Origin of the sequence: Azospirillum lipoferum (assembly GCF_024170005.1) — a bacterium.
GTDB lineage: Bacteria > Pseudomonadota > Alphaproteobacteria > Azospirillales > Azospirillaceae > Azospirillum > Azospirillum lipoferum.
In genome coordinates this window covers 1-57007 of sequence record NZ_JALJXJ010000011.1, presented here as the reverse complement: position 1 = coordinate 57007, position 57007 = coordinate 1, and the positions used below count along the sequence as shown (strand labels likewise).

The following is a 57007-nucleotide window of genomic DNA, read 5'->3' as shown; positions in this document are numbered from 1 at the left end:
TGCGTACGGTCAACGCCGCCGCCCCCATCCATTCCCTGCTCGCCCTGGTGGCCGACAGCGAATGGCCGGTGCCGGTCGTCGACGACGACCACAACTTCCTCGGCGCCATCTCGCGCGCCCTCATGCTCCACACCTTGGTTCGGGGGGATTGACCGATGGACTTTGAAATCAGAATCGGCAAATGGGTCGAGGATCTGGTCACCTTCATGCTCGACCATTTCCAATCGACCTTCGACGCGATCTCGACGGTGGTGAACGGCTTCGGCGGTGCCATTGACTTCGTGCTGGTCGGGGCGCCCGCCTGGCTGCTGATCGGCTTGATCGTCGCGGTCTCCCTCTGGCGCGTCGGGATCGGTTTCGCCGTCTTCACGCTCGCCTCCCTGCTGCTGATCGCCGGCATGGGGCTGTGGGCGGAGACCGCCTCCACCCTGGGTCTGGTGCTGACCTCTACCCTGCTCTGTCTGCTGGTCGGTGTGCCGCTGGGTGTCTGGATGGCGCGCAACCGCGTGGTCGAAAGCATCGTCCGCACCACGTTGGACTTCATGCAGACCATGCCGGCCTTCGTCTATCTGATCCCGGCCGTGATGTTCTTCGGGCTGGGCCGGGTGCCGGGCATCCTCGCCACCGTAATCTTCGCCATGCCGCCGGCCGTGCGCCTGACGTCGCTCGGCATCCAGCAGGTTCCGGCCGAAATCGTCGAGGCCGGCAAGGCCTTCGGCTGTCATGACCGCCAGCTTCTGTTCAAGGTGCAACTGCCGAACGCCCTGCCCTCGATCATGGCCGGGGTCAACCAGACCATGATGATGGCGCTGTCGATGATCGTCATCGCCTCGATGATCGGTGCCGGCGGCCTGGGCAACGTGGTGCTGCAGGGCATCCAGCGCCTGGATATCGCCCTCGGCTTCGAAAGCGGGCTCAGCGTCGTGCTGCTGGCGATCGTCCTCGACCGCATCACCCAGAGCTTCGGCCGGACCGCCACCGCTCCCCGTCCGGCACGCTTCGCGTTCCTGCGCCGGTTCCTGCCGGTGCCGGCCCGGTGAGCGCCGGGGCTCTTCCGGAAGGGGGCTTCGCCGCCGCTCTTCCGGCGCGGCCCCTGCCACCTGACGGGCGGCGGCTGCAAGTCGACACGCAGGCAGGCGACATCTGGGTGGAACGTCTGGCCGGGGCGGCCCTGGCCGACCGGTTGGAGGAGCTGGCGGTCCTGCGGCTGGCAGTGCTGGGCGAGTTCCCCTACCTCTATCCTGGATCGGCCGCCTACGAGGAACGCTATCTGTCCGGTCTGGGGAGCTTACCGGGCGGCCTCATCCTCGCTGCCTTCGACCGCAGCCGCATGGTCGCGGCCGTCACCGGCGCGCCGCTCGACCAGGAACTGGACACTTTGCGCGATCCGTTCGCCCATGCAGGCCGCGACCTCCGCTCGATCTTCTATTTCGGCGAGGTGGTGGTACTTCCCTCCCACCGCGGACGGGGCATCGGGACAGCCCTGCTTGAGACGGGCGAATCCCACATCCGCGAAACCGACCGCTTCACGTCCGCCGCCTTCGGCGAAATCGTGCGATCCGCCGACCATCCCCGCCGCCCCAAAACCTACCGGACGCCCGATGCCGCGTGGCGGCGGCTGGGCTATCGGCTGGAGCCGGAGATCGGCGGCACCCTGTCCTGGTGCGACGCCGGCGACCGGGAAGAAACCGCCAAGCCCCTTCGTTTCTGGGTCAAATCGCTCGCCACCGACATCGGAGCATGACGCATGCCGCAGGACGGTCTGGTCTTCGATATTGTGGCCGGGGAGAGCACAGGCGACGATTGTCTGCTGCTGATCCGCGAAATTTCCTACCGCGATCCGGTCGCCGCCTTCGCTCCCTGGTCGAACCAGCCGTTCGCCACCCTCCTGCATAGCGCCGCGGAGGCCGGCGGCCGGGGCCGCTGGAGCATCATCGCGATCGACCCCTTCCGCATCATCGAGGCGCGCGGCGGCTCCGTGACGGTGGACGGCCATGCGGTCGCCGGCGATCCGTTCACCGTGCTGGAACGACAGTTGAAAGCCCACCGCCTGTCCCTTCCGTCCGATCTGCCCGTCCCCTTTGCCGGCGGCGCCGTCGGCTTCCTCGGCTATGAGTTGGGACAGGTGCTGGAACGGCTGCCGGCGCGCCACGGCGACGATACCGGCCTGCCGGACATGGCCTTCGGCCTCTACGACACCGTCATCGTCTTTGATGAGCTGGAACGGCGCGGCTGGATTCTTTCGAGCGGCTTTCCCGAACAAAGCCCGGTCGGGCGCCGCATCCGGGCCGCCCGGCGCCTTCACTCATTCGCCGATCTCCTGGAAGCCGCGCCCGCCGTCCTGCCGCCACCCTCCCCCGCCACCGCCGTCTGGTGGCCGGAGATCGAGCGCGACGATTACTGTCGCCGAGTGGAACAGGTGCTGGAGTACATCCGCGCGGGCGACATCTTCCAGGCCAACTTCACCGGGCGCTTCCTGGCCGACCGGCCAGCCGGGCTGTCGGTGCTCGACCTCTACCGCCGCCTGCTGGCGCTCAGCCCCGCCCCCTTCGCGGCCTGCCTGTCGCTGCCCGGCGGCGGCGGTCTCGCCAGCGCGTCGCCCGAGCGCTTCATCCGGCTGCATACCGACGGCCGCATGGAAACCCGCCCGATCAAGGGAACCCGCCCGCGCGGCGCCACCGCAGAAGAGGACGATGCCTTGGCGCGTGAGCTTGAGCACAGCATCAAGGACCGGGCCGAGAATCTGATGATCACCGACCTTCTGCGCAACGACATCGGCCGCGTGGCGCGCATCGGCAGCGTCAAGGTGCCGGTCCTCTGCGGGGTGGAGCGCTTCGCCTCCGTCCACCATCTGGTGTCGGTGATCGAAGGGCGGCTGAAGCCGGGCCTGGGGCCGGTCGATCTGCTGCGCGCCACCTTCCCCGGCGGCTCCATCACCGGCGCGCCGAAGATCCGCGCCATGGAGATCGTCGACGAGCTGGAAGTCTCCAGGCGCGGCGCCTATTGCGGCTCGGTCGCCTGGATCGGCTTCGACGGGGCGATGGACAGCAGCATCGTCATCCGCACCTTGACCGTCACGCCCGACCGCATCATCGCCCAGGCCGGCGGCGGCATCGTCGCCGATTCCGATCCCGGCCGCGAGCATGACGAGATGATGGTGAAGATCCGCCCGCTGCTGCGCGCCCTGGATGGCGGTTGATCAAAGCCGATCGCGAAAAACAAAGGCCCCGGCCGTGGAAACGGTCGGGGCCTTCGTGCTTTCAGGGATGATCGGCAACAGCCGCCGATGTCACTGGATGTCATTCGGCTGGACGACGACCCAGTTCCGGTCGGCGAGGACCGGCAGGTTCTGGGCCGCCTGGCCGGCGGCTGCCGTTTCCCACATCTGCTTGATCTGCTTCATATACTTGTCCTTGCGGTTGACCCAGACCCGCATGCCGCCATTCGCCGCGTCGGTGGAATGGAGCAGCATGTAGCCGTCGCTGGTCGGGGTGTCTCCCGCCACCAGCACAGGCTTCTTCCACTGGTCGATGTAGGTGAGGATCGCCGCGTGCTTGCCGGCGAACCAGGTCAGCGGCGCCCACAGATAGGTGCCGAGTTCCAGGTCCATCGTCTTGGCCCAGTCGTATTTTCCTTCGGCGATTAGCTTGCGCGCCGTGGTCACCTCGCCGGTGGCGCGGTTCTTCAGCAGCATGGTGACGCCGATGACGTTCTGCGGCTTGATGTTGTAGCCATATTTCGGATCGGACAAGACCATCCGGACCAGTTCCTCGCTGGCGGCGGTCACTACATAGACCTCGATCCCGTTGGCGATCAGGTGGTTCACCAACTCCTGCTGGCCGGTGTAGAATTTCGGCGGACTGACCTCGACCGTCTTGACCGCGTCGCCGTCGTAATAGGTGGCGGGGATCGGCTTGCCGTCGGCCAGCATCTCGTCGACGAAGCCCTTCAACTGGGTCAGGGTGAAGCCGGAGAAGATCTGCGCCACCCACGGATAGCACACCTGATCGTCGATCTCGCACAGCCGGTAATAATAGCTGTTGAGGCTTTCCTTGTGCCCGTTCACGTCCTTGAACGGAATGATCTTCAAGGACGGGTCCATGCTCTCGCGCGACAGCACCCCCTTGCGCTCAAGATAGGGCAACAGCGATTCTTCGAGGTCATAGCGATAGAGCGTGTTGTCGGCATCGAACACCGCATAGGCGCCCTTGCCGGCATTGGCCGACACCAGAGTCTTGAGGCTCGCCGCCGCCGCCGCCGGCCAATGTGCAAGTGGTTGAGGGGAACCCGATTGGGCCATGGCGACCACCGGGGCCATAGCAACCATGCCCGCGAGCAGCGCGGACCGGAAAAGCGTCTTCATCTGCGCCCTTTCTTTCCCTGTTCAAAGACACGATTCTTCGAGACCGGAGCCACTGTCTTGGAGTGGCGCCGACTGTTCTGGGGATTATCCCGAAATTCCCAAGATTTTTTAGTTGAGGGGCACAGTTTATGACAGATTGGTTACACATGTCCACTAAATCTAATTTCAGAGATCTGTCGCATATCAGCCTGATTCCGTCGCCTATACATAAGAATTTCTTGGAATTCCTGCGAGCGTTCAGTTCAGCGAGACCGAACGGATGGTGAGGGATAGGGGGCCGTCCCGGCGCGGCCAGTCCACCACGTCGCCAGCCCGTCCACCGATCAGGGCCTCGCCCAGTGGCGATTGCCAGCTGATCCTGCCGGCGGCGGGATCTGCCTCCTCCCCGCCAACCAGTGTGAAGGTCCATCGCCGCCCGTTCTCATCCTCGGCAACGACGACGGAGCCGAAGCCCGCTTCCTCCGCCGGACCGGCCGGGCGGACAACCACGGCGGCGGCCAGACGGGCGCGGAGCAGGTCTGCCCGCCGCTTGGCGCTGCTCATCGCCTGCCGGTCCTCCGGCGCATCGGAACCTCGCAGTCCGGCGGCCTCCGCATCGGCCGCGGCAAGCTCCTCCTGCCAGGCGGCGACGGTGGCGGCGGACACATGCAGGGGGCCGTTGATCTGCGGCAGCGGCCCCTCGGTTTCGGCATCGCTTTCCTTGACGAAGGCTCGACTCATCTCGGCGCCCTCACCCGAGCAGAGCCATGGCGGCGGCCGGGGCGCAACTGGCGACCCAACCCTGACCGGGGGCACCAACCACGTCGCAGAAGTCCTGATAGGGGCGGCCGAGCCGGGCAGCCATCTCCTTCACCACGGCACGGCCGACACCAGCCCCGACTACGGGTGCGTCGTCCGGCAAGGGCGGCGCTCCGGCGGACAGCACACGACAGGCGGCGTCGTGGATACGGCGCAGCTGGCGTTCGGTCAGATCGCCCGCCATCGCCCGCCAGATCGCCGGATCGTAATCGCCGGCATCATGCCCGACCATGCGCGCCAGACGGCGCAGGCTCGCCTCGACCGTCTTCGCCCCGTTGTCCGCGGCCGGGTGCTGGTCGGCGGCCTCGTCCAGCCGTCCCAGCACGCGATAGAGGTCGGCGCTGGTGGCGAAATATTCGGCCATCATCGGCAAGCGCTCGCCCGCGACCAGGGCGGTGCGCTCCATCGCCATCACCGCCGTGCGGGTCAGACCGGTATAGAGCAGTTCCTCCACCGCCATCCGTTCGTGATCGGTGCCCCCACGCGCCACCACCTCGCCGTCGCGCACCGGCACGATGTCCGTGGTCGTGCTTCCCATGTCGACCAGCAGCGCCGCCGGCAGACGTCGAGTGATCACGGCGGCGGTCGCCATCCAATTTGCCGACGCCACCTCCATCACCTGCCCGCGCGCCTCCTGCGGCAACAGCAGTCCGCGCCGACCGGCATAAACGCGCAACCGACCCTGCGGCAAGGCCGCCGCCATCCGGTCGATCAGCGTGTGCACGCCCTGGGTGCGGTCGTCGAACAGGTCGACCAGTTCGCCGGTCATCGTCACCACATGGTCGGCGTCGGCCGGCAGCCGCTCCAATACCATGGCGAGCGCCGTGTCCAGTTCCGCCAACCCTTGCCAGAGCCGGCACGGCACCTGGACCGCATCGCGCAACCGCCCCTGCTCCGCCCAGGCGGCCTTCAGGTGGGCGCCGCCGATGTCCCAGCCGATCACAGCCGATCCATGATTATCAGACATGAGCGGTCTCCCGGCCCGTGTCGGCCGATGTTGTGTTGAACAGAGCCAGGATATCGCCCGCCGGGTTCCAGCCCAGCACCCGCGACAGCCCGGAATAGCCGACCGAAAGGCGCGGATTCACCTCCACCACGACTGGGCCATCAGGCCGGTCGATGAGATCGACGGCGACATAGCCGCGAAGCCCCGGAATTGCGGCGGCGATAGCCCGGGCCAGGGGCTCCCAGGCGGCACGGCGGTGCTCCATCACCCCGACCTCCACGCCATGGAAGGAGAAGCTCCCGTCCCCACGCTCCACCTTCTGGCGGTTGCAGCCCAGCAGCCGCACCCCACCAGAGTGGTCGACCAGCATGGACAGGCTGCACGCCTCCCCCTCCACCAGCGGCTGGACGATCCAGCGGCCGGGATGCGGAGGCGCCCAGGCGGCGATGTCGTCAATGATGAAGGTGTCGAGGCAGCCGGCGCCGTCGTCCGGCTTCACCACATGGCGGGCGGCGGGCGGCGGCGGAGCGCCGAAGAGGACGGTGGGAATGGTGGCAATGCCGTGAGCGGCCAGCCGGGCCGCCGTCGCCGTCTTCGACGACGCGAGCGCGATGGCGTCGGGAGCGCAGGCGGCCACCGGGCAGCCGGTGCCACGGAACAGAGTTGCAACATGGCCCAGCAGCCCGTCGCTTTCCGGCGCGATCGGCCAGACCACGTCGCAAAGGTCAGCGGCTACGCGCCAGCAAGCCTCCGGGTCCTCGCCCGGCGACACCGGGAACAGGGCGACCCGGTCGGACGGGAAGGATGGCGGGGAAAGACGGTTGTCCCAGCACAGCGTGACGTGTATTCCATCCAGCGCGATCAGATCACCGACCAGAGCCGCTACCATCGCGTTGGCGTCATCCATCAGTTCCGTCGGAAGCGGCCCGTTGCACAGCGCGCCGCCGGTGACATACTCGCAGACCAGAATCCGACGAAGGCTGCTCTCCATGGACATCGTTCCCGTCATCGACCTGCTGGGCGGGCAGGTGGTTCATGCCAAGCGGGGGGAGCGCGACCGCTACCGCCCCATCGAAAGCGCGCTGACCGCTGGATCGGCACCACAGGATATCGTGGCAGCACTGCTGGCGCTGCAACCCTTCCGCGCCTGCTATGTCGCCGATCTCGACGCGATCCGCGGAAACGGCGACCATCGCGCAACCGTGGCCGATCTCCAGGTGCGCTGGCCGGAGGTCGCCTTCTGGGTCGATGCCGGGCTGGCGACGGCGGATGATTGCCGTCGTTGGCTTGACGCAGGACTCCACCATCTGGTGATCGGCAGCGAAAGCCAGACCGACGGCAAGACTCTGGAAGCAGCACTGGCGCTGACGGGAGAGGACCGGGTGGCGCTTTCGCTGGATGTCCGCCAAGGCGAACTGCTGGGACCGGCGGCGTTGCATGAGGATGCCGCCCGCTGGCCCCGGCGGGTGATCGCCATGACGCTGGACCGGGTCGGCTCTGGCGAGGGCCCGGACCTGGACCGCATCGCCACGCTGGCGGCCCGTCGCCCGAGGGTTCGGGTGTGGGGGGCCGGCGGCGTGCGCGATGCGGCGGATCTGGACGCGCTGGCCACGCACGGCGCCGATGCCGTGCTGGTGGCCAGCGCGCTCCACGACCGGCGCCTCGACGCCGGAACGCTTGCCCGCTTCGCCTCCGGTCAGCCGGTGGCTGGTCAGGAGGCGGCGAACGGGTGAACCGCGGCCGCCATGCCGTCCAGCATCTCCTGAGCGGTCGGGCTGCCGGCGATGGCGCGCTTCAGCGCCAGCTTGGTGGCCTCGTGGTTGTAGTCCTGGATCTTGCGGTCGTCCTCCGCCTGCCAGTGGATGAAGACGCCGACGGAGATGAACAGGTCGTCGGCTTCGTCCGCCGGGATGGTGCCGTCCTGGACGCATTCGGCGACCGCCAGGGCAACGGCGCGCTGGGCCGGGCCGAACATCTGCACGGCCTGCTTGGCGTTCTTGATCGTCACCTTGTTGAACATAACCGTGGACGGCTTGACCATCAGGTTCGGCGCCAGCACGGCCAGCAGGCCGTTCACGCCTTCCTTCTGGTTGGTCAGGGTCTGGCAGAAGGCGGTTTCGGCGGCACTGCCGCGCGGACCGATGATGAGATCGATGTGAGCGACTTCGTTGCCGTCGCCCACCAGAGCTTCGCCGACCATAACCTTGTCGATCTTAGGCATTGCGCATCCCTTGCGATGGTTGGTTTGATGATGGTTGGATTGACAGGGCTCCGCCGGATGTCGTCCGGCGGCCACGGTCCGGCAGGCAGTTCGCCGGCCAGCCGAAGCACGAACAGGCAGGCCACCGTCAGATCGGCGGACGTGCCCGGATTGAGGCCGCGGCGCTTCAGCGCACGGTCGAAAGCGAGAAGGCGGCGGGTCGCTCCTGAATCGCCGCCAAAGGCAGCACCAACGGCCAGACGCCGCTCCAGCCGAAAGGCCTGTTCCCGCACCTGTTCCGCCACCGCCGCGCCATGCTTGCGGGCGATGTGGGTGTCGGGGTGCAACGCCATGAATCCCAGATGGATGGCGCTCGCCGCCTCCGCCGGACTGGCGCCGCGACGCAGGGCCGAGCGCCCGCGGGCCACGCCGAAGGTGAAAATGTCGGCGAAGGCGGTGGCATACTGCCGCGCGATCAGGTCGCGGTCGGCCGCCGACGCCATTGCCGCCCGCAGGTCGATACGCGGCGCCTCGGCGACATCATGCTGCGGGGCCTCTCCCAACCCGGCGGGCAGCGCCAGGCGGATGGCCGCGAAGGCGTCGGCGGCGTCGGCGACGCTCAGTCCGTCGAGCACCCGTGCCAGCCTCATCCGCAGCGGCTCGCCCTTGTCGCGGCACAGGGCGGCGGCAGCGAGCGGCGCCAGCAGCAGGATGATGCCGAGATTGGTGTTGCAGCCGGCCACATCCCGTGTCGCCAAGACAGCGTGCCGGATTGCTCGCCCCACCGGTTGACCGGGCGTGGCGAGGATCGGGGCGATGGCGGCGGCGCTGTCCAGGAACTGCGCCACGCTCATCCCATGGCCTTCGGCATGGATATGGACGTTGCCGGGCTTCAGCGCCATCAGCTCAAGCCGGCAGGCGGTGAAAACCGCCTCCTCCACCAAGGCCCGGCACTCTTGCCCAAGGGTCGGCAGCAGAGCGCTCATCCCACCCTCCGAGCTTCAGCCGACACAGGTGAGAAGGTTGCCGCGCGGGCCAGAACCAGATCGGCCAGCGCCTGCGCCACGTCGACCGGCGTCACCGCCTGAAGCCCACGCCACGCCGGCATGCTGTTCACCTCCAGCACCAGGAAGCGGCCGTCGGGAGCGCGGATCACGTCCACTCCGGCATAGTCGGCGCCGACGGCGGCTGCGGCGGCCACTGCCAGATCCCCCAGCACGCCGCCCGGACTGGCCGGATGGCAGCGCGCGCCCTGCTTGACGTTGGTGATCCAATGGTCGCCCTGGCGGACCATGGCGGCCAGCGGACGCCCGTCCATCACGAAGACGCGCCAGTCAAACCAGCCGCCGTCCGCAGCGCCGACATACTCCTGCAAATGGTAGACGCCCGCGACCTCGTCCGGTCCGGGCAGAGCCATGCCGGGATCGAGCCGCCGCAGCCCCTTGCCCTGCGACCCGAACAGCGGCTTCAGCACCGCCGCCCGTCCTTCGGCATGGAGGGCGGCCAGGATGGCGGACGCTTGGACGGGATCGGCGACGGTCCAGGTGCGGGGGGTCGGCACCCCGGCGGCGGCCAACCGGAAGGCGGTGGCGCTCTTGTCGACGCAGCGCTCGATGGAGGCCGGGTTATTGACAACCGGTACGCCGCCATGGGTCAGCGCATGCAGAACGCCCAGCCGCAGCGTCACCTGTTCGAAACTGCCGGCGGAGATGGTGCGGACCAGACAGGCGTCGGGCAATCCACCTTCAAAGCCGGGAATCAGCGGCCCGTCCGGACCGAAACCGCAGGCACTGAGCGACACCGGGACAGCCTTCGCACCCCGGCGGGCAAAGGCGGCGGTCAGCCGCCGGGTGTGCCAGTCGGCGCCGTCCACGAAAATGGCGATAAGGGTCCGCCCCATGGCCCGGTTCCCTAGCCGCCAACGCCGAAGGAACGGTCGAGCAGCACCGGAGCCAGCGCTCCTGCGCTGAAGCTTCGGCCGCTCTCGAAGGCGGTGACGATCACGCGGGCCGGGCTGAACAGCATCGGGTCGATCTTGAAGAAGTCGTAGCCGCTCGCCGCAAACAGATCGGCGAAGGGACGGCCATAGTCGGCGGAGGCCGAACTGGGCAGGCGGGCGGCCAGATCGGCCGCGTCGTCATCCGGCCCGTCGACCAGCAGATGGACGGTGCCGCCGAGCAGGATGGCGTCGTTGGTTCGGCCCATCGCCTGGACGAAATCGCGGCCCGGTGGCGGCAGCGGCGCGCATCCGACGCCGTCGCGCACCCGCTCCAGCGGGAAATGCAGGGCATGCAGCTTGTGTAGCCCTACCTCCAGCACACGGGCGACGATCTGGACAATGCCGGCCGGGCTGCGGGTCGGCGTCAGGATCAGGGTCACGCGCTCCGCCGGCACGCCGCAATCGCGCGCCACCTTCTCCACCACCGATGCTGGCGGTCGCTTGTCCGTTTCCAGCACCAGCACGGCGCGGTCGGCCATGTCGTGATAGCCAAGCTCGGCGAACAGAGGCTCCTTCACCGCCAGGGCGCGGCCAGGACCGGACCCCAGGGCCGAGAATTTCTCGCCCGACAGGCTCCAACCGGCATATTGGCTGCCCAGGCAGGCCAGGACCGGATCGGCCGCACCCACCGTCACCTGCGCCGGCCAATGGGCGAAGGGAGAGTCCATGCCGATACGCACATTTCCGGCGCCGCCCATGCATATCTCGGCGATGCGGCGACCGGCCTCCAGGCTGCCGGGCCGGTCGATGCCGGCGTCGATCATGGTGCAGCCGGTGGGATGCTGCTCCACCCCGATCCGCAGCATGGCGGCGTCGGCCACCAGCGCGTGCACCAGGGGGGCGGCAAGCCGGTTAACACTGAAGGGGAGCGAGGACATCGGCGGTTTTCTCCAAAAGGCAGGCCCGCGGCGCGCAGTCCGCGACGATGCGTTCGATACGGCGGGACAGGCGGCGCCACGCCTCCTCCTCGTCCCCGCCCCAGGCGATGACGCTGCACAACGGCTGTCCCGCCTCTATGGTGCTGCCGGGGTGAGGCAGGTCGGCGTACCAGGGGGCCCAGGCGAAATTCTCCGGCACCGTCAGCACTGCGTCGGCATAGGCCACCGCCCCGGCGATGACGCCAGGCCTCGGCGTCCCCAGGCTCCAGCGGCGTCCGGTCACGGCGTCGAGATGGGCGCGCATCACTCCGCCTTGGCGGTGACGTTCGAGCAGGTCGAGCGTGGCGCCCGGACGCGGATTGACCTCCAGCACCGTCACGGATGGAGCATCCATTGCACCATCGACCAGCAGATCCAGGCTGTTCAGCCCGATCAGACCGAACTCCACGGCGATTCGGCGTGCCGCCTCCGCCAGCCGGTCGGCCAGTAAAGCCGGCACCATCACCGGCAGCACCGCCCCGCCATAGCGGAAGGGCGCATCCGACGTCGGATCGGCCCATTGCCGACTGATCGCTGCCAGCTCGCACCGGCCGGTTCGGTCGGCGACGAAGGCGACGGAGACCGGCCAACCAGCCGCCCGCCGCTGCAGGTAATGCCCGCCCGGCGGTGGAGCACCATTCCAGGCCGCAATGTGCCAGCCCCCGGCCGCCCCAACTCTCTTGACCAGCCACTCCTCCGGTACGGCGCACTGGGGAGCTTCGATCCGCGTTTCCGGATGCGAGATGCCCAACTCCTCCAGACCGAGCGCTTCCAGCCGCACGGCGAAATTGGCCGGATCCTTGACCGCCCGCACCACGTCCGGCCCGTTTCCGAGCAGGCGGTAGGGACCGGCCTCCATCAGGGCCGCCAACAGGCCGGGGGCCTGTTCGAACCCCGATCCGACAACCAGACCGCTGCCTGGTGGAGCCAGCGCCCGTGCGGCGGCGATCAGCGCTTCCCCATCGAAGCCAGCGACGGGATCGCCTGCAACGCGGCGGGCAGGCCCTGGCAGATCGGCATCGCTGAACTGGTCCAGCGTCGCCACGACGGCGCCGGTGCGCGCCACCGCCTGGGCGATGGCCCGGCCCGACAGGGCGGCGACCAGAATCACGCCGCTTTCCGGCATTGGGCGCGGGCCAGGGTGAAGGCGTCGTCGAAAGCCAGATAGACCGGCTTCACCGCCTCGCGCATCGCCTTGAACAGGCCATGCTGGGTCTTGAACTTCACGTTGCCGATAGCAAGCGCGCCGATGCCGACCGCGTCCGTCCCCTCTATGGGCGCGCCGTCGCTGAAGGCGTCCACCCCTTCCACGCCGGCCGGCGGCACGGCATTGACGTCGGCCACTACCCGCACGGACGGGGCGGCGGCGATCTGGGCACGGCTGAGCACCTGCACGCCGGCGCGGGCGACCGCCAGCACCACGTCGGTCTCCGCCAGGACGGCGGCCTTGTGCGGGTCGGTCGAACCGTCCACCGCCCCCAGCGTCACGCCGAACCGCTGAAGGTAGGAGGCGGCCCGTTCGGCGACGGACGCCGCACCGTCATGGCCGACCAGCCGCACAGACGCTCCGGCGCGCGCCGCCAGCACCGCCGCGATGCCGCCTACCGGCCCTTTGCCGCCGAACACCGCGACCCGCGCCCCGGTCAAGCCCATCCCGGTCTTTTCAAGCTGGGCCTCGACCTTGGCGATCATCGCCGCGGCGGTGGTGTAGGCACCCGACGGGTCGGCGAAGACCGAGATTTCGAACGGTGGCACCATGGCACCGCGCGCCGCCTCCAGCATGTCCAGCGCCTTCAGGATGTCGCGGCCGGCGATGAACAGCCCGGTCCGCCTGGCGTCGCCCGGCGCACGCGAAAAGATCATGTCCTGGACAAGACCCGGGACTTCACCAGTCTCGACATTCGTATAAGGCACGACGACGCCATATCCGGCATCACAGGCCATGTTGATATCGAATGGACTGACCGCCTTTACCGGAGTAATGGCGTGAATGATATAGGGCTTTTCCATGAAACGAAGTCCTTGGCTCGCTTCATCGCACTGTGTTTCACCTGACAGGCTCAAGCTGTCTTTTTTGCGACTGTTTCATATCCGGCAGCGACCGCGCCGCGCCCGGAGAAAGTCTCCACCACCGCACCATGGTTCCGCCCCCGGCAGACGACGAAGCGCAGATTGGCCTGCAGCCGCCAGCGTGCCCGCGCATCCTCTGCGGCGCGCTCCGCCGATCCAGCATCGCCGAAGATGGCAAAGCCGGTCGGACCCCAGGAACTCTGCCCAACCCCCGTGGCGCCTACGGATGGCAGCCAGCGCAGCACATCGGCCACGTCCGGGCTGCTGAAGCGCCCGCCCTGCGCGGGGGCGAAATGGTCGCCGACCACGCTCTGCAACTCCGTCACCGCGGCACCGAACCGCAGCGCATCGCCTTCCGCCAGTGCTGGCAGCCCGACCATCAGCGCCAGCCGGCACAGATAGGCCGCCTTGTCCGCCGGAAAGGGAGGCAGATCGCGGAAGGCGACCGTCTCGGCCGTGCCCGACAGGCCGCGGTTGGCGTCGTCAAACACCAATAGCATCCGCCAAGCGTCCGGCAGAGCCATCCGGCTGATGACCGGCGGCGGTTCGTCCAGCGCACCCTTGCCGCCATCCAGAATGACGCCACCCTGTTCGAAGGCGCCGACGCCGATGCCCGATCGCGCCCCGCGGTCCAGCAGGCTGGCGACCCGGCGCGGCGGCAGCGGCCGGCCGGTCAACGCCGACAGGGCGGCCCCGACGGCCAGCGCCAGCTGGGTGCCCGAGCCCAGCCCGGAATGGGAGGGAATCGTCGGGCCCAGGCGCAGGGAAAAGCGGTTCTCCAGGTCCAGCGCACCGCACAGCCGGTCAAGATATCCTCGCGCCCGGCAGTCAGTCCTGATCGCTGCATCACCGTCAGGCTCGCCCCGGACCAGCGTCAGTTCCGTTCCCAGCCCGTCGAGCGTCAGACCCAGGCTGCCGAAGCGCCGGCCCAGCCCGCCCTCCATGTCGAGGAACCCAAGATGCAGCCGGGCGGGCACCTCCACCCGCACCGCGTCGACCGTCATGCGCTGTTCGCCGCAAATCATGGCCTACCTGTCGCAAAAACCAAGGCGATAAGCCGCCTTTCGGACATAATAAAATTAACGATGATAAAATCAACGAAAACAACAATAGAAAACAGATTATTCCGTACTATCTTAAAATATCCAATCCCGCTTTACTCGTATCTTTTCAGAAACGAGAAGAAATTCTGCGCGTTATATTACTTGAACAAATCACCACATCCGGCATCATCTACGGGGTTTGGAACATGGATGACGAACTCGGTGGGAGCGTTCTCCCACCGCCGATGAGCGATGTCGTTTGTCCGTTTTGCGCCATGGCCTGCGACGACCTTACGGTCGCACGCGCTAGGACCGGGCAGCTCAGGGTGACCGCCAACGGCTGTGCACGGGCGCGCACCCTGTTCGCCCTTCCAGCATTGCCGGCCCACTGTTTTATAAAGGGCCGCGCCGTACCGCTCGACGAAGCGCTGGACGCGGCGGCCGCATTGCTGCGGAACGCCATATCTCCGGCCGTCGGGGGGCTGGCCGCCGACACCGAAGGAATTTCCGCGGCGCTGGCGCTGGCGGAAAGGCTGGGGGCGGTGGTCGACCACGCGACGTCCGACAGTCTGTTCCACGGTCTGCGCGCGCTCCAGGTCACCGGCGCCATGACCGCCACCTTTGGGGAGTTGCGCAACCGCGCCGACCTGTTCGTGCTGTTCGGAACGGAGTTCGACCGTCACGCCCCCCGCCTGTTCGACCGCATCGTGCGTCCGCCCACAGCCCTGTTCCGCGAAGCTGGCGCCGCACGCGGCTATCTCATCGGTCCCGGTGACGGCCCGATGCCGGAGGGGTTCGAGCGCCTGTCCGCCGACCTGATCCACGCCCCTGCCATCGCCGCCGCCCTGTCCCAACTGGTGGCCGGCGAAAGGCCGCGTGGCCAACGGGTGGGCGGCATCGCGATGGAGGATCTCGCCCGCGTTGCCACGGCGTTGCGCGAAGCCCGCTTCGGCGTCGTCGGCTGGGTTGCCGCCACGCTGGACCCAGTGGCCGGCGACGTGGCCATCGAAGCCTTCAACCGGCTGGTCGTGACCGCCAATGCCTCCACCCGCTGTGCCGGACTGCCGCTGGGCGGCAAGGGCAACGCGCTGGGCGCCAATTACGTGTGCGCCTGGCAATATGGCGTGCCGCTGCGCTCCCGCCTCGGGGCTGGTCCGCCGGAGCACGACCCGCTGCGCTACCGGCTGAAAAGTCTGCTGGCCGGGGGCGAGGTCGATGCGCTGGTCTGGCTTTCGGCCCTGAACGGCGCGGAGGTGCCGGACACCCGCACGCCGATGGTCGTGCTGGCCCGTCCCGGGCAACCCTTGCCCTACGACCCGGAGGTGCTGATCCCGGTCGTCATCCCCGGCCTCGACCATGCAGGCAGTATCCACCGCGGTGACGGCGTCGCCGCCCTGCCGCTACGCCGGCTGCGGTCCGCAGCCGCCACGTTGCCGACCGCAGCCACGGTGCTGAACGCCCTGCTCGACCGGCTTCCCGCCTCTCCTCTTCCCGTCCCGATCCGGGAGACAGCGCATGTCTGACGCCTACACCCTGCTGCGCGGCGGCCGTGTCTGCGATCCCACTTGGATCGCCGATGGGGCCACGGATGGCGGCCTGCGCGACCTTTACCTGAAGGACGGCCGCATCGCCGCGACACCTTCGGAGGGTGCCCGCATCGGGGAGGTGATCGACCTGGACGGCCGCATCGTCATGGCCGGCGCCATCGACATCCACAGCCACATCGGCGGTGGCAAGGTGAATCTCGCCCGCCTGCTTCTCCCGGAGGAGCATCGCGAGCACGGCAGCGGCCCGGACGGCCTGCGCCGCTCGGGCAGTGGCCTGTTCACCCCATCCAGCTTTATCACCGGCTATCGCTATGCCGAGATGGGCTACACGGCGGCATTCGAGCCGGCGATGCTGCCCTCCAACGCGCGCCACACCCATCTGGAACTGGCCGACGTCCCGATCATCGACAAGGGCTGCTACGCCGTCCTCGGCAACGACGATTTCCTGCTGGAGCGGCTGGCCGCCGGGGCGACGCAGTCGGAGGTCAACGACTATGTCGCCTGGATCCTGCACGCCACCCAGGCGGTCGGCGTCAAGGTGGTGAATCCCGGCGGCATCAGCGCCTTCAAGTTCAACCAGCGCCGCCTGGATCTGGACGAGGCCCATCCCCATTACGGGATCACGCCGCGCCGCATCCTGACCACGCTGGCGACCGCGCTGTCCGACCTGGGGGTGCCGCATCCACTGCACATCCACTGCAACAATCTGGGCATTCCCGGCAACGAAGCGGTGACGCGCGACACCATCGCAGCGCTCGACGGGCTGCCCGCCCACCTCACCCACCTGCAATTCCACAGCTATGGGACGGAGGGTGACCGCCACTTCTCCTCGGCCGCCGCGGAGATCGCGGAATCGGTGAACCACAGCCCGAACATCTCGGTCGATATCGGCCAGATCATCTTCGGCCAAACCATCACCGCGTCGGCCGACATCATGTCGCAGTTCCGCAACAGCGGCCTCGCCAGCCCGCGCAAATGGGTGTGCACCGACATCGAATGCGACGGCGGCTGCGGTCTGGTGCCGTTCCGCTACCGCGACAAGGCCTTCGTCAATGCCCTGCAATGGGCGATCGGGCTGGAACTGTTCCTGCTGATCGAGGACCCGTGGCGGGTCTATCTGACCACCGACCATCCGAACGGCGGTCCCTTCACCAGCTATCCCCACCTGATCCGGCTGCTGATGGACCGCAGCTTCCGCAACGAGCAGCTGGCGCGGATCAATCCCGATGTCGCCGCGCACAGCCGGCTTGGCTCCATCGACCGTGAATACACGCTGGAGGAGATCGCCATCATGACCCGTGCCGGCCCCGCCCGCGTGCTGGGGCTGCGCGATCGCGGCCATCTGCGTCCCGGCGCCGTCGCCGACGTGGTGGTGTATGACGATCTGCCCGACCGCGAGGCGATGTTCGCCGCCCCCGCATGGGTGTTCAAGAACGGCCGGCTGGTGGCGCGCAACGGAGAACTGACCGCAACCGGCTGGGGCGACACCATCGTCGTCAGGCCGGAGTTCGATCGCGCCATCGAGCGGCGGCTGAAGCCCTGGTTCGAGGATCACCAGACCGTGCGGCTCGGCAATTTCCGCATCGCGGACGGAGAAATTCTCGATCACGGCCGCGGCGGCCTGTCCATCGTTCCGACCCTGACGGCGTCCGACTCATGCTTCTGAACGGCATCCATATCGAGAACAGCTACGCCGAGGCCTTCGACATGAAGGCGACCCGGCTGATCGTGACCGCCGACACGCTGGCCTGGGCCCGCCATGCCGGTATGGCGGCGACCGGCTTCGCCACCTCGGTCATCGCCTGCGGCTGCGAAGCCGGGATCGAGCGGGAGCTGGCGCCGGAGGAGACGCCGGACGGGCGTCCCGGCGTCGCCCTGTTGTTCTTCGCCACCGGGCGCACGGTGCTGGGGAAACAGGTGGAGACCCGGCTCGGCCAATGCATCCTGACCTGTCCCGGCACCGCCTGCTTCTCCGGCGTGCCGCGCGGAGCCAAGGAGGATCTGATCCCGCTGGGCCGGAAGCTGCGCTATTTCGGCGACGGCCAGCAGATGTCTAAGCTGTTGGACGGCCGGCGTTACTGGCGCATCCCGGTGATGGACGGCGAGTTCCTGTGCGAGGAATCGAGCTGGAGCGTCCCGGCGGTCGGCGGCGGCAACCTTCTGATCCTCGCCGATGCCCGGATGGCGGCGCTGGAGGCGGCGGAAGCGGCGGCGGACGCCATGCGTGCCGTACCCAACGTGGTGCTGCCCTTCCCCGGCGGAGTCGTCCGCTCCGGCTCCAAGGTGGGGGCGAAGTACAAGGGGATGCCGGCCTCCACCAACGACGCCTATTGCCCGACCTTGCGCGGCCTGCCCCGCTCCCGCCTGCCGGCGGAGGTGGAATCGGTGCTGGAGATCGTCATCGACGGGTTGACCGCCGCCGATGTCGCCGCCGCCACCACGGCCGGGCTGAAATGCCTGATCGAGCGCGGCCGCGGCTCCGGCGTCTGGGGCGTCACCGCCGGCAATTATGGCGGCAAGCTGGGCCGCCACCATTTCCACCTTCACGAGCTGCTGCCATGAGCGTGCTGAGCTTCCGTCTGAAAGGCCCGCTGACCGGCCGCATCGACGCTTCTCCCCTGCTGCCGCACCGGCTAGTGGAGTTGAGCTTGTCGGAGATCGCCGCCTTGCCGCTGCGGCTCGGACGCGGTCATGTCGCGGCAGGCGACCTGTTCGATCTGACCGGCAGCCCCGGCGACACCGTCGAACTGGAGGGCGACGAGCGGCTGGACTTCGTCGGGGCGGGACTGACCGGCGGCACCATCCGGGTCGCCGGACCGGTCGGCCACCGCGCCGGCACCGCCATGAGTGGCGGAACCCTGCTGGTGGAGGGGTCGGCCGGGCTGGCGGCGGGGGCCGCCATGCGTGGCGGCGTGCTGTCCATCGGCGGCGATGCCGGCAACGAACTGGGCGGCGCCCTGCCCGGCGAGCGGGCGGGGATGACGGGGGGGCTGATCGTGGTCCGGGGCAGTTGCGGTGACCGCGTCGGCGAACGCATGCGCCGCGGGCTGATCGCGGTCGGCGGCGATGCCGGTGCCTACGCCGCTCTGCACATGAATGCCGGAAGCCTGCTGATCGGCGGCAGGCCAGGAACCTCCCTCGGCCATGGCATGCGCAACGGGACCATCCTGTTCCGTGGCGAGATCGAGCCGCTGCCGGGGTTCGCCGATTGCGGCCTCAACCAGCTGCCCTTCCTGTCGCTTCTGGACAATCATCTGTCCGAACTGGATGGGGTCCCGCTCACCTGCCGGGGCCTAACCGGCCAGGCGCGCCGCTGGCTGGGCGATCGCGGCTTCGGCGGACGCGGCGAGCTGCTGGCCTGCCTTTAATCCCAGCCCAATGCCCATCCAGGATCAGCCGTTTGGGGAATGCGGGACTACCTCGCCGGATGATATGATCGTTCGAATATCTGGATGATTTGCCGGAAAAACAATCCCGACTCGATCAACGTCGTGCTTCTTCAAGAATTATGTCCGCTTTGTTCAATGTGACCGGGCCACATCCTCGTAGGCTGCTTGTCATAAAAGATTGATGGTGCGGAAAGAGATCGCCCTCCCGCCCATCCGAACGTGGCCGCCGATGCAAACAAGGCCGCGGGAAAACAGCGTGTTCGCCGACCATTCGCGACCCACGACGATACGAACAGGAAAGCGGAAGAGGGGCACGGGACAATGCAGCGCACTGAACAGCAATCCGGCGTTTCCACGGTCGACACCATCGGTTTTCTCCTGGTTCCCGATTTCTCCATGATCGCCTTCACGGCGGCCGTGGAACCGCTCCGCCTTGCCAACCACATCAGCGGCAAGGAACTCTATCGCTGGGTTCTGCTCTCCCCGAACGGCGGGGTGCAGCGGGCCAGCAACGGCATCGGGATCTGCGTCGACCACGCCATCGCCGACGCCCCGCCGCTCTCCACCGTGATGGTGTGCAGCGGCATCGACGGCCACTGGTACGAGGATCGGGCGATGTTCTCTTGGATGCGGCGGTCTGCCGCCCAGGGGATCGCTTTCGGCGCCCTGTGCACGGCCAGCCACATCCTCGCCCGGGCCGGCCTGCTGAACGGCTACCGCTGCACCATCCACTGGGAGAACATGGCCGGTTTCGCTGAGACCTTCCCGGAGATCGAAGCGACGGGCGAGCTGTTCACGATCGACCGCAACCGCTTCACCTGCGCCGGCGGCACCGCCGCCACCGACATGATGCTGCACCTGATCGCCGCCCGTCATGGCGAGAAGCTGGCGGTTGAGATCGCCGAGCAGCTCCTGCACACCAAAATCCGCGCCGGCAGCATCCGCCAGCAGGAGGAACTGCATGCCAATCCGGTGCTGGACCACGAGGATCTCAACGCTGCCGTGGCGGTGATGCAGGCCAACATCGAAGAGCCGCTGGATCTGCTGACGCTCGCCGCGGAGCTGGGCCAGTCCCGTCGGAATCTGGAACGGCTGTTCCGCAAATACATGAACTGCTCGCCAGCCAAATACTATCTCGGCCTCCGAATGAAGCGGGCTCGACAGCTGCTGTGCCAGACCCGCATGTCGGTGATGGAGGTGTCGATCAGCTGCGGCTTCATTTCCGCCACCCATTTCAGCAAATGCTACCGCGATCATTTCGGCATCGCACCGCGCAGCGACCGCCAGAACCAGCGGCACAGCCCGCTTGCCACCGCGCACGAGTTCGCCAGCCTGACCTGATGCCGTCCCGGATGAGGGGGGTATGCAGCGGAAGACGGCGGAAATCGCCAAATTCGTGTCGCTTTCAAACAGCTGCTACCCCCCGGATGTGAATAAGGTACGAAGACGGCCCACCCGGCACCCGATCCACGTCCGGCCGATCCACGTCCGGCCCCGCCGGACAACAGCCAGGAGGACGGCACCGATGCTAGACGCGATTCTCTCCGCCCAATGCGCACGTGGCCTGACCGCCACCGACTCCAGGCTGTCCAGCATCCCCGCCGGCCTCTACGAGCTGTTCCTGGAGAATGTCGTCCTGCCCTGCCGGATCGGCGTCTTCGATTACGAGCGCGACGCGCCCCAGCGGGTGCGCATCGACCTGCTGTTGCAAGTGCGCCAGGACGGCGCCCAGTTCTCAGACGACATCGGCGATGTGCTGTCCTACGATGATCTGCTGTCCGGGCTGAAGCGGATCCTGATGGACGAGCACACCAACCTTGTCGAGATGCTGGCGGAAAAGATCGCCGGCATGTGCTTGGCCCACGAACAGGTACAGTCGGCCCGCGTGTCGGTGGCGAAGCTGGACATCTATGACGGCGTCGCGGTTCCGGGCATCCGGCTGGAGCGGACGCGCGACCAGATGCCGGCGTCACGACGCCCGATGGTCATGGCCGACCGGCGGATTTGACCCGATGACGGCCAACGCATCGCCTGAAGACGGATCGCCGACCACGGCAGCGCGGCCCTGGGTAATCAAGATCGGCGGCAGCCTGTCGGACTGGCACCGGCTGGGAACCTGGCTGGATCTGATCGCCCGGCCCGGCCATCTCCATCCTGTGGTCATCGTGCCGGGCGGCGGCCCCTTTGCCGATGCGGTGCGCGACGCCCAGGACAATTGGCGCTTCGACGACCGGCTTGCCCACCGCATGGCCCTGCTGGCGATGGAGCAGTTCGGTCTGATGCTGCACGGCATCTGCCCGACCCTGCAAACGGCGGCGACGCGCGAGCGGCTGCGCTCGCTGATCCGAGCGCGGATGCCGGCGGTGTGGCTGCCGTCCGCCATGGCGCTCGACCAGCCCGAGATCGCCGAAAGCTGGGACGTCACCTCCGACAGCCTCGCGGCATGGCTGGCGGTGGAGCTGGATGCGGCGGCGCTGGTGCTGGTCAAGTCGGGCCCCTGCCCCTGTGCGGCGACCGATGCAGCGTCGCTGGCCCGCGACGGTCTGGTCGATGCGGCTTTTCCGCTCTGGCGCGCGCGCTTCGCCGGCGAGAGCTGGTGCATCCATCGCGACGACCACCCCCTGTTGGAGGACGCGCTGGCGGGCCGCGGCAGCCCCGGCTGCCCCCTGCTGCGCAGCCCGGAGTTGGAGGCCCGGCCGGGCGTGCGGGCATGAACAGCATTGCTCCTCCCCCCGCACCGCCACGGCTGGCCTGGGCGCTGACCGGGTCCGGTCACTATATCAAGGAAACGCTCGACCTGATGGCGCGACTGGCGCCGCTCGACGTGTTTCTCAGCAAGGCGGCGGAGGAGGTCATGCGCATGTACCGACGCCGCGACGGCAACTTTCCCCCCGGCACCCGCCTGTTCCGCGACCGGGCGGCCAGCGCGCCGCAGATCGGGCGGTTCTATTTCGGCGAATACCACACGCTGGTGGTGGGGCCGGCCACCTCGAACACCGTCGCCAAATGTGTGCAGGGGATTTCCGACACACTGCCGACCAACGCCTTCGCCCAGGCCGGCAAATGCCGGGTCCCCTGCATCGTCTTCGCCTGCGATACCGCGCCGGAGATGATGACCGAGGCGCCGCACGGCATGGTCCCGGTCTATCCCCGACGCATCGATCTGGAGAATGTCGAACGGCTGCGCGGCTTCGAGGCGACGACCGTCGTCGAGACCGTTTCCGAACTCGAAGCGGCGCTGAAGGCGCGTCTCGAATGTCTGACCACCTCGTCTTCCTGACCGGAAAGCTGGCGGAACCGCGCCTGCGGGCGGTGCTCGACGGGATGGCGCCCACCCCCTTCCGCTTCGACGTGGTGCAGATCGGCGTCAGCGTCGCCGCCCTGATGACCGAGGAGTTGATCAAACGCCGCCTGCCGCCCCCGCCAGCGGGCGCCCGGGTGATCCTGCCCGGCCGGACCCGTTGCGATCTGGCGGCATTGTCAGGTCATTTCGGCGTCACCTTCGAACGGGGACCGGAAGAACTGCGCGACATCCCCGCCTATCTCGGCGGGCGGGCGCTGCGGGCCGACCTGTCCCGCCATGCGGTGACGATCTTCGCCGAGATCATCGATGCCCCCCACCGCTCCGTCGACAATCTGCTGGAGACCGCCGCAAGGCTGCGCCGCGACGGCGCCGACGTGATCGACCTCGGCTGCCACCCCGGCGAACGGTTCGAAGGGCTGGAGGCCGCCGTCTCCGCCCTGGTCGCTGCCGGCCACAGCGTCAGCGTCGACAGCGCCGACCCGGAGGAACTGCTGCGCGGCGCATCGGCCGGCGCCTCCTACCTGCTCAGCCTCAGCGAGGACACGCTGTGGGTGCTGGACCGGACGGCCGCCACCCCGATCCTGGTCCCGGCCAAGCCGCGCGACCTGGATTCCCTGTGCCGGGCCGTCGACCGGCTGCGGGCGGACGGACGTCGCTTCCTCGCTGATCCGGTGCTCGACCCCATCCATTACGGCTTCACGGAGTCGGTGGTGCGCTATCACGAGCTGCGCCGGCGCTGTCCCGACATCGAGATGCTGATGGGCATCGGCAACCTGACCGAACTGACCGACGCCGATACCACCGGCACGACGGCGCTGCTGATGGGCATGGTGTCGGAACTGTCGATCGGCGCCGTCCTCACCCTCCAGGTCAGCCCGCATGCCCGCACCGCGGTGCGCGAGGCCGACCGGGCGCGGCGGATCATGCATGCGGCGGCGGAAAGCGGCAGCCTCCCCAAGGGTATCGACGACGGGCTGATGGCCCTGCGCGACCGCCGCCCCTTCGCCGGCACCCCGGCCGAGATCGCGGAGACCGCCCGCAACATCCGTGACCCCTCCTTCCGGATCGAGGTGGCGGAGGACGGCGTCCATGTCTACAACCGCGACGGCCATCATGTGGCGACCGATCCCTACCAGCTCTATCCCCTGCTCGGGCTGGCCGAGGACGGCGGGCATGCCTTCTACATGGGGGTGGAGTTGCAGAAGGCGTTCCTCGCCTGGCAGCTCGGCAAGCGCTATGTCCAGGACGAAGACCTCTCCTGGGGCTGCACTGTGGAGACCGCGGCGGACGCGGACAGCGATGCCCACGGTTTCAAGACTGCGGGCACGACTTTGCAGGAACGCCGGCGGGCCTGCGGAAAGCCATCATGATCCTGGAAACCATCGTCACCACGCTGGGCGCCGACGGAACCCCGCACATCGCCCCGTTCGGCGTCACCCGGACCGGCGACGATCTGGTGATCGCCCCCTTCCGCCCCTCCGTCACTCTCAACGCGCTGGAGGCCACCGGCCGGGCTGTGATCAACCTCACCGATGATGCGCGGCTGTTCGCCGGTTGCCTGACCGGGCGGCGGGACTGGCCGCTGGTCCCGGCAACCGTGATCGTCGGCGTGCGTCTGGCCGACAGCCTCGCCCACTGGGAGGTGGAGGTGGTCCGGGTCGAAGCCGACCCGGTACGCCCGCGGTTTCATTGCCGGAGCGTTCATCAAGAAGCTCATCGGCCCTTCGCCGGCCACAACCGTGCCGCCGCGGCGGTGATCGAAGCGGCGATCCTGTGCAGCCGCCTGCACATGTTGCCCTGGGAGAAGGTCGAGCGGGAAATGGCTTATCTCGCCATCGCCGTCGAGAAAACCGCTGGAGAACGCGAGCGGGAGGCCTGGGGCTGGCTATCCGACCGCGTCGCGGTCTTCCGGGCCGACATGCTCTCCCAAGCACAGTCAACCGGTGCCGACGCGGGCGGCAAGGCCAAGCCACAGGTACGCTCATGATCCGTATGCTCGCCAGCGTGACCAATCCCGAGGAAGCCGAGATCGCGGTCACGGCCGGGGCCGACCTGATCGACCTGAAAAACCCGAGCGAGGGTGCGCTTGGCGCGCTGCCCGCCGGCACCATCCGCGCCTGTCGTGAGACGGTTGCCGGACGCAGACCGGTCAGCGCCACCATCGGCGACCTGCCCATGGAGCCGGACGGTGTGGCGGCCGCAGTCTCACGAACGGCAGCGACGGGCGTCGACATTGTGAAGATGGGGATCAGCGCCGGCGGCGATCCGCTCGCCTGCATCGCCGCGGCCGGAAGGGCGCGTGGCGCGGCGGCGCTGGTCGGCGTCATCCTGGCCGACCTGATAATCCTGACCAACGACCTGATTCGTGCCATGGCCGACGCCGGCTTCATCGGCGTGATGCTGGACACTGGGGTGAAAGACGGCCGCACCCTGCGCGATCATCTGTCGGACGATTCTCTGGCCGCCTTCATCGGGCAGGCACGCGATGCCGGGTTGTGGGCAGGGTTGGCGGGCTCCCTGCGGCTTGCCGACATCACTCCCCTGGCAGCGCTCGGCCCGTCGATCCTCGGCTTTCGCGGCGCCCTGTGCCAGGGCGGCGCGCGACGCGACGTGATCGACCCGGACAGGGTCGCCGAGGTCGTCCAAAGCGTGCGCGATGCGGGTTCGCTGGGGTGGGTTGCAGCGCGGGTGGGTTGACCCTGCGAGCAACCAATGGTCGATTGCTTGGCCTCGCCAATCAAATCGTTCAGGCTGCTCATGAGCATCGACAGCGCCGCCGGCCGTTCCGCCGGTTCCCCCAGCGGCGCACCTGCGGCCCTGCGGCCCGAAAAGCCCCGACGAGAGAATACTCAGGCGGAGAATGTCCGGGCGGAGGGCCCGGCGTTGCATCATCCGCTGCTGGTCGCCGTCACCCTGGTGCTGGTGGCGCTGAACCTGCGGCCGGCTCTGTCGAGCCTTGCGCCGGTGATGGGCGACGTGGTGCGCGACGCCGGGCTGACCGCCGGGCAGGCCGGGTTGCTGACCACCTCCCCCGTGCTGTGTCTAGGCCTGTTCGGGGTGATCGCCCCGCGGCTGGCCCAGCGCTTCGGCACGGAACGGATGATCTTCATCATGCTGCTTGTGCTGGGCAGCGGCATCGCTCTGCGCGGGATCGGCACCTTCGCGGCGCTCTTCGCCGGGGCAACGCTGGCGGGCGCCGGGATCGGCATCATCGGCGTGCTTCTGCCCGCCGTGGTGAAGCGCGATTTTCCCCGGAAGATCAGCCTGATGATGGGGGTCTACACCATGGCGCTCTGCGCCGGGGCCGCGACCGCCGCGGGAGCGACGGTTCCGCTGGAACGCATACTGGGACAATGGACCGGCGCGCTGGCCTTCTGGGCGGTGCCGGCAGTCTTGGCAGCCCTGGCCTGGCTGCCGCTGACCCGTGGACGCCAGAGCGAGGCCGGCCAGGGCGGCACCTCCGTGCGTGGCCTGTGGGGCAACGGACTGGCATGGCAGATCACCCTGTTCATGGGGCTGCAATCGTCCCTGGCCTACATCGTGCTCGGCTGGATGGCGCCGATGCTGCGCGACCGCGGGTTCGATCCGACGACGGCCGGACTGATCGTCTCCGGGTCGGTCATGGTGCAGGTGGCGGCGGCGCTGGTCGCTCCCATGCTGGCGACGCGCACGCCGAGCCAGAGCCTCGTCGCAGTGTCGATGCTCGGCTGCAGCCTCGTCGGCATGGTCGGCTGCCTCTACGCCCCGCTCTGGACCATCGCGCTGTGGGCGGTGATCCTGGGGATCGGACAGGGCGGGGCCTTCGCCGTAGCGCTGACGCTGATCGTGCTGCGCTCGCCCGACAGCCGCATCGCGTCCCACCTGTCGGGCATGTCCCAAAGCGTGGGCTACACGCTGGCCTCGGCCGGCCCCTTCGCGGTCGGGCTGCTGCATGGCTGGAGCGGAGACTGGCACGCCTCCACCCTGCTTTTCGTCATCGTCGGGGTGGTGGCGGGCGTCTTCGGCTTCCTCGCCGGCCGGCCGCGCCAGCTCCGCGTCTGATCGGGCGGCCTGCAGCGGAAAAGATCCGGCTCAGCCCGCGAACCAGCGGGCCGGGACCGTCACCAGCGACGGGAACAGAACCAGCAGCGTCAGCACCAGCAACTGGGCCAGCAGGAAGGGCCAGACGCCGCGCATCAGGCTGCTCATATTCAGTTTCGCCACACCGGCCACCACGTTCAGCACGGTGCCGACCGGCGGCGTGATGAGGCCGATGGCGTTGTTGATGATGAACAGTACGCCGAAATAGACGGGATCGATGCCTGCCTGCTTGATCACCGGCATCAGCACCGGCGTCAGGATCAGGATGGTAGGCGTCATGTCCATCGCCGTCCCGACGATCACCACCAACACCATGATGGCGGCCATCAGCAGGGTCGGGCTGCCCATGAAGGGTTCCAGCATTTCGCCGACCTGGGCCGGCAGGTTGGCGATGGTGATCATCCAGGCCGACACCATGGCGGCAGCCACCAGGAACATCACCACCGCCGTGGTGGTCGCCGCCGAGGCGAACAGCTCGAACAGCTGGGACGGCTTCAGTTCGCGATAGACCACCACCGCGACGAACAGCGCATAGACCGCCGCCACCACAGCCGCCTCGGTCGGGGTGAAGATGCCGAACTTCAAGCCGAAGATGATGATGCCCGGCAGCATCAGCGCCCAGAAGCCGTCCTTCACCGCCGCCGCGACCTCCCCCTTCGTCGCACGCGGCGGCGGGGCCAGATCCTCGTGACGGACCACCAGCCACCAGGCGGCGACCAGCCCAAGCCCCAGCATCAGGCCCGGGAAAATGCCGGCCAGGAACAGCTTGGTGATCGACACGTTGGCCGCGACGCCGAACAGGATGAAGCCGATGCTGGGCGGAATGATCGGCGCGATGATGCCGCCGGCGGCGATCAGCCCGCAGGAGCGCGCCTTGTCATGGCCGGCCCGCACCATCATCGGCACCAGCAGGGCCGACAGGGCGGCGGCGTCGGCCACTGCCGAGCCGGACAGGCTGGCGAGGATGCAGGAGGCGAGGATGGCGACATAACCGAGCCCGCCGCGGATATGGCCGACCAGCGCCATCGCCACGGCGACGATGCGCCGCGACAGGCCGCCGGCATTCATCACCTCGCCCGCCAGCATGAAGAAGGGCACGGCGACCAGCGGGAAGCTGTCGGCGCCGTTGATGACGTTCTGGGCGACGATCTGGGCGTCGAACAGGTCGAGATGGAACATCAGCGCGACGCCGCACAGCAGCAGCGCGAAGGCGATCGGCGTGCCGATGGCCATGGCCCCCAGCAGGGAGCCGAGGAAGACGGTGACGGTCATGGGAGAGGCTCCTTGACGCTCGGGCTGTCAGGATCAGGCGTGCCGGCCGGTGGGGGAATGCCCGGCGTCGGCCGACTCCTCGGACTCCGTCACCGTGATCAGCTCGCCATCATTCAGGCGGCCGCTCAGCGCGCGGACGAGGTTGAACGCCAGGATCACCAGGGCCAGGACGCCGAACACCACGCCGGAGCCATAGAAGAACCCCATCGACAGGCCGGTGGCCGGCGCCGTCACCGACAGGTTGATCAGGGTCTGGTCCCAGCTGCCGCCGAGCAGCAGGCCGGTCGCATAGATCATCAGCAGATGGCTGGCGCAGAAGCAGATCAGCCGACCCGTCCTGGGCAGCAGGGCGACCATGGTGTCCATGCCGAGATGGCCGTGCTTGTGCAGCGCCACCACCGCCCCCATGAAGGTCATCCAGACGAAGAGAAGCCGCGACAGCTCCTCCGACACTGTGATGCCGCTGTTGAAGCCGTAGCGCAGCACCACGTTGCCGAACACCAGCACCAGCATGCCGGCCAGACAGGCCACGATCGCGACCTTCAGAACGAAGACATACCCGTCGATGAAGCGGCCCATCCGTTTCCTCCCTCTGGTTTTTCGTTCAGGACCTCGCGTCAGGTCATTCGGCCGGCAGGGCCGCGATCTTTGCGCGGAAGGCGTCAGTGCCGGCGACCACTTTGTCGAGCACGGCGTCGAGCGCCCAGAAGCGTTCGCGCACGTCGTACTGGATCACCCGGCAGCGGATCGACCCGAAGGTGCCGAGGCGCTGGTGGTACATCTTGGCGAAGGCCGGATAGCCCAGGCTTTCCGAAACCGCGGCCACCACCAGGAAAGTCGCCAGCTCATCCGCCAGCTCGGGATGGCGGTCGCCCGACAGCCGCATCCAACGGTAGAGATCCGGGTGGATATTGGTGAAGACACCGGTGAAGCCCGGCGAACCCGCCCGCATGGCGTCGCGGGCGATGGCGGCGTTGGCGTTGATGATGGCGAGGCCGGAGCCCTCGGCGATCTTCAGCCGGCGGGTCACCGTCGGCAGATCGCAGCTGACGTCCTTCAGCAGGACGAAGCGGCCGCTGTCGATGCACAGCCGCAGCTCCTCGTCGCTCAGCAGCCGGCGGTAGGGCGCCGGGCATTCGTAGAGGCCCAGCGGGATGTCGCTCGGCAGCCGCTCCAGCAGGTACGACAAGTGGCGGCGGAACGCGTCGCTTCCCTCGTTCTTCGGGTCGAGGTGGTTGGTCACCAGCACCAGCGCGTCGCCACCGGTGGCGGCCATCGCCGTCAGTTCCTCGACCTGAGTGTCGAGATCGTCGCTGATGTGGCCCGACACCACCACCGGCACCCGGCCGTTAACGGTGGTGACGACGAATTTCGCCAGTTCCACCCGCTCGGCCAGCGACAGGAACTGCATCTCGCTCGACTGGCAGACGGCGAACAGGGCGTCGGCGCCGTTGGCCAGATACCACTCGATCAGGCGGGCCAGCCCCGGATAATCGATCTCGCCGGCATCGGTGAAGGGGGTCAGCATCACCGGAATGATGCCGTCAATGCGCTGCGCCATGGGAACTCTTCCAGTCGGGAGGGAATGCGGAACTTACTGGGGGCTATCGGGCACGAGGCCGGCGGGCTGGTCCGCCCGCCGGTCCGCCAGCATTCACTGGGCGGCGCGCGCCTTGGCGATCTCGGCCTGGGCCTGGGCCATCAGGGCGGGGTCGACCTTCTGCGAGAACTTCTCCACCACCGGGCGGATCTTGGCGCGGAACTTCTCGATCTCCGCCGGGGCCAGTTCGGTGACAGTCATGCCCTTCGCCTTCAGCTCCTCCACCGCCTTGCTCGCCTGCTCGCGCGAGACGCGGCGCTCATAGTCGCGGGCCTCCAGCGTGGCGTCCTGGATCAGCTTGCGCTCGTCCTCGTTCAGCTTGGCCCAGAACTTGGCGCCGACCAGGACGGCCTGCGGGTTGTACATGTGGTTGCTGAGCGTCAGGTACTTCTGCACCTCGTTCAGCTTGGCGGTCAGGATGCTGGGAGCCGGATTCTCCTGGCCATCGACCGTCTTGCTTTCCAGCGCGGTGTAGACCTCCGGGAAGGGCAGCGGCACGGCGTTGGCGCCCAGCGTATTGAACAGGTCGATGTAGATCGGCGACTGCACGACGCGGATCTTCAGGCCGGCGATGTCCTCCACGGTGGCGATCGGACGGCGGCTGTTGGTCAGCTGGCGGAAGCCCAGCTCCCAATAGCCGAGCCCGACCAGCCCCTTGGCCGACAGCTTGTCCAGCAGGGTCTTGCCCACCGGCCCGTCCATCACCGCGTCGGCCACCTTCGGCGATTCGAACTGGAACGGCAGGTCGACCATCACGAAATTGTCGTCCAGGCTCGACAGCAGCCCGGCATTCAGCACCGTCATCTCGACGATGCCGCCCTGCAAAGCCGAGATCATCTGCACGTCGCCGCCCAGCACGCCGTTGGTGAAGAGCTGGACCTTGATCTTCCCGCCGCTCTTCTCCTTCACGATCTCGGCGAACTTCGCCATGCCCAGCGCCAGCGGCGAGCCGTCGGCCCCGGCGCTGGCCAGCTTCATGGTGTGCGCGCCGATCTCCGCCGCATTGCCCACGCCACCGAACAGCAGCATGCCCGCCGTGACGGCGCTCGCCAGAACTGCCTGAAGACCGTTGCGCATACCATTCCTCCTGATACGGCCCGTTCAGAGGCGGGCCTTTGCGGATTGCCGTGGGAAAACGGGCCGGGACGTGACACCTCCACAGGACCGGCACCGTCGATGTAAGCGCTTACATAGATCGTGATACGGACTGATGCAACAGCAAACTTGACGCAGCATGAAGGATATGTAACCGCTTTCAACCGACAGGTTCACGCCCCCATGGAGATGTCGGCGATGTCAGAGCCGAAGCCTGGACGCCCGCCCCGCGCGGTGGACGTTGCCGCGGCTGCGGAGGTGTCGATCGCCACCGTTTCGCGCGCCTTCAACAATCCGGAAAAGGTCGCCCCGGCGATCCGCGAACGCGTGCTGGCAACCGCCAAGGCGATGGGCTGGATGCCGCATGCCGCCGGCAGCGCGCTGGCCCGCCGCCGCACATCCATCGTCGGGGCGGTGATCCCCACCCTCGACAACGAGGTGTTCGCCGCCCAGGTCGGAGCGATGCAGACGGCCTTCGCCGAACGCGGCATCACGCTTCTGCTGAGCTGCTTCAACTACGACCAGGATCAGGCGGTCCACGACGTCCAGGCGATGCTGGCCCGCGGGGTGGAGGCGCTGGCGATCGTCGGCGAGGCCCACCGGCCGGAACTGTTCGCCGGCATCCGGGCCCGGCACATTCCCTATGTCGTCACCTACAGCCACCGGCCGGACAGCCCGCATGCCTGCGTCGGCTTCGACAACCGGCAGGCCTTCCACACCATCGCCCGCCACCTGCTCGACCTCGGCCACGAATCGATCGGGGTCATCATCCAGCCGACGGCCGGCAACGACCGCGTCGCCGCGCGCCTGGACGGCGTGCGAGAGGCGCTGGCCGAACGCGGTTTCGGCATCCGCCCGCAACATCTGTGTGAAGGGGAGTGGAGCATCGATTTCGGCCGTCAGAGCGTGCGCGCCATGCTGACGACCGACCCGACGCCGACCGCTGTGATCTGCGGCAATGATTATCTCGCGATCGGTGCCCTGCTGGAGGCACGGGCGATGGGGCTGTCGGTGCCGCGGGATCTCAGCATCACCGGCTTCGACGACATCGCCATCAGCCGCCAGCTCGACCCACCGCTGACCACCATGCACATCGACAATCACGAGATGGGCCGCCGCGCCGCCGACTATCTGCTCGCCTGCCTGGAAGGGGGCCAGCCGGCCGCCACCCCGCCGCTGGTACCGACCCTGATCCGCCGCGGGACGACGGCGGCCCCACACCATTAACGCGGCGTTGCCGCCTCCTACGGGGATGCGAGGTAGCGTTCCTCCCACTGGCGGCAGTCCTCCAGTTCATCGAACAACCAGTCTCGAAAGAGCCGGACCTTCGGCAGGTCGAAGGACGACTTCAAGGTCACGAAGCCATGTCCCTGGGCCTTGAGCGGCCGGGACGGGAACGGGATCACCAGTTTGCCCGACTCAAGCTCCCGCCGGGCGAGCAGAAGGCTGTCCAGGCAAACCCCCATACCGTTCACCGCGGCGTTGATCGCCATGAAGGACCGGTCGAAACGCAGGCCGCGCTCCATGTCCAGCTGCACGCCGCGGTGCCGGCGCGCCCAGTCGCGCCAGCCGACGATGTTGATTTCCGAATGGATCAGGATGTGATGCCTCAGGTCCTGCGGCCTGCGGATCGGGTTCAGGCCGCTGGCCAGCTCCGGAGCACACATCGGCACGATGGTGTCCTCCGGGAACTGGGCCATCACGCAGCCGGACGGCGGCGGACCGGGATTGTAGCGGATGTCGATGTCCACCGCCCCCGTCGTCAGGTCGATGGGTGAGACCGAGGCTTGCAGCCGAATGTCGATGGCAGGGTGCAGTTCCTTCACGCGGTTCAGGCGCGGCATCAGCCATTGGGTGGCGAAGCTCGGCATCGAACGAACCGTCAGGATCGTGGTGCCGGCACCGGCGGTGGTGGCGTTGCGGGTGGCGGCGTCGATGCGGGCGAAGGCAGCGATGATCTCCGCAGCATAAGCCCGCCCCGCGTCGGTCAGCGTCACCGACCGGTGCACCCGATGGAACAGCGGAAAGCCCAGCTGCTCCTCCAGGATTTTCACCTGATGGCTGATTGCCGACGGCGTCAGGCCGAGATCCTGCGCCGCAGTGGCGAAGGATTGCAGCCTCGCGGCAGCCTCGAAGGCCTGAAGAGCCTTGATCGAAACCCGTCTTTGCATCGCAGCATTCAGATGAATTTACCTCATCTATTGGTGATCTTATTCGTTTGTCAGGCTCACCTCAAGATCATAATATCTCCTCAACGATCGGCTGAACAAACCATCAGCCGATCACGGCAAACACACTCAGTAGCCAACAAACCCCCAACAATTTCGATGCTTCGTCGCGGCACCCGAAAAGCCGCCACGGCGGAGCCTGCTTCAAAAAGAGGAAGCGACCATGCTGCTGTCCAACAAGGTCTGCGTGATCACCGGTGCAGCGTCGCGCCGTGGCATCGGCCGGGCGACCGCCAAGCTCTTCGCGCTGCATGGCGGGCGCGCGATTATCCTGGACCTGGACGGTGCCCAGGCTGCCGAAGCCGCCGCCGAACTGGGTGAAGCCCATCGCGGCCTCGCCTGCGACGTGACCGACCGGGAGGCGTGCTTCGCCGCCGCGGCCCGCGTGGTCGAGGAGTTCGGCCGCATCGACGTGCTGGTCAACAACGCCGGCATCACCCAGCCGCTGAAGTTCATGGACATCGGCCCGAAGAACTACGAGGCGGTGACCGACGTCAGCCTGCGCGGGACGCTCTACATGAGCCAGGCCGTCGTCCCCCATATGCGGGAGCGCAAGTCCGGGTCCATCGTCTGCATCTCGTCGGTGTCGGCGCAGCGCGGCGGCGGCATCTTCGGCGGTCCGCACTACAGCGCGGCCAAGGCCGGCGTTCTGGGTCTCGCCAAGGCGATGGCGCGCGAGCTGGGCCCGGACAATGTCCGCGTCAACTCGGTCACGCCCGGCCTGATCCAGACCGACATCACCGGCGACAAGCTGACCCCGGAACTGCGGGCGGAAATCCTGAAGGGTATCCCGCTGAACCGGCTGGGCGACGCTGACGACGTAGCCCGCTCCTGCCTGTTCCTGGCGTCCGAGCTGTCCTCCTACGTCACCGGCGCCACGCTCGACGTCAATGGCGGCATGCTGATCCACTGATCCCGAAATGCTGGAGACACCTCCCGTGGACACCGCAATCGACACCACCCCGCTGGGGCACAATGTGCCACTGGCCGAACGCGCCTACCGCATCCGCCGCAATGCCCTGCTGATGGGCGAAGTGCAGGGCCAGGGCTATATCGGGCAGGCGTTGGACATCGCCGACGTGCTGGCGGTCTCCTACTTCCACGCCATGACGTACCGGCCCGAGGACCCGCACTGGGAGGAGCGCGACCGCTTCCTGCTGTCCAACGGCCATTACGCCATCGCGCTCTACGCCGCCCTGATCGAGGCCGGCATCATCCCGGCCGAAGAGCTGGAAACCTACGGCAGCGACGACAGCCGCCTGCCGATGTCGGGCATGGCCGCCTACACGCCGGGCATGGAGATGTCGGGCGGTTCGCTCGGCCTCGGCCTCGGCATCGCGGTCGGCATCGGGCTGGGGCTGAAGCGCAAGAACTCGGCCAGCCGCGTCTACACCCTGTTCTCCGACGGCGAACTGGACGAAGGCTCCGTCTGGGAGGCCATCATGTCGGCCGCCCATTACAAGCTCGACAATTTGATCGCCATCGTCGACGTCAACAACCAGCAGGCCGACGGCCCGTCCACCCAGGTGATGGCGTTCGAGCCGCTGGTGGACAAGCTGGAGGCCTTCGGCTGGTTCGTCCAGCGCGTCGACGGCAACGACATGGATGCGGTGGTCGCCGCCTTCGACGCCGCCAAGTCCCACCCGGAGCCCAAGCCGCGGATGATCGTCTGCGACACCAGGATGGGCAAGGGCGTGCCCTTCCTCGAAGCCCGCGAAAAGAACCACTTCATCCGCGTCGACGCGCACGAATGGCAGCTGGCGCTGGACGCGCTCGACGCCGGGAGGACCGCATGAGCACCGCCACCCTTGGCACCGACACCGCCTCCAAGCCGCGCCTGAAGACCTCCGCGATGATCGCCTCGATCGCGGCGGAGGGGCAGCGGACCAAGCCGGCTCCCTTCGGCCATGCGCTGGTCGGGTTGGCGAAGCGGCGGCCGGAAATCGTCGGCATGACCGCCGACCTCGCCAAATATACCGACCTGCACATCTTCGCCCAGGCCTACCCGGACCGCTTCTATCAGATGGGGATGGCCGAACAGCTGCTGATGGGGGCGGCGTCGGGAATGGCGCATGAGGGCATGATGCCCTTCGTCACCACCTACGCCGTCTTCGCCTCGCGCCGGGCCTACGACTTCGTCCACCAGACGATCGCCGAGGAGAACCGCAACGTCAAGATCGCCTGCGCCCTGCCGGGCCTGACCTCCGGCTATGGGCCCAGCCATCAGGCGGCCGAGGATCTGGCGCTGTTCCGCGCCATGCCGAACATGGTGGTGATCGACCCCTGCGACGCCCACGAGATCGAGCAGGTGGTGCCCGCCATGGCCGCGCACAACGGCCCGGTCTATATGCGGCTGCTGCGCGGCAACGTCCCGCTGGTGCTGGACGAGTACGACTACAGGTTCGAACTCGGCAAGGCCAAGCTGCTGCGCGACGGCGCGGACGTGCTGGTCATCTCGTCCGGCATCATGACGATGCGGGCGCTGGAGGTGGCGCAGCGGCTGGAAGCCGACAAGGTCGGCGTCGCCGTGCTGCACGTCCCTACCATCAAGCCGCTCGACACCGAAGCCATCCTGCGCGAAGCGGCCCGCACCGGCCGCATGGTGGTGGTTGCGGAAAACCACACCGTCATCGGCGGGCTGGGCGAGGCGGTGGCGGGCACCCTGCTGCGCGCCGGCGTCGCCCCGGTCTTCCGCCAGATCGGCCTGCCCGACGAGTTCCTGAAGGCCGGCGCCCTGCCGACCCTGCACGACCTCTACGGCATCTCCACCGACGCGATGGCCGCCAGCATCAAGGGCTGGCTGTAAGTGCCATGGCGGGGGCGGGGAGGCCGCCTCCCCACCCCTGCCACTGGTCCCTGCCACCAAAAAAAGCCGAACCATAGAATTCCGGAGAGGAAACCATGCTCAAGATGCCGCCCTTCCGCGCGACCTCGTTCCGTCCCAGCCGCCGCGCCGTTCTGGCCGCCGCCGGCTCCTTGCCGCTGGTCACCATCCTGAAACACCCGGCGGACGCCGCCGAGTTCCAGTTCAAGTACGCCACCGGCCAGGACCCGACACATCCCGTCAACATCCGCGCCCAGGAGGCGATCGACCGCATCCGCGAGGCGACCTCCGGCCGGCTGGACATCAAGCTGTTCCCGGCCAACCAGCTGGGCAGCGACACCGATCTGCTGGGTCAGGTGCGCAACGGCGGCGTCGAGATCTTCAATCTCAGTTCGCTGATCCTCGCCACCTTCGTCCCGGTGTCCGGCATCACCAGCATGGGCTTCGCCTTCAACGACTACAACGCCGTCTGGCGGGCAATGGACGGTGATCTCGGCACCCACATCCGTGCGGAGATCGCCAAGACGCCGATCATGACGCTCGGCAAGATCTGGGACAACGGCTTCCGCCACGTCACCTCCTCCACCCGGGTGATCCGGACGCCGGACGACATCAAGGGCTTCAAGATGCGGGTGCCGCCGGCGCCGGCGCTGACCTCGCTGTTCAAGGCCATCGGCGCCGCTCCCGCCCCGATCAATTTCAACGAGCTGTATTCGGCGCTCCAGACCGTGGTGGTGGAAGGGCAGGAGAACCCGCTGGCGATCATCGCCACCGCCCGCCTGTACGAGGTGCAGAAGACCTGCAGCCTGACCGGCCATGTCTGGGACGGCTACTGGGTGCTGGGCAACAAGCGCGCCTTCGCCAAGCTGCCGGCCGATGTCCAGGGAATCGTCGGCCGCGAGTTGGACCGCTCCGCCGACGACCAGCGCGCCGACATCGCCGCCCTGACCGACAGCCTTCAGAAGGACCTGACTGCCAAGGGGCTGACCTTCCACACGGTCGACCGCGAGCCGTTCCGCAAGGCGCTGTCCTCGACCAGCTTCTACGCGGAGTGGAAGGACAAGTACGGCGCCACCGCCTGGGAACTGCTGGAGAAGGTGTCCGGCAAGCTCGGCTGAGACCGCCCGGGCTGAGACTGCCGTCCATTGAGACTGCCGTCGATTGCGACCCGGCCGATCCCCGCCCCCGCCCTGAACCCGGTTCGAATGGCACCGGCTTCAGGGGCGGCGGATCCAGGTCGGCCGTCCCGTCCACCGATCGTCCTTCCGAAGGGCTGGCCTCATGAACACTCCCATCAATGCGGCGGCGACCGTCGCTCAAGGTGCCGGACAACCGTCCGGCATCCATGCCCGCTGGCTCGGCCAGCTTGACCAGGGCATCGGACTCCTCGTCGAACTTCCGGCGGCGCTGCTGGTGCTCGCCGAGGTCGGCGTGCTGCTGGTCGGCGTCATCTGGCGCTATCTCCTCCACAGCCCAATCATCTGGTCGGACGAGCTGGCCTCCATCCTCTTCCTCTGGCTCGCCATGTTCGGCTCGGTCGTCGCGTTGCGCCGGGGCGAGCATATGCGGATGACGGCGCTGGTCGGCATGTTGGGGCCGCGCGCCCAGGCCTTCCTCGACGTGCTGGCCATGACGGCGGCGCTGGCCTTCCTGCTACTGATGGCCGAGCCCGCCTATGAATTCGCCTCGGAAGAGGTGTGGGTCACCACCCCGGCGCTCGACATCGCCAATTCCTGGCGCGCCGCGGCGCTGCCGGTCGGCATTGTCCTGATGATCTCGGTCGCCCTGCTGCGGCTGGCCCGCGTCGGCCGCGCCACCGACGTGCTGTGGGCGGCCCTGGCCGTGGCCGCGACAATCGGCGCCGCGGTGCTGGCCGGTCCGATCTTCGCCGGGCTCGGCAACCTCAATCTGCTGCTCTTCTTTGTGTTTGGTGTCGGGGTGATGGTGTTCCTCGGCCTGCCGATCGCCTTTTCCTTCGGGCTCGCCACCTTCGGCTACCTGTCGCTCGCCACCTCGACCCCGGCCATCGTCATGGTCGGCCGCATGGACGAGGGGATGAGCCATCTGATCCTGCTGTCGGTGCCGCTGTTCGTCTTCCTCGGCCAGTTGATCGAGATGACCGGCATGGCCCGCGCCATGGTCGGTTTCCTCGCCAGCCTGCTCGGCCATGTGCGCGGCGGCCTGTCCTATGTGCTGATCGGGGCGATGTATCTGGTGTCCGGCATTTCCGGCTCCAAGGCGGCCGACATGGCGGCGGTGGCGCCGGTGCTGTTCCCCGAGATGAAGGCGCGCGGCGCCAAGCCCGGCGATCTGGTCGCCCTGCTGTCCGCCACTGGCGCCCAGACGGAAACCATCCCGCCATCCCTGGTCCTGATCACCATCGGTTCGGTCACCGGCGTGTCCATCGCCGCCCTGTTCACCGGCGGGCTTCTGCCCGGCATCGTGCTGGGGCTGGCGCTCGCCGGTCTGGTCTGGTGGCGCTACCGCGACGAGGACCTGTCCCATGTCCGCCGCGCCAGCCGGAACGAGATCGGCAAGGCGTTCCTGATCGCCCTGCCCGCCATCGCCCTGCCCTTCATCATCCGCGCCGCGGTGATCGAAGGCGTGGCGACCGCGACCGAGGTGTCGACCATCGGCATCGTCTATGCCGTGATCGCCGGGCTGCTGGTCTACCGCCAGTTCAACTGGCGCCGCATCTATCCGATGCTGGTCGAGACCGCAGCCCTGTCCGGTGCCATCCTGCTGATCATCGGTGCGGCCACCGGCATGGCCTGGGCGCTGACCCAGTCGGGCTTCTCCAACACCCTGGCCACGGCGATGCGCGAGCTGCCCGGCGGCGTGCCGGTCTTCATCGCGGTGTCCATCGTCGCCTTCATCATCCTGGGCAGCGTCCTGGAGGGCATTCCCGCCATCGTGCTGTTCGGCCCGCTGCTGTTCCCCATCGCCCGGCAGATCGGCGTGCACGAGGTCCACTACGCGATGATCGTCATCCTGGCGATGGGCATCGGCCTGTTCGCTCCGCCCTTCGGCGTCGGCTATTACGCCGCCTGCGCCATCAGCCGCATCAGCCCCGACGAAGGCATGAAACCCATCCTGGGCTATCTGGCGGCACTGGCCGTCGGGCTGATCATCGTCGCGGCGGTGCCCTGGGTGTCGATCGGCTTCCTCGGCTGACCCGCATCTTTCCGCGCCCAATCTCCGCTCTTAAGGACATCGGAACAATGACGACCGTCGGATTCATCGGCCTCGGTTCCATGGGAATGCCCATGGCGCACAACCTGCTGGCCAAGGGTTTCACCGTTCAGGGATTCGATGTCCGCAGCGACAGTGTCGCCGCGCTGGCCGTACGTGGTGCCAGGCCGGCGGCCACCGCGGCGGCGGCGGCGGCCGGTGCCGATGCGCTGGTGCTGATGGTGGTGAATGCCGCCCAGGCCGAACAGGCTCTGCTCGCCGATGGCGCGCTGGAGGCCTTGCCGGACGGATCGGTGGTGATCCTGATGGCGACCTGCCCACCGGGCGCGGTAACGGCCCTGGCAGCGCGGGTGGAGGCGGCGGGCCGCCGCTTCGTCGACGCGCCGGTGTCCGGCGGCGTGGTGGGGGCGGTCGCCGGCAGCCTGTCGATCATGGCGGCGGCGCCGGTCGCCGTGGTGGAGCGGGTGCGCCCGGTGCTGGCGGCGATGGGGGGCAAGGTCTTCCATGTCGGCGGACAGCCGGGCCAGGGCGCCACGGTGAAGACCGTCAACCAGCTGCTCTGCGGCGTCCACATCGCCGTGGTGGCCGAAGCCTTCGCACTGGCCGCCAAGGTCGGAGTCGATCTGGATATCCTGCTGGAGATCATGAGCGGCTCCGCAGCATCTAGCTGGATGCTGAAGGATCGTGGTCCGCGCATGCTGCACGCCGATCCCGAGATCACCAGCACCGTCGACATCTTCGTCAAGGATCTCGGCATCGTGCTGGAGGCCGGCCGCGATGCCAGGGCGGCGCTGCCGCTGGCGGCGGTCGCCCACCAGATGTTCCTCGCCACCTCCGGCCGTGGCGAGGGGACGACGGACGATAGCCAGGTGATCCGCAGCTATCACGCGCTCAATGGAACGAATCAGGAGTCCCGGCCGGAGCCGCCGGACCGGTTGATCCAGGCATGAAGGAATGCGATCCTGCGCCCTCATCAGCGGGCGGGCAGGATGTCATCGAACACGTCACCGAATGGCGGCAGGCGTCTGACGATCGGGGTCGTCGACGATGATCCGGCGGTCCTCCAGATGGTCACCGACCTGCTGACCGGCGAAGGGTACCAGACGATCCGCTGTCCCGACGCGGCGGCGCTGATGGCGGTGCTCGGCGCCGGCCGGCTCGATCTGATCGTGCTGGACCTGCGGCTGCCGGACCGCGATGGCATCTCCATCGCCGCGCAGGTTCGGGGCACCATGGATGTGCCGATCATCATGCTGACCGGCCGCGGCGACGATATCGACCGCATCATGGGGCTGGAGGTCGGTGCCGACGATTACATTGTCAAGCCGTTCAACAACCGCGAATTCATCGCGCGGGTGAAGGCTGTCCTGCGCCGCACCGCGCGCGAGAGCGCTCCGGCCCCGGCGCCCTGCAAGCGCGGCTACCGCTTCGCCGGCTTCACGCTGGACGAGGATGGCCGGCGTCTGTTCGACCCGGCCGGCAAGCCGGTGCCGCTGACGGTGGCCGAGTTCGACCTGCTGGTGGCGCTGGTCCGCGCCCATGGCCGGGTGCTCAGCCGCAACCAGATCCTCGACCTGACCCATCACGACCGCGACGATGTCTTCGACCGGACCATCGACGTCCTGATCCTGCGCCTGCGCCGCAAGATCGAGCGCAACCCGCAGCAGCCCTGGCTGATCCGCACCGAGCGCGGGCTCGGCTATGTCTTCGACTGCGATATAGAGGCGTTCGGCCACTGACCGCCCACCCCCTCGGGCCAGGTTCCGTTAACAAAGTTACAGCCACTCCCTGGAAGCGTGAAATCCGCCGTTCACCCGGGCCGCTTATGCTGGCAAGGCGAACAAACGCGCCCGAACAAAAGCGCGGTTGTCAAAAAGCAACCCGAACTCCTGGGAGGAGTGTTCCGTGACATCCGCTGGCAACTGGCTCAAGTCCGTCGGCCTCGGCATCCTGACGGCCGGATCGGTGATCGCCCTGACGGCGGCCCCGGCCAAGGCGCAAGGCTCGCTCACCGTGCTCTGCGGCGTGCAGGAGGAATGGTGCAAGGCGATCGCCGTCGCCTTCGAGAAGAAGACCGGCACCGCCGTCGCCATGAGCCGCAAGAGCGCCGGCGAGGCGCTGGCCCAGATCCGCGCCGAGTCCGCCAACCCGAAGACCGACGTCTGGTGGGGCGGCCCCGGCGACCCGCATCTGCAGGCTGCCGAGGAAGGGCTGACACTCGCTTATGAAAGCCCGCAATTCGCGGACCTCCAGCCCTGGGCGCAGAGCCAATACAAGCAGTCGCAGGGCCGCAGTGTCGGCATCTATGCCGGCGCGCTGGGCTTCGTCTACAACACCGAGCTTCTGGCCAAGCGCAAGATCAACGCCCCGAAATGCTGGGCCGACCTGCTGCGGCCGGAGTTCAAGGACGAGATCCAGATCGCGAACCCCAACGCGTCAGGCACCGCCTACACCGCGCTGGCCACCCTGGTCCAGGTTCTGGGCGAGGATGGGGCGTTCGATTACCTGAAGAAGCTGAACGACAACGTCAACCAGTACACCAAGTCGGGCAGCGCCCCGGCCGCCGCCGTCGCGCGCAGCGAAACGCTGGTCGGCATCATCTTCATGCATGACGGCATCAACCAGAAGGTGAACGGCTTCCCGGTCGATGTCGCCGCCCCCTGCGAGGGCACCGGCTACGAGATCGGCTCGGTCAGCATCATCAAGGGCACCAAGAACCTCGACGCCGCCAAAGCCTTCTACGAGTACGCCCTGTCGCCGGAAGGTCAGGCCACCGGCGCCGAGACCAAGCAGTTCCAGATGCCGTCCAACCGCAAGGCGGCGATCCCGCCGGAAGCCCCGAAGCTGGAGGCGATCCGCATGATCGACTACAACTTCCAGAAATACGGTACCGCCGAGGAGCGCAAGCGCCTGCTGTCGCGCTGGGACACCGAGATCAAGGCCGTCGCCCGCTAAGCGCTCCCGGCCTTTCCCACCGATCAGGACATCCGTCGCCGCCCTCCTCCGTCCAGGAGGAGGGAAGGGGCGGCCATGCCCGGACCATGAAAATCCGCAGGTGAAGTGATGCGTCCTCGTTCAGCAGTCTGGCTGGCGCTGGGGTGGGTGGGATTCGCCCTGTTGCCCTGGTTCGCCGGCAGCGGCACCCAGCCCGCAATTGCACCACCCTCGCCGGGTCCGGCCGGCTCCGCCCTGATCGACGGGCTGACCAGCGGGCGCTGGTGGCTCTTGCCGGTCGCCCTGCCGCTGCTCCTGGCGCTCGCCGCCACCATCCTGCCCCAACTCCGCAGCCGGCAACCGACGATCCTTCTCGCCGGCGGAGCCTTCGGGCTGGCCTGGGTCGCGGCCCAGGGCTTTGCCATCGGCCTCAACGGCTGGGCTTGGCCCTGGCTCGGCGCCCTGTTCGGCCCGCTGCCGCTCGGGCAAGGGGGCTTCGGTGCCGGGGCGGCGCTCACCTCGCTGTCTTTCCTGTTCCTGATGACCAACGGCTTCGCCGGCCTGGGCTTCATGAAGGGCGACCGTTTCACGGCGGGCGCCATCGGGCTGGTGCTGGCGGCCATCGCCGCCTTCGTCTTCCTGCCAGTCGCCTATGTCCTGAGCGGCGCCGGCGACACCGGCACGGGCGGCTTCTCGGCCGCGGCGCTGTGGACACGCCTTGCCGCCCCCGACATCTGGCGCCTGTCCTGCCTGACCGAGGCGAAGTCCTGCGGTGTGGTGTGGAACAGCGTCTTCCTGGCGGTGATGACCGGCATCGCCACTACCCTGCTTGGCCTTGCCTTCGCCCTGGTGGCGGTGCGCACCGGCTTCCGCGCCAAGAAGCTGCTGCGCGTGCTGACTGTCCTGCCGATCATCACCCCGCCCTTCGTCATCAGCCTCGCCGTGATCCTGCTGTTCGGGCGCAACGGCACCGTCACGCTGGCGCTGGCGGAGTGGTTCGGCATCCCGGCCTCGCGCTGGATCTACGGGCTGCCCGGCGTGTTGCTGACCCAGACGCTGGCCTTCACGCCGATCTCCTTCCTGGTGATGATCGGCGTCGTCCAGGGCATCGGCCCGTCGCTGGAGGAGGCCGCGCAGACCCTGCGGGCAAGCCGCTGGGTCACCTTCCGCACCGTCACCTGGCCCCTGATGCGTCCCGGCGTCGCCAATGCCTTCCTCATCAGCTTCATCGAGAGCCTGGCCGATTTCGGCAACCCGCTGATCCTCGGCGGCAATTTCGAGGTGCTGTCGACCAAGATCTACTTCGCCGTCGTCGGCGCCCAGAACGACCCCGGCCGCGCCGCCGCACTCGGCATCATCCTGCTCTGCCTGTGCCTGGGCGCCTTCTGGGTACAGCGGCAATGGCTCGGCAAGAAATCCTACGCGACGGTCGGCGGCAAGGGCGACAACGGCATCCCCTTGCAGCTCCCACGCGGCATCAGGATCGCCGCCTATGCCACCGCCCTGCCCTGGGCCGCCTTCACCTTCGTGCTCTACGGCCTGATCCTGTTCGGCGGCTTCACCGAGAACTGGGGACGCAACAACAGCCTGACGCTGCGCCATTATCTGGCGGCCTTCGACCTCAGCTGGGGTCCGGGCGGGCTGATCTGGTCGGGCCGGGCCTGGGGCTCGCTGTTCACGACCATCGAGGTCGCCGCCCTGTCGGCCCCGCTGACCGCCGCCGTCGGGCTGCTGACCGCCTACCTGCTGGTGCGCCAGCGCTTCAAGGGCCAGGGCGCCTTCGAGTTCCTGACGATGCTGAGCTTCGCCATCCCCGGCACGGTGATCGGCATCAGCTACATCCTCGCCTTCAACCAGCCGCCGATCGAGCTGACCGGCACCATCACCATCCTGATCCTGTGCTTCGTCTTCCGCAACATGCCGGTCAGCATCCGGGCCGGCGTCGCCGCCATGTCGCAGATCGACCGCAGCCTCGACGAATGCTCGCTGACGCTGGGGGCCGGCAGCGTGCAGACGATCCGCCGGGTCATCCTGCCGCTGCTGCGCCCGGCTATCGTCGCCTCGCTGGTCTACAGCTTCGTGCGGGCCATCACCTCGATCAGCGCGGTGATCTTCCTGGTCAGCCCGAAATACGAGCTGGCCACCGCCTACATCGTCGGCCGCGTCGAACAGGGCGATTTCGGCCTCGCCATCGCCTACAGCTCGGCCCTGATCGTGCTGATGTCGGTCGTCATCGCCCTGATCCAGCTGCTTGTCGGCGAGCGCCGCATCGGCCGCCGCACCGCCACCCCCGTCACGCTTCAGGAGAAGCCGGTATGAGCATCGCCAGCAAGCCCGCGGGCGTCGAGTTCCGCAACGTTTCCCGCCGCTACGGCAACACTGCGGCGGTGGACGATGTCAGCTTCGCCATCGAATCGGGCACCCTCGTCACCCTGCTGGGGCCGTCCGGCTGCGGCAAGACCACCACGCTGCGCATGATCGCCGGGTTGGAGATGGCGAGCAGCGGCACGATCCTGATCGGCGGCAAGGACGTCACCCGGCTGCCGGCGACCGACCGCAACGTCACCATGGTGTTCCAGTCCTACGCCCTCTTCCCGCACATGACAGTGGCCGACAACGTCGCCTACGGTCTGGTGGTCAGCGGCATGCGCAAGCGCGACGCCGCCGCCAAGGCGGCCGAGGGGCTGGAGCTGGTCGGGCTCGGCGGCTACGGCCAGCGCCTGCCGAGCGAGCTGTCGGGCGGTCAGCAGCAGCGCGTCGCCGTCGCCCGCGCCCTGGTGCTGGAGCCGGAGGTGCTGCTGTTCGACGAGCCGCTGTCCAACCTCGACGCCAAGCTGCGTCGCAAGATGCGCGACGACATCCGCGAGCTTCAGCAGAAGCTCGGCCTGACCTCCGTCTACGTCACCCACGACCAGGAGGAGGCGCTGGCCGTCTCCGACCGCATCATTGTGATGAACAGGTCGGTGATCGCCCAGACCGGCACGCCGGACGAGCTGTACCGGCGGCCGAAGAACCGCTTCGTCGCCGACTTCATCGGCGGCGCCAACCTGATCGACGGCGAACTGGTGGGCTGCAGCGGTGGAATGGCCACGGTGGCACTCGGCCGGCTGACTCTGTCGGTTCCCGATCCCGGTCTGCCGACTGGCGAGGTGCTTCTGGCTGTCCGGCCGAATGCGATCCGCCTGCGGGCTGGCGAGAGCGGCGGTGCCGGCGGTGGCGACGGCATCCCGGTCACCGTCCGCAAGGCGACCTATCTCGGCTCGCACATGGAATATGGGCTGACCAGCGAGTTCGGCGACCTGTTCGTGGTCGATCCGAATGTCGCCAACCCGGTGCCGGCCGGCGCCAGCGCACTGGCGACCTTTACCGGGGACGGCATCGCCGCCGTTGCACGCTGACCCGTCACACCCTGACTGGCGCTTTTCCCGCTGGCGCTGGCGGGGTGGCCGGCGCTAGCCTCCAAGCCGATGGTCAGACGCATGCTGTCCCCCGTTAGCGTTCGCGGCCGGCTGCTCGCCGCCTTCGGAACCATGGTGGTCCTGACGACGGCGGTCGGCGGGGTCGGCTGGTTCGGGCTGGGGGAGACGGAACGCGCCCTACTCTCCCTCCAGCGCGACGGGCTGGGCAACATCGCGCTGGCGATGCGGATGGCGGAGCTGAGCACCGGGCTGGCTGCCCGCGCACCCTTCATCGCCGCCATCGAGGCGACGCCTGGCCTGGACGAGGAACGCAGCCAGCTCGAACTCAAGCTCGCCGACCTGACCGGGCTGGTCAACCGGCTGCCAGGGCTGGAGCGCGCCTCACTGCATGTCCCGTCGGACGTACCATCGCTGGTCCGGCTCGCCGGCAGGCTCGACGGCACGCTGCGCAACCTGATGGACGTCACCGGCGAGGCCATCGCCGTGCGGGCGGAGGCGGCGGCGATCCGGCTCGGGCTGGAACGCCAGCGCATCCTCGGCGAGACGCTGGCCGGGGCGGCGGCGAAGACCTTCGAGCATCCCGGCTTTCCCAACCTTGAGGGAACCGGGACGCCACCCCTGCCCTTCTCGGTCCTGCGGCTGGCCGACCGCACGCGCGATGCCGTCTCCGCCGGGCTGACGACGACCAACCCGGCCGACCTCTCCCGCTGGTCCGCCGGCTTCGACGCCGACCGACAGAGCCTGCAGGCAATCGACACCGGGGCCCCGGCGCTGGCGATCATGGCCCCCTCGCTCGACCAGCTGCTGACCGTGCTCGACACCCAGGCAGCGGTCTTCGACATCCGCACGCGCCAGCTCGGGATCGAGCAGCGCAGCCGTTTCCTGGTGGCCGCCGCCAACACCCTGTCGGTCCAGCTCAACCGCGAGGTCGAGAGCGTCACCGGCGCGATGCAGACGGCGGCGCGCAGCCGCGGCGATGCGACCTTCTCCGCTCTGTCCTCGGGCAAGGCCAGCATCCTCGCCCTGGGTGCCCTCTGTGCGCTGGCGGCCATCGCGGCGGCGGTCTATGTCATGCGCGACGTTGCCGGCAACCTGCGCGCGGTGACGCGGGCAATGTCTGCACTGGCCGGCGGCGACCGGCTGGTGACCGTCCCCGCCACCGGCCGGCCGGACGAGATTGGCGACCTCGCCCGCGCCTTCAGCGTCTTCAAGGAGAATGTCGCGGAGCGCGACGCGCTGGCCCGCAAGCTGGGCGAAAACTCGCGCATGCTGGAAGCCGTGTTCGTCAACATGAACGACGGACTGTCGGTGTTCGACGAGAAGGGTCGGCTGGTCACCTGGAATCCGCGCTTCCTCGACCTCAACGGCTTCACCCCGGCCGAGGTCGCCGGGCGCGATCTTCTGGAACTGCAACGCAGCCTGCTGCGGCGCGGCGTCAGCATCCGCATGCTCGACGGCAGCAGCGTCGATCTGGAGGCACTGACCCGGCTGCGCACCGAACAGGCGGTCCGCTGCGAGCATCACTTCCCTGACGGCCGGGTGGTGGAACTGCACAGCAGCCCGATGCCGTCGGGCGGCTTCATCACCACCTACTCCGACCTGACCGAGCGCAAGGACATCGAGAAGCAGCTCCGCCACGCCCTGAAGATGGAAGCGGTGGGGCAGCTGACCGGCGGCATCGCCCACGACTTCAACAACCTGCTCGCCGCGATCATGGGCAACCTCCAGATGATCCACGACGAAACGCCCGAGCAGGATCCGGTCCGTGGCAAGGCGCTGCGGGCGCTCGACGCCGCCGAACGGGGCGCCACGACGATCCAGCGGCTGCTCGCCTTCTCGCGGCAGCAGGCGCTGCAGCCGCAGGCCGTCGACCTGAACGAGCTGGTGGACGGGATGCTCGACCTGCTGGCCTATGGGCTGGGCGGCGGCATCGTCCTAAAGACGGCGCTGACGCCGGGTCTGCCCCCGGCCCTGGTCGATCCCGGCCAGCTGGAGAACGCTTTGCTCAACCTCGTCGTTAATGCCCGTGACGCGCTGGCCGGGGGCGGCACCATCGTCATCGCCACGGAAGCCGCCAAACAGGCAGTCGGGCAGGATGGCGGCGATGCCATCGTTCTTTCGGTCCGCGACGACGGTGCCGGCATGCCGCCCGCCGTACTGTCCCGCGTGTTCGAGCCCTTCTTCACCACCAAGCGCTTTGGACGGGGCAGCGGGCTCGGCCTGTCAATGGTCTACGGCTTCGTCCGCCAGTCGGGCGGCAAGATCGACATCCAGAGCGAGGCCGGCATCGGCACCCTGGTGACGATGGCCTTCCCGCGCGCCCGCATGCTGCCAGAGACGATGGCCCTGCCGCGTGACCCCGGTCCGGTCGAAGGCGGTCCCGAGCACATCCTGGTGGTGGAAGACGATCCCGCCGTCCGCCTGACGACGGTCGACATGCTGACGGCGCTAGGCTACCGGGCGGTGCCGGCCGCCTCGGCGGAAGATGCACTGCCGCTGCTGAACGGGACGGCGTTCGACCTGCTGTTCACCGACGTCATCCTGACGGGCGGCATGAACGGCCCTGCCCTGGCCGCCATCGCCAAAGCCCGGCAGCCGTCGCTCCAGGTTCTTTTCTGCTCAGGTTACGCGCGGGATTTCCTGGTGGAGAGCGCCAGCCTGCCGCTCGACATTCACTTCATTCAAAAGCCCTACCAGAAGCCCCTGCTGGCCGCCCAGATCCGGAACATTCTCGGCGGTGGCGTTCAGGGGAGCGGGGCAGCCCGAGGAGCCGCACCAGTTGGATAATGTCCTCAGCACCGCAACGAAATGGCTTGCGTGGCGAACAATCGGCTGTTGATATATTAGCTGGGATGGCCAGCTGAGAAACCGCATGCCTCCCAGGCTCCCCGGACAACCGGAGATGCCCAACAATCGGGAGGAACGCCAATGGTGACCAGCACTCGTCGCGCGGCCTTGAGCTTGGCCGTGCTGATGGCCCTACCGTTCACCGTTCTGTCTGCGGCCCAGGCCCAGACCAAGCTGAAATGGGCACATGTCTACGAGACGTCGGAGCCCTTCCACACCCAGTCGGTCTGGGCGGCGCAGGAGATCGCCAAGCGGACCAGCGGCCGGTATCAGATCGACGTGTTCCCCGCCTCGCAGCTCGGCAAGGAAGCGGACATCAACCAGGGCCTGACGCTCGGTACCGTCGACATGATCATCTCAGGCTCCAGCTTCGCGGCGCGAAGCTATCCGCCGATCGGCGTCACCTACTACCCCTACATTTTCCGCGATCCGCAGCATCTGCTGGCCTATGCGAAGAGCGACGTCTTCAAGACTCTCGCCAAGGGGTACGAGGAGAAGACCGGCAACCACATCGTCGCCCTGACCTATTACGGCATGCGCCACACCACCTCCAACAAGCCGATCCAGACCTGCGCGGACATGAAGGGGCTGAAGATCCGCGTGCCCGATGCGCCGGCCTATCTGGCAATGCCCAAGGCCTGTGGCGCCAACCCGACGCCGATCGCCTTCGCCGAGGTCTATCTCGCCCTGCAAAACGGCACGGTGGATGCCCAGGAAAACCCGCTGACCACCATCGAGGCCAAGAAGTTCTTCGAGGTGCAGAAGCAGATCGTCCTCACCGGACACATCATCGACAGCCTGAACACCATCATTTCCAAGAGCCTGTGGGCCAAGCTGTCGCCAGAGGATCGCCAGATCTTCACCGAGGTGACGCAGGAGGCGGCAGCCCGGTCCACCACGGAGATCCAGGCGAAGGAGAAGGAACTGGTCGAGTTCTTCCGCCAGAAGGGCCTGACCGTCACCGAGGTCGACAAGGCGGTCTTCAAGGACGCGGTGATGAAGGCGGTAACGCCTGAGAGTGCCGGCTACCGCAAGTCGGATTGGGAGGCGATCCAGGCGCTTCAGTGACGCGCCACCTGCCATCCCACGCGCCAGAGGGGCCCCATGACGAGCTACGCAAAGCAGCCGGTTCCGCGTGGGGCCGGCCTCCAACAGCCGCCCGCCGAACAGCACCACGGTCAAGAGGAACACCACATCCAGATCTCGCCGGAGGAGCTTGCCCACTCCTTCGAGGACGATTCTCCTCCGGCCGACCTGTCCCACTACGCCATCGAGGACTGGGCCACCGTCGCCCTGTTCTGGCTGATGGCGGGGGCCGTCTTCCTGCAATTCTTCACCCGCTACGTCCTGAACGACTCGCTGAATTGGACGGAGGAGATCGCCTCCTACTGCCTGGTGGCACTGGTGTTCGTCGGGTCGGCGATGTGCGTGCGGCTGTCACGCCACATCCAGGTGGATATCCTCTACCGGTTTCTGCCGGACGGGCCGGCGCGGCTGTTTTCCACCCTGGTGGACGTGATCCGCACGACCTTCCTCATGTATCTGACCCACCTGATGTGGCGGCTGAGCGAGGTGGTCGGCGACGAGATGATGGTCACCGTCCAGTTGTCCAAAGGCATCCTTTATTACTCCGTTCTGGCCGGCTGCGCCCTGATGGCAGTGCGGTCGCTGCAGGTGACGATCGTGAACTGGCGCCGCGGCTATTCGGTGCTGGAAAAGCCGGAAGCCTTCGATGGAACGGGAGTGTAAGCGGATGTGGATCCTGATCGGTTCCTTCCTTGGCCTGATGCTCCTGGGCTTGCCGGTGGCGGTCGCCATGGCGGCGGCCTCCCTGGTCTACATCCTGGTCAGCGGCTCGGTGCCCGACCTCGTGCTCGCCCAGCGGATGATCGCGGGGGCCGAGAGCTTCCCGCTGCTGGCCGTTCCCTTCTTCATCCTCGCCGGCAATCTGATGAACATCGCCGGGGTAACAGGTCGCATCTACAACTTCGCGATTGCGCTGGTCGGCTGGATGCGCGGCGGCCTGGGGCAGGTGAACATCATCGGCTCGGTGATCTTCTCGGGCATGTCCGGCACCGCCATCGCCGATGCCGCCGGTCTCGGCACCATCGAGATCAAGGCGATGAAGGACCATGGCTATTCGACGGAATTCTCGGTCGGGGTGACGGCCGCCTCCGCCACGCTGGGACCGATCATTCCGCCGTCCCTGCCCTTCGTGATCTACGGGATGATGGCGAACGTCTCGATCGGCGCGCTGTTCCTGGCGGGCGTCATCCCCGGCGTGCTGATGACGGTCTTCATGATGGCGACCGTTGCCATCCATGCCCGGCGCAACCAGTGGGGCAGCGACATGGTCTTCGACTGGCGCCGGCTGGGCGCCGCGTCGGTCGAGATCGTTGTCGTGCTGTGCTTCCCGCTGGCCGTGTGGCTGATGACTCAGGCCGGCGTCTCGGTCAATTGGGCAATTTCCATCGCCCTCCTCGTGCTGCTGGCGGCGGACTGGCACTTCGACTTCTCTGCCGTCATGGCGCTGATGACGCCGGTGATCCTGATCGGCGGCATGACGCTGGGCTGGTTCACCCCGACGGAGGCAGCGGTCGCCGCGGTGCTGTGGTCGCTGTTCCTCGGACTGGTCCGCTACCGCTCCATGACGCTGCGGTCGCTTGCCAAGGCGACGCTCGACACAGTGGAGACGACGGCCTCGGTGCTGTTCATCGTCACCGCGGCGTCGATCTTCGCTTGGCTGCTGACCGCCAGCCAGGCGGCGCAGATCATGTCGGACACCATCCTCGGCTTCACCGACAACAAATGGGTGTTCCTGCTACTGGCGAATCTGCTGATCCTGTTCGTCGGCTGCTTCATCGACACCATCGCGGCGATCACCATCCTGGTGCCGATCCTGCTGCCCATCGTCCTGAAGCTGGGGATCGATCCGCTGCATTTCGGTCTGGTCATGGTGTTGAACCTGATGATCGGGCTCCTGCACCCGCCGTTGGGCATGGTGCTGTTCGTGCTGGCACGCGTGGCGAAACTGTCGGTGGAGCGGACCACCATGGCGATCCTGCCCTGGCTGGTTCCCCTCTTCGCCGCCCTGATCGCCATCACCTATGTGCCGGAGATCACGCTGTGGTTGCCGAGGGCAATGGGGCTCGGCAGATAGGAAGGCTGCCGGGCAGGCCGCTGGACCAAAGGCGTAGGGGCGTGCAGGTTTCGTTCAAAAAAACCTGCGCCCATTCTTCAATACGACTGCCGCACCTTCCGGCACCTTCCCTGGAGTTATCCGCAGCCTGCAACGCATGCGGCGGACCAGAGGAGGTGCAGCATGAAACGAACCCGATGGGCCGGCAGGGCGATGGGCAGATGGGCGGTCGCTGGCGCCTTGGCCAGCCTTGCCGGCGTCGGCGCGTTCCTGGGAATCGCCTATCGAAGCGACCTGCCAGCCGTTCCCACGCCCAAAGCCGCCGATTTCCCGCCGGAACTGGTGTCGCGCGGTGCGGCTCTGGCCACGATCGGCGACTGCATCGTCTGCCACACTGCCGACGGGGGTGTCGCCTACGCCGGCGGCCGGGCGCTGGCGACGCCGTTCGGCACGCTCTATTCCACCAACATCACACCCGATCCGGAGGGCGGGATCGGCGGCTGGTCGAAGGAGGCCTTCAAGCGCGCCATGCGCGACGGGGTGTCGCGTGACGGCCGTCATCTCTATCCCGCCTTGCCCTACGACCATTACCGCCGGGTGCATGACGGGGATCTCGACGCGATCTACGCCTTCCTGATGACCCGTCCGACGGCCTCTGCGCCGGCCAAGGCGAACGACCTGATCTTCCCGCTGGGCTTCCGCCCGTTGCTGGCCGGCTGGAAACTTCTGTTCCTGCATCAGGAGGAATTCACACCGCGACCGGACCGCGACGCGGAATGGAACCGCGGGGCCTATCTGGCCGAGGGGCTGGGCCATTGCAGCGGCTGCCACAGCCCGCGCAATCTGGCCGGAGCCGAGGAAACGGGCGACAGCGCCTATTCCGGCGGCGTGGCCGAGGGCTGGGTGGCGCCCGCGCTGAACGGCTCCAGCCCGGCCGCCATACCCTGGATGGCGGACAGCCTGTTCACCTATCTGCGCACCGGCATCGACGGCCGTCATGGCGCCGCCGCCGGGCCGATGGGGCCGGTGGTGCATGGTTTGTCCCGCGCGCCGGAAGCCGATGTCCGCGCCATCGCCACCTACATCGCCTCGCTATCGGCAGACCGTCCCAGGGCCGCTCCGAAAACACCATCGCCTCCGGACCGCACCGCGGAAGCGGCCAAGGCGAGCCCGGCCGGCGCTACGCTGTTCGCCGGGGCCTGCGCCGGCTGCCACGAGAGCGGCGCACCGATGATGACCCAGGGCCGTCCCGGCCTGTCGACGGTGACCGCCCTGCAACTCGACCGGCCCGACAATGCGATCCGCGCCATCCTGCAAGGCATCCACGCGCCCACCGGACCGGCCGGCCCCGCGATGCCGCCCTTCGCCGCGAGCCTGACCGACGCGCAGGTCGCCGACCTCGCCGCCTATCTGCGGTCCCGCTTCAGCGACCGCCCGGCCTGGACCTCGCTGGAAACGGCAGCCGCCACGGTCCGCAAGGAGGACTCCCAGCCATGACCGTCACCCTCACCGTCAACGGCGCCGACCATGCGCTGGAGGTCGACCCGTCGACGCCGCTGCTCTATGTGCTGCGTGACGACCTGGAGCTGAACGGCGCCAAGTACGGCTGCGGGCTCGGCCAATGCGGCGCCTGCACCGTGCACATCGACGGCAAGCCGGCCTTTTCCTGCCTGACGCCGGTCGGCGCCGTCGCCGGCCGCCGCATCCGCACCGTGGAGGGATTGGGCAGCGCGGAAGCTCCCGGCCTGCTGCAACAGGCCTTTGAAAAGGAGCAGGCTGCCCAGTGCGGCTACTGCATCGCCGGCATGATCATGCGCGCCCAGGCCCTGCTGGACCGCGTCCCCGATCCGGACGAGGCGCAAATCCGCGCCCATATGCAGACCAACCTCTGCCGCTGCGGCACCCATATGCGCATCCTGCGCGCCGTCCGCCGCGCCGTCGCCATGCGCAAGGGCGTCCAAGCGGCGCAGGAGGTGCGGCCATGAGCCCGGTCCTGTCACCCCTCTCCCGCCGCAGCTTCCTGACCGGCGGCGCCCTGGTGGTGTCCTTCGCGCTCGTGCCCAAGGCCTTCGCCCAGCTCGCTGGCGGCGGCGAGGGCGGTACCGGACCGGCCGTGGTGGCCCCCGACCTGAAAGGCAGCCTGAAATCGACGCCCTGGCTCGACGCCTGGATCCGCATCGAGGCCGACGGCCGGGTCACCGTCTTCACCGGCAAGGTGGAGTTGGGCCAGGGCATCCGCACCGCCCTGACCCAGGTCGCGGCGGAAGAACTGGACATCCCGCCCGCCGCCATCACCCTGGTCACCGCCGACACCGAACGGACACCGGACGAGGGACTGACCGCCGGCAGCCATTCCATGCAGGACAGCGGCACGGCGATCCAGAACGCCGCCGCCAATGTGCGGATGCTGCTGGCCGCCGAGGCGGCGCGGGTCTGGAACTTGCCGGCCGATCAGGTGACCACCGGCGGCGACGCCAGGCTGCGCGCTCCGGACGGCCGGACCCTGCCTTACGGCGAAGTGGCGGCGAGGCTGTCGCTGCATGTGCAGGCGGTGCCCGACGCGCCGCTGCGCAAGCCATCGGACTACCGCACGCTGGGCCAGGAACTGCCGCGGGTCGACATCCCGGCGAAGCTGACCGGCGGGGCCGCCTATCTGCACGACATGCGCCTGCCCGGCATGCTGCATGCCCGCGTCGTCCGCGGGCCCAGTGTCGGCACCGGTCTGCAATCGCCCGATATCGACGCCGTCGCCCGCATGCCGGGGGTCGTGAAGATCGTCCGGCAGGGCCGCTTCCTGGCGGTGGTGGCGGAGAGGCAATGGACGGCGATCCAGGCGATGCGCCACCTGCAGCGGGCGGCCTACGAGCGCACGGCATCGCCTCTACCGGCTGACGGCACCGGCGATGCCGTGGTGGCGACGCTGAAGGCGATGCCGGCCCGCGACATCCCGATCATGGACACCAGCGAACCGGCGGGGCCGGCGGTCCACAGCGTCAGGGCACGCTACACCCGCCCCTGGATCAGCCATGGCTCCATCGGCCCGTCCTGCGCCATCGCCCAGTATATGGAGGGCAGGATGACGGTCTGGACCCACAGTCAGGGTACCTTCGACGTCCATCGCGTGGTCGCCGAACTGCTCGGCCTGCCGCCGGAGAAGGTCCACGCCATCCATGCCGAAGGCGCCGGCTGCTACGGCCAGAACGGCGCCGACGACGCGGCGGCCGACGCGGCGGTGATCGCCAGGGCGGTGCCAGGCCGGCCGATCCGTCTGCAATGGATGCGCGAGCAGGAGTTCGGTTGGGAACCGCTCGGCCCCGGCATGATGACGGAGCTGGAGGCAGCGCTGGGCGCCGATAACCGCATCGTGTCGTGGCGCCATGCGGTCTGGAGCAATCCGCACAACAACCGCCCGGTCGGGGCCGGCGGCGTCCTGGCCGGCAACGAGGCCGATCCGCCCTTTCCCGTTCCCGAAGGCAAACCGATCCCGATGCCGGAAGGCGACGGCAGCCGCAACTCCAACCCGCTCTACAGCTTCGCCAACACCCATGTCGTCTATCATTTCCTGAAGGACATGCCCGCGCGCGTCTCCGCCCTGCGGTCGCTGGGGGCGCATCTGAACGTCTTCTCCATCGAAAGCATGCTGGACGAGCTGGCCGCCGGGGCGGGGATCGACCCGCTGGCCATCCGTCTCGACCATATGCGGGACGAGCGGGCGCGCGACGTCATGCAGGCGGCTGCCGACCGTTTCGGCTGGTCGAAGCGGCCGAGGGGCGACGGCCGGAGCGGCTGCGGCATGGCCTTCGCCCGCTACAAGAATCTCGGTGCCTATTGCGCGGTGGCGCTGGAGGTAGAGGTCGACCGCGAGACCGGCCGGACGCTGGTCCGCCGTGCCGTCGCCGCCGTCGATTGCGGCCAGCCCGCCAACCCCGACGGCCTGCGCAACCAGATCGAGGGCGGGCTGGTCCAGTCGCTCAGCTGGACCGGCCGGGAAGCGGTGCGCTTCGCCGCAGACCGCCGCGCCAGCTTCGACTGGAGCAGCTACCCCATCCTGCGTTTCGACGATGTACCGGGTTCAATCGAAGTGGTGGTGATGGACCGGCCCGGTGTCCCTTTCCTCGGAACCGCCGAGGCGGCGCAGGGACCGTCCGCCGCCGCTCTGGCCAACGCCATCGCCGACGCCACCGGCGTGCGCCTGCGCGACATGCCGCTCAGCCCCGACCGGCTCAAGGCCGCACTCGGACCTGTGTAGAGGGGAAACAGCCATGAAGACCCTGCATGCAAGGGTGGCTTCATGGATCACCGCATTGAACGCCTTCTCGGACATCCGGCGCGGCTCCGGAAAACTTGGGAAGTATGAATCGACAGGGGCTCCCGAACCCGACGCCCTGGAGCCGGCAAGGAGGTGGCTCTCCCGACAAGCTCTTCCCTGCTGAAAATCAGACCCAAAGATAAATCGTGATACTCCACGGTAAAGGCTTTCGCCGCCCGTTCCCCTAGGCTTCCCGCAATGGGAGGGCCGACATGACGGTGATACAGACTGTTTGGAATGGAGCGGCGGGTCAGCAGGCCGCCGGCCATCGGACAAATGGGCTGCCGGGTGAAGCGGGGATCGGTGCGTCGGCTTTTGTCGGCCGTTCTATGCCGCGGGTGGAAGACGCCGCCCTGCTGACCGGCGTCGCCCGCTATGCCGACGATCTGCCGGTGAAGCCCGGCACCCTGCACGCCGCGATCCTGCGCTCGCCTCACGCCCATGCCGAACTGCTGGGGATCGACACCGCCGCCGCCCTGGCCGTTCCCGGCGTCGCCGCCGTGGTCACCGGGGCCGACGCCAGGCGCTTCGCCAGCCCCTTCCTGGTCGGCGTGCGCGCGCCGATGGAGCATTGGTGCCTCGCCATCGACCGCGTCCGTTACGTCGGTGAACCGGTGGCGGTGGTGCTGGCCGACAGCCGCTATCTGGCAGAGGACGCGCTCGACCGGATCGAGGTGCGCTATCGCCCGCTGCCGCCGGTGACCTCGATCGCCCAGGCGCTTGAGGACGGATCGGAGCCGCTGCATCCGGCGGTGGGATCCAACCTCGTCAACAGCCGCAGTTTCCGTTACGGCGACCCCGAGGCCGCATTCGCCCGTGCCGCCCGCACCGTGTCGGTCGAGGTCGAGTATCCGCGCAACTCCTGCACGCCGATGGAATGCTTCGTCGTCCTGGCCGACTACGACGGGGCCGAGGACGCCTACGAGGTGCTGTCCAACTTCTCCGGCCCGTTCGCCGTCCATCCGGTGATGGCCAAGGCGCTGAACGTGCCGGGGTCGCGGCTGCGGCTGAAAACGCCGCCCCATTCCGGCGGCAGCTTCGGCAACAAGCAGGCGGTGTTCCCCTATGTCGTGCTGATGGGACTGTGCGCCCGCGTCTCCGGCCGGCCGGTGAAGTGGGTGGAGGACCGGCTGGAGCATCTGATGGCCGCCACCTCTGCCACCGCGCGCCGCATGCGCATCGACGCGGCGGTGGAGCCGGACGGCAGGGTGCTGGCGCTGTGGATGGAACAGACCGAGGATTGCGGCGCCTATCTGCGGGCGCCGGAACCGGCCTCGCTCTACCGCAACCACGGCAACCTGACCGGCGCCTACGACATTCCCAACCTGGCGGTGACCAACCGCATCGTCGTCACCAACAAGACGCCGACCGGCCTCAACCGCGGTTTCGGCGGCGGGCAGCTCTATTACGGGCTGGAGCGGCTGATGAACCGGGTGGCGGCGGAGCTGGGGCTCGATCCGCTCGACGTCATCCGCCGCAACTTGGTGGCGGC

The 57007-nt window shown here is 67.9% G+C and carries 52 protein-coding genes (1 of these 52 cut by a window edge); 36 read left to right on the top strand and 16 right to left on the bottom strand.

Annotated elements, in window-relative coordinates; all coding sequences use genetic code 11:
• The 4 genes in view from proV to pabB are tightly spaced (at most 3 nt apart) and all read left to right on the top strand, a layout consistent with a single transcriptional unit that may run on beyond the window.
• A protein-coding gene (proV, locus tag J2848_RS23640; protein WP_149232822.1) for a glycine betaine/L-proline ABC transporter ATP-binding protein ProV crosses the window boundary here: on the top strand, positions 1-152 show its end. It extends 1132 nt beyond the left edge of the window; 152 of the gene's 1284 nt are visible here — the last part of the coding sequence; its start codon lies off the left edge, out of view; its stop codon occupies positions 150-152.
• A 3-nt stretch (positions 153-155) separates the two neighbouring features.
• The gene (locus tag J2848_RS23635) at positions 156-1040 is read left to right on the top strand and encodes an ABC transporter permease (RefSeq protein ID WP_149232821.1); all 885 of its coding nucleotides are present in this window, start codon (positions 156-158) and stop codon (positions 1038-1040) included.
• Positions 1037-1744, top strand: coding sequence for a GNAT family N-acetyltransferase (locus tag J2848_RS23630; protein ID WP_149232820.1), 708 nt, complete (start codon positions 1037-1039; stop codon positions 1742-1744). The genes J2848_RS23635 and J2848_RS23630 overlap by 4 nt, the downstream gene beginning before the upstream one ends.
• A gap of 3 nt (positions 1745-1747) precedes the next feature.
• Entirely contained in the window at positions 1748-3199 is a 1452-nt protein-coding gene (pabB, locus tag J2848_RS23625; RefSeq protein WP_149232819.1) for an aminodeoxychorismate synthase component I, read from the top strand.
• Between the two features lie 90 nt (positions 3200-3289).
• On the opposite strand, the gene J2848_RS23620 is transcribed toward pabB, so the two are convergent.
• The 4 genes from J2848_RS23620 to J2848_RS23605 all read right to left on the bottom strand — a co-directional run bounded on the left by J2848_RS23620 (position 3290) and on the right by J2848_RS23605 (position 7098).
• A complete protein-coding gene (locus J2848_RS23620) occupies positions 3290-4363 on the bottom strand; it encodes an HAD family hydrolase (RefSeq protein WP_149232818.1) in 1074 nt (357 codons plus the stop codon).
• Between the two features lie 237 nt (positions 4364-4600).
• On the bottom strand, positions 4601-5083 hold the full coding sequence (locus J2848_RS23615; RefSeq protein ID WP_149232817.1) for a GreA/GreB family elongation factor: 483 nt from the start codon (positions 5081-5083) through the stop codon (positions 4601-4603).
• A 10-nt stretch (positions 5084-5093) separates the two neighbouring features.
• Positions 5094-6128, bottom strand: a complete 1035-nt coding sequence (locus tag J2848_RS23610) for a hydantoinase/oxoprolinase family protein (protein WP_149232816.1) — start codon at positions 6126-6128, stop codon at positions 5094-5096.
• Positions 6121-7098: an ATP-grasp domain-containing protein gene (locus J2848_RS23605; RefSeq protein ID WP_149232815.1), complete on the bottom strand. Its 978-nt coding sequence runs from the start codon at positions 7096-7098 to the stop codon at positions 6121-6123. The genes J2848_RS23610 and J2848_RS23605 overlap by 8 nt, the downstream gene beginning before the upstream one ends.
• On the opposite strand from J2848_RS23605, the gene J2848_RS23600 reads away from it, so the two are divergent.
• Positions 7097-7840, top strand: a complete 744-nt coding sequence (locus J2848_RS23600; protein ID WP_149232814.1) for a HisA/HisF-related TIM barrel protein — start codon at positions 7097-7099, stop codon at positions 7838-7840. The genes J2848_RS23605 and J2848_RS23600 overlap by 2 nt on opposite strands.
• On the opposite strand, the gene fae is transcribed toward J2848_RS23600, so the two are convergent.
• The 7 genes from fae to J2848_RS23565 are packed head-to-tail and all read right to left on the bottom strand — an operon-like array spanning position 7819 to position 14297.
• Positions 7819-8289: a formaldehyde-activating enzyme gene (gene fae / locus J2848_RS23595; RefSeq protein WP_280109867.1), complete on the bottom strand. Its 471-nt coding sequence runs from the start codon at positions 8287-8289 to the stop codon at positions 7819-7821. The genes J2848_RS23600 and fae overlap by 22 nt on opposite strands.
• Positions 8202-9293: a triphosphoribosyl-dephospho-CoA synthase gene (locus tag J2848_RS23590; protein ID WP_246193998.1), complete on the bottom strand. Its 1092-nt coding sequence runs from the start codon at positions 9291-9293 to the stop codon at positions 8202-8204. Before J2848_RS23590 ends, fae begins: the two co-directional genes overlap by 88 nt.
• Positions 9290-10207, bottom strand: a complete 918-nt coding sequence (locus J2848_RS23585; RefSeq protein ID WP_149232813.1) for an ATP-grasp domain-containing protein — start codon at positions 10205-10207, stop codon at positions 9290-9292. The genes J2848_RS23590 and J2848_RS23585 overlap by 4 nt, the downstream gene beginning before the upstream one ends.
• A gap of 11 nt (positions 10208-10218) precedes the next feature.
• Entirely contained in the window at positions 10219-11184 is a 966-nt protein-coding gene (gene mch, locus J2848_RS23580; RefSeq protein ID WP_149232812.1) for a methenyltetrahydromethanopterin cyclohydrolase, read from the bottom strand.
• Entirely contained in the window at positions 11159-12334 is a 1176-nt protein-coding gene (locus J2848_RS23575; RefSeq protein ID WP_246193997.1) for an ATP-grasp domain-containing protein, read from the bottom strand. The genes mch and J2848_RS23575 overlap by 26 nt, the downstream gene beginning before the upstream one ends.
• Positions 12331-13233: an NAD(P)-dependent methylenetetrahydromethanopterin dehydrogenase gene (locus J2848_RS23570; RefSeq protein WP_149232810.1), complete on the bottom strand. Its 903-nt coding sequence runs from the start codon at positions 13231-13233 to the stop codon at positions 12331-12333. The genes J2848_RS23575 and J2848_RS23570 overlap by 4 nt, the downstream gene beginning before the upstream one ends.
• Before the next feature lie 50 nt (positions 13234-13283).
• Positions 13284-14297: a beta-ribofuranosylaminobenzene 5'-phosphate synthase family protein gene (locus J2848_RS23565; RefSeq protein ID WP_246193996.1), complete on the bottom strand. Its 1014-nt coding sequence runs from the start codon at positions 14295-14297 to the stop codon at positions 13284-13286.
• Positions 14298-14662: 365 nt separating this feature from the next.
• On the opposite strand from J2848_RS23565, the gene J2848_RS23560 reads away from it, so the two are divergent.
• The 12 genes from J2848_RS23560 (at position 14663) to J2848_RS23505 (ending at position 26617) form a co-directional block, all read left to right on the top strand.
• Positions 14663-15859: a molybdopterin-binding domain-containing protein gene (locus tag J2848_RS23560; RefSeq protein WP_246193995.1), complete on the top strand. Its 1197-nt coding sequence runs from the start codon at positions 14663-14665 to the stop codon at positions 15857-15859.
• Positions 15852-17549 carry a formylmethanofuran dehydrogenase subunit A gene (locus J2848_RS23555; RefSeq protein WP_149232807.1) on the top strand — a complete coding sequence of 566 codons (1698 nt, stop codon included), beginning with the start codon at positions 15852-15854 and terminating at the stop codon, positions 17547-17549. Before J2848_RS23560 ends, J2848_RS23555 begins: the two co-directional genes overlap by 8 nt.
• Positions 17540-18445 carry a formylmethanofuran--tetrahydromethanopterin N-formyltransferase gene (gene fhcD / locus J2848_RS23550; protein ID WP_149232806.1) on the top strand — a complete coding sequence of 302 codons (906 nt, stop codon included), beginning with the start codon at positions 17540-17542 and terminating at the stop codon, positions 18443-18445. The genes J2848_RS23555 and fhcD overlap by 10 nt, the downstream gene beginning before the upstream one ends.
• Positions 18442-19251 (top strand): formylmethanofuran dehydrogenase subunit C, encoded by an 810-nt coding sequence (locus tag J2848_RS23545; RefSeq protein ID WP_149232805.1) that lies wholly within the window; start codon positions 18442-18444, stop codon positions 19249-19251. The genes fhcD and J2848_RS23545 overlap by 4 nt, the downstream gene beginning before the upstream one ends.
• A 342-nt stretch (positions 19252-19593) precedes the next feature.
• Complete coding sequence (locus tag J2848_RS23540) at positions 19594-20613, top strand: GlxA family transcriptional regulator (protein WP_149232804.1); 1020 nt, start codon at positions 19594-19596, stop codon at positions 20611-20613.
• A 184-nt stretch (positions 20614-20797) separates the two neighbouring features.
• Positions 20798-21280, top strand: coding sequence for a dihydroneopterin aldolase (locus tag J2848_RS23535; protein WP_149232803.1), 483 nt, complete (start codon positions 20798-20800; stop codon positions 21278-21280).
• 4 nt (positions 21281-21284) lie between these two features.
• Positions 21285-21986 carry an amino acid kinase family protein gene (locus J2848_RS23530; RefSeq protein ID WP_149232802.1) on the top strand — a complete coding sequence of 234 codons (702 nt, stop codon included), beginning with the start codon at positions 21285-21287 and terminating at the stop codon, positions 21984-21986.
• Positions 21983-22552, top strand: a complete 570-nt coding sequence (locus tag J2848_RS23525) for a flavoprotein (protein WP_149232801.1) — start codon at positions 21983-21985, stop codon at positions 22550-22552. The genes J2848_RS23530 and J2848_RS23525 overlap by 4 nt, the downstream gene beginning before the upstream one ends.
• The gene (locus J2848_RS23520) at positions 22528-23946 is read left to right on the top strand and encodes a DUF6513 domain-containing protein (protein ID WP_149232800.1); all 1419 of its coding nucleotides are present in this window, start codon (positions 22528-22530) and stop codon (positions 23944-23946) included. The genes J2848_RS23525 and J2848_RS23520 overlap by 25 nt, the downstream gene beginning before the upstream one ends.
• Positions 23943-24563 carry a DUF447 domain-containing protein gene (locus J2848_RS23515; RefSeq protein WP_149232799.1) on the top strand — a complete coding sequence of 207 codons (621 nt, stop codon included), beginning with the start codon at positions 23943-23945 and terminating at the stop codon, positions 24561-24563. The genes J2848_RS23520 and J2848_RS23515 overlap by 4 nt, the downstream gene beginning before the upstream one ends.
• Positions 24560-25273: a (5-formylfuran-3-yl)methyl phosphate synthase gene (locus tag J2848_RS23510; RefSeq protein ID WP_149232798.1), complete on the top strand. Its 714-nt coding sequence runs from the start codon at positions 24560-24562 to the stop codon at positions 25271-25273. The genes J2848_RS23515 and J2848_RS23510 overlap by 4 nt, the downstream gene beginning before the upstream one ends.
• A gap of 60 nt (positions 25274-25333) precedes the next feature.
• Complete coding sequence (locus J2848_RS23505; protein ID WP_149232797.1) at positions 25334-26617, top strand: CynX/NimT family MFS transporter; 1284 nt, start codon at positions 25334-25336, stop codon at positions 26615-26617.
• 30 nt (positions 26618-26647) lie between these two features.
• On the opposite strand, the gene J2848_RS23500 is transcribed toward J2848_RS23505, so the two are convergent.
• From J2848_RS23500 to J2848_RS23485, 4 genes are all read right to left on the bottom strand, one after another.
• Entirely contained in the window at positions 26648-27928 is a 1281-nt protein-coding gene (locus tag J2848_RS23500) for a TRAP transporter large permease subunit (protein ID WP_149232796.1), read from the bottom strand.
• Positions 27929-27961: 33 nt separating this feature from the next.
• Positions 27962-28507, bottom strand: coding sequence for a TRAP transporter small permease (locus J2848_RS23495; protein WP_149232795.1), 546 nt, complete (start codon positions 28505-28507; stop codon positions 27962-27964).
• Between the two features lie 43 nt (positions 28508-28550).
• Complete coding sequence (locus tag J2848_RS23490; RefSeq protein ID WP_149232794.1) at positions 28551-29489, bottom strand: dihydrodipicolinate synthase family protein; 939 nt, start codon at positions 29487-29489, stop codon at positions 28551-28553.
• Positions 29490-29582: 93 nt separating this feature from the next.
• A complete protein-coding gene (locus J2848_RS23485) occupies positions 29583-30605 on the bottom strand; it encodes a TRAP transporter substrate-binding protein (RefSeq protein ID WP_149232793.1) in 1023 nt (340 codons plus the stop codon).
• A gap of 216 nt (positions 30606-30821) precedes the next feature.
• On the opposite strand from J2848_RS23485, the gene J2848_RS23480 reads away from it, so the two are divergent.
• The gene (locus tag J2848_RS23480) at positions 30822-31850 is read left to right on the top strand and encodes a LacI family DNA-binding transcriptional regulator (RefSeq protein ID WP_246193994.1); all 1029 of its coding nucleotides are present in this window, start codon (positions 30822-30824) and stop codon (positions 31848-31850) included.
• A gap of 17 nt (positions 31851-31867) precedes the next feature.
• Here the strand turns inward: J2848_RS23480 and J2848_RS23475 are convergent, their stop codons facing one another.
• The gene (locus J2848_RS23475) at positions 31868-32794 is read right to left on the bottom strand and encodes a LysR substrate-binding domain-containing protein (RefSeq protein ID WP_149232791.1); all 927 of its coding nucleotides are present in this window, start codon (positions 32792-32794) and stop codon (positions 31868-31870) included.
• Between the two features lie 220 nt (positions 32795-33014).
• On the opposite strand from J2848_RS23475, the gene J2848_RS23470 reads away from it, so the two are divergent.
• From J2848_RS23470 to J2848_RS23385, 18 genes are all read left to right on the top strand, one after another.
• A complete protein-coding gene (locus tag J2848_RS23470; protein ID WP_149232790.1) occupies positions 33015-33764 on the top strand; it encodes an SDR family NAD(P)-dependent oxidoreductase in 750 nt (249 codons plus the stop codon).
• Between the two features lie 25 nt (positions 33765-33789).
• Positions 33790-34647 (top strand): transketolase, encoded by an 858-nt coding sequence (locus J2848_RS23465; RefSeq protein WP_149232789.1) that lies wholly within the window; start codon positions 33790-33792, stop codon positions 34645-34647.
• Complete coding sequence (locus J2848_RS23460; protein ID WP_211103223.1) at positions 34644-35657, top strand: transketolase family protein; 1014 nt, start codon at positions 34644-34646, stop codon at positions 35655-35657. The genes J2848_RS23465 and J2848_RS23460 overlap by 4 nt, the downstream gene beginning before the upstream one ends.
• A 95-nt stretch (positions 35658-35752) precedes the next feature.
• A complete protein-coding gene (locus tag J2848_RS23455; protein ID WP_211103222.1) occupies positions 35753-36793 on the top strand; it encodes a TRAP transporter substrate-binding protein in 1041 nt (346 codons plus the stop codon).
• A 163-nt stretch (positions 36794-36956) separates the two neighbouring features.
• The gene (locus J2848_RS23450; RefSeq protein ID WP_149232787.1) at positions 36957-38849 is read left to right on the top strand and encodes a TRAP transporter large permease; all 1893 of its coding nucleotides are present in this window, start codon (positions 36957-36959) and stop codon (positions 38847-38849) included.
• 47 nt (positions 38850-38896) lie between these two features.
• Positions 38897-39817 carry an NAD(P)-dependent oxidoreductase gene (locus J2848_RS23445; RefSeq protein ID WP_149232786.1) on the top strand — a complete coding sequence of 307 codons (921 nt, stop codon included), beginning with the start codon at positions 38897-38899 and terminating at the stop codon, positions 39815-39817.
• Between the two features lie 39 nt (positions 39818-39856).
• The gene (locus J2848_RS23440; RefSeq protein ID WP_149232785.1) at positions 39857-40606 is read left to right on the top strand and encodes a response regulator; all 750 of its coding nucleotides are present in this window, start codon (positions 39857-39859) and stop codon (positions 40604-40606) included.
• Between the two features lie 166 nt (positions 40607-40772).
• Complete coding sequence (locus J2848_RS23435) at positions 40773-41822, top strand: ABC transporter substrate-binding protein (protein ID WP_246193993.1); 1050 nt, start codon at positions 40773-40775, stop codon at positions 41820-41822.
• A 108-nt stretch (positions 41823-41930) separates the two neighbouring features.
• A complete protein-coding gene (locus tag J2848_RS23430) occupies positions 41931-44120 on the top strand; it encodes an ABC transporter permease (RefSeq protein WP_149232784.1) in 2190 nt (729 codons plus the stop codon).
• On the top strand, positions 44117-45199 hold the full coding sequence (locus tag J2848_RS23425) for an ABC transporter ATP-binding protein (protein WP_149232783.1): 1083 nt from the start codon (positions 44117-44119) through the stop codon (positions 45197-45199). The genes J2848_RS23430 and J2848_RS23425 overlap by 4 nt, the downstream gene beginning before the upstream one ends.
• A gap of 81 nt (positions 45200-45280) precedes the next feature.
• Positions 45281-48007 carry a hybrid sensor histidine kinase/response regulator gene (locus J2848_RS23420; RefSeq protein WP_149232782.1) on the top strand — a complete coding sequence of 909 codons (2727 nt, stop codon included), beginning with the start codon at positions 45281-45283 and terminating at the stop codon, positions 48005-48007.
• Positions 48008-48148: 141 nt separating this feature from the next.
• Positions 48149-49135 (top strand): sialic acid TRAP transporter substrate-binding protein SiaP, encoded by a 987-nt coding sequence (locus tag J2848_RS23415; RefSeq protein WP_149232781.1) that lies wholly within the window; start codon positions 48149-48151, stop codon positions 49133-49135.
• A 36-nt stretch (positions 49136-49171) separates the two neighbouring features.
• The gene (locus J2848_RS23410) at positions 49172-49816 is read left to right on the top strand and encodes a TRAP transporter small permease (RefSeq protein ID WP_149232780.1); all 645 of its coding nucleotides are present in this window, start codon (positions 49172-49174) and stop codon (positions 49814-49816) included.
• 4 nt (positions 49817-49820) lie between these two features.
• Entirely contained in the window at positions 49821-51227 is a 1407-nt protein-coding gene (locus J2848_RS23405; RefSeq protein ID WP_149232779.1) for a TRAP transporter large permease, read from the top strand.
• Between the two features lie 162 nt (positions 51228-51389).
• Entirely contained in the window at positions 51390-52703 is a 1314-nt protein-coding gene (locus J2848_RS23400) for a cytochrome c (protein WP_211103221.1), read from the top strand.
• A complete protein-coding gene (locus J2848_RS23395) occupies positions 52700-53191 on the top strand; it encodes a (2Fe-2S)-binding protein (protein ID WP_149232778.1) in 492 nt (163 codons plus the stop codon). Before J2848_RS23400 ends, J2848_RS23395 begins: the two co-directional genes overlap by 4 nt.
• Positions 53188-55455 carry a xanthine dehydrogenase family protein molybdopterin-binding subunit gene (locus J2848_RS23390; protein WP_149232777.1) on the top strand — a complete coding sequence of 756 codons (2268 nt, stop codon included), beginning with the start codon at positions 53188-53190 and terminating at the stop codon, positions 55453-55455. Before J2848_RS23395 ends, J2848_RS23390 begins: the two co-directional genes overlap by 4 nt.
• A 272-nt stretch (positions 55456-55727) precedes the next feature.
• On the top strand, positions 55728-57007 hold a 1280-nt coding region (locus J2848_RS23385; RefSeq protein WP_253568725.1), incomplete at its 3' end, for a xanthine dehydrogenase family protein molybdopterin-binding subunit.

What these genes read in the sequence shown, in the direction of transcription:
- J2848_RS23635 (WP_149232821.1), top strand. Translation starts at nt 156, where the DNA reads ATGGACTTTGAAATCAGAATCGGCAAATGGGTCGAGGATCTGGTCACC.
- pabB (WP_149232819.1), top strand. Translation starts at nt 1,748, where the DNA reads ATGCCGCAGGACGGTCTGGTCTTCGATATTGTGGCCGGGGAGAGCACA.
- J2848_RS23620 (WP_149232818.1), bottom strand. Translation starts at nt 4,363, where the DNA reads ATGAAGACGCTTTTCCGGTCCGCGCTGCTCGCGGGCATGGTTGCTATG.
- J2848_RS23615 (WP_149232817.1), bottom strand. Translation starts at nt 5,083, where the DNA reads ATGAGTCGAGCCTTCGTCAAGGAAAGCGATGCCGAAACCGAGGGGCCG.
- J2848_RS23610 (WP_149232816.1), bottom strand. Translation starts at nt 6,128, where the DNA reads ATGTCTGATAATCATGGATCGGCTGTGATCGGCTGGGACATCGGCGGC.
- J2848_RS23600 (WP_149232814.1), top strand. Translation starts at nt 7,097, where the DNA reads ATGGACATCGTTCCCGTCATCGACCTGCTGGGCGGGCAGGTGGTTCAT.
- J2848_RS23605 (WP_149232815.1), bottom strand. Translation starts at nt 7,098, where the DNA reads ATGGAGAGCAGCCTTCGTCGGATTCTGGTCTGCGAGTATGTCACCGGC.
- J2848_RS23590 (WP_246193998.1), bottom strand. Translation starts at nt 9,293, where the DNA reads ATGAGCGCTCTGCTGCCGACCCTTGGGCAAGAGTGCCGGGCCTTGGTG.
- J2848_RS23585 (WP_149232813.1), bottom strand. Translation starts at nt 10,207, where the DNA reads ATGGGGCGGACCCTTATCGCCATTTTCGTGGACGGCGCCGACTGGCAC.
- mch (WP_149232812.1), bottom strand. Translation starts at nt 11,184, where the DNA reads ATGTCCTCGCTCCCCTTCAGTGTTAACCGGCTTGCCGCCCCCCTGGTG.
- J2848_RS23570 (WP_149232810.1), bottom strand. Translation starts at nt 13,233, where the DNA reads ATGGAAAAGCCCTATATCATTCACGCCATTACTCCGGTAAAGGCGGTC.
- J2848_RS23565 (WP_246193996.1), bottom strand. Translation starts at nt 14,297, where the DNA reads ATGACGGTCGACGCGGTGCGGGTGGAGGTGCCCGCCCGGCTGCATCTT.
- J2848_RS23555 (WP_149232807.1), top strand. Translation starts at nt 15,852, where the DNA reads ATGTCTGACGCCTACACCCTGCTGCGCGGCGGCCGTGTCTGCGATCCC.
- fhcD (WP_149232806.1), top strand. Translation starts at nt 17,540, where the DNA reads ATGCTTCTGAACGGCATCCATATCGAGAACAGCTACGCCGAGGCCTTC.
- J2848_RS23545 (WP_149232805.1), top strand. Translation starts at nt 18,442, where the DNA reads ATGAGCGTGCTGAGCTTCCGTCTGAAAGGCCCGCTGACCGGCCGCATC.
- J2848_RS23540 (WP_149232804.1), top strand. Translation starts at nt 19,594, where the DNA reads ATGCAGCGCACTGAACAGCAATCCGGCGTTTCCACGGTCGACACCATC.
- J2848_RS23535 (WP_149232803.1), top strand. Translation starts at nt 20,798, where the DNA reads ATGCTAGACGCGATTCTCTCCGCCCAATGCGCACGTGGCCTGACCGCC.
- J2848_RS23530 (WP_149232802.1), top strand. Translation starts at nt 21,285, where the DNA reads ATGACGGCCAACGCATCGCCTGAAGACGGATCGCCGACCACGGCAGCG.
- J2848_RS23525 (WP_149232801.1), top strand. Translation starts at nt 21,983, where the DNA reads ATGAACAGCATTGCTCCTCCCCCCGCACCGCCACGGCTGGCCTGGGCG.
- J2848_RS23520 (WP_149232800.1), top strand. Translation starts at nt 22,528, where the DNA reads ATGTCTGACCACCTCGTCTTCCTGACCGGAAAGCTGGCGGAACCGCGC.
- J2848_RS23515 (WP_149232799.1), top strand. Translation starts at nt 23,943, where the DNA reads ATGATCCTGGAAACCATCGTCACCACGCTGGGCGCCGACGGAACCCCG.
- J2848_RS23510 (WP_149232798.1), top strand. Translation starts at nt 24,560, where the DNA reads ATGATCCGTATGCTCGCCAGCGTGACCAATCCCGAGGAAGCCGAGATC.
- J2848_RS23505 (WP_149232797.1), top strand. Translation starts at nt 25,334, where the DNA reads ATGAGCATCGACAGCGCCGCCGGCCGTTCCGCCGGTTCCCCCAGCGGC.
- J2848_RS23500 (WP_149232796.1), bottom strand. Translation starts at nt 27,928, where the DNA reads ATGACCGTCACCGTCTTCCTCGGCTCCCTGCTGGGGGCCATGGCCATC.
- J2848_RS23495 (WP_149232795.1), bottom strand. Translation starts at nt 28,507, where the DNA reads ATGGGCCGCTTCATCGACGGGTATGTCTTCGTTCTGAAGGTCGCGATC.
- J2848_RS23490 (WP_149232794.1), bottom strand. Translation starts at nt 29,489, where the DNA reads ATGGCGCAGCGCATTGACGGCATCATTCCGGTGATGCTGACCCCCTTC.
- J2848_RS23485 (WP_149232793.1), bottom strand. Translation starts at nt 30,605, where the DNA reads ATGCGCAACGGTCTTCAGGCAGTTCTGGCGAGCGCCGTCACGGCGGGC.
- J2848_RS23480 (WP_246193994.1), top strand. Translation starts at nt 30,822, where the DNA reads ATGTCAGAGCCGAAGCCTGGACGCCCGCCCCGCGCGGTGGACGTTGCC.
- J2848_RS23475 (WP_149232791.1), bottom strand. Translation starts at nt 32,794, where the DNA reads ATGCAAAGACGGGTTTCGATCAAGGCTCTTCAGGCCTTCGAGGCTGCC.
- J2848_RS23470 (WP_149232790.1), top strand. Translation starts at nt 33,015, where the DNA reads ATGCTGCTGTCCAACAAGGTCTGCGTGATCACCGGTGCAGCGTCGCGC.
- J2848_RS23460 (WP_211103223.1), top strand. Translation starts at nt 34,644, where the DNA reads ATGAGCACCGCCACCCTTGGCACCGACACCGCCTCCAAGCCGCGCCTG.
- J2848_RS23455 (WP_211103222.1), top strand. Translation starts at nt 35,753, where the DNA reads ATGCTCAAGATGCCGCCCTTCCGCGCGACCTCGTTCCGTCCCAGCCGC.
- J2848_RS23450 (WP_149232787.1), top strand. Translation starts at nt 36,957, where the DNA reads ATGAACACTCCCATCAATGCGGCGGCGACCGTCGCTCAAGGTGCCGGA.
- J2848_RS23445 (WP_149232786.1), top strand. Translation starts at nt 38,897, where the DNA reads ATGACGACCGTCGGATTCATCGGCCTCGGTTCCATGGGAATGCCCATG.
- J2848_RS23440 (WP_149232785.1), top strand. Translation starts at nt 39,857, where the DNA reads ATGTCATCGAACACGTCACCGAATGGCGGCAGGCGTCTGACGATCGGG.
- J2848_RS23430 (WP_149232784.1), top strand. Translation starts at nt 41,931, where the DNA reads ATGCGTCCTCGTTCAGCAGTCTGGCTGGCGCTGGGGTGGGTGGGATTC.
- J2848_RS23425 (WP_149232783.1), top strand. Translation starts at nt 44,117, where the DNA reads ATGAGCATCGCCAGCAAGCCCGCGGGCGTCGAGTTCCGCAACGTTTCC.
- J2848_RS23420 (WP_149232782.1), top strand. Translation starts at nt 45,281, where the DNA reads ATGCTGTCCCCCGTTAGCGTTCGCGGCCGGCTGCTCGCCGCCTTCGGA.
- J2848_RS23415 (WP_149232781.1), top strand. Translation starts at nt 48,149, where the DNA reads ATGGTGACCAGCACTCGTCGCGCGGCCTTGAGCTTGGCCGTGCTGATG.
- J2848_RS23410 (WP_149232780.1), top strand. Translation starts at nt 49,172, where the DNA reads ATGACGAGCTACGCAAAGCAGCCGGTTCCGCGTGGGGCCGGCCTCCAA.
- J2848_RS23405 (WP_149232779.1), top strand. Translation starts at nt 49,821, where the DNA reads ATGTGGATCCTGATCGGTTCCTTCCTTGGCCTGATGCTCCTGGGCTTG.
- J2848_RS23400 (WP_211103221.1), top strand. Translation starts at nt 51,390, where the DNA reads ATGAAACGAACCCGATGGGCCGGCAGGGCGATGGGCAGATGGGCGGTC.
- J2848_RS23395 (WP_149232778.1), top strand. Translation starts at nt 52,700, where the DNA reads ATGACCGTCACCCTCACCGTCAACGGCGCCGACCATGCGCTGGAGGTC.
- J2848_RS23390 (WP_149232777.1), top strand. Translation starts at nt 53,188, where the DNA reads ATGAGCCCGGTCCTGTCACCCCTCTCCCGCCGCAGCTTCCTGACCGGC.